Raw genomic sequence first — 57303 nt, forward strand, 5'->3', positions numbered from 1 at the left:
CGTCGCAGAAGGTAAATAGGTGGCCGACTTTTACGCCGCCCGAAGCGGGACTATCCCGCCGCTACCGTGGTAGGTTTTTGCACCGCCGCTCTCAGACCCTCGCGCTTGCCGACAGGATCATGGTCATCCACGATGGTCACTGCGTGGTTGAGGCGCCGAAGAAAAACTGGACCTATGACGACCTGCTCGCCGTGACCTTGAGCGGGAAATCGCGCGAACTGACAGTACAGCTCAAACTTAATGCAACGGAGGAAGGCCGATGAGCACCGATATCAAGCTCTACATGTTTCAGACCGGACAGATCAGACAAAAGGAAGTCGATATCAAGCTTGGCCATGGTCAAGATGATTTCTTCACGCCAATTCCCTGGTATCTGATCGTTCATCCCAAAGGAAACATCGTCATCGATGGCGGCACGGCGGTGGAGGCTGCGCACGACCCTGAGGGCTGGTGGGGAGAAACAACAAAGATGTATTACCCAATTATGGATCCAGAAGAAGGATGCGTGAACCAGCTCGCGAAGATCGGAATGAAACCCGATGACATCAAGTTCGTGCTGCACTCACACTTGCACCTAGACCATTCCGGCGCCTGCGGGAACTTCCCAAAGGCGCGCCATCTGGTGCAGCGGCGCGAGATTGAATGGGCGTTCGCTGCAGACTGGTTCATGAAGGGCGGCTATATCCAGAAAGATCTGACCAAGGACGGAATCACCTGGGATGTGATGGAAAATGAAGACCAGTACGACGTCTTTGGTGATGGCAGTGTGCAAACATTCCTGTCGCCCGGTCATACGCCGGGCCACCAGTCCATCATGGTGCGATTGCCAAATAGCGGGTCTATCCTTCTTGCAATCGACGCGGCGTACACAATGGATCACTGGAACGAAAAATGCCTTCCCGGCGCGCTAACCTCCGCGCAAGAAGCTGCCGCTTCGGTCAGGAGACTACGGCGTGTAGCAGAGAAGGAAAGCGCGATCGTCGTGCCCGGTCATGACATGGAGACCTGGAATACTTTTAAAAAGGCTCCCGCGGAACATTACGACTAGAGCCCGGTCAAAGCCACGGTCGGCGAAAGCCGCCGACCGTGGGGAAATCCAAACCATCCGCCACATCAAATTGCGATCGCGACCCACCTTGTGAAACCATTGGGGGAGTGGCCGCACGCAAGTGCCCGAAAGTAGAGAAGCGATGCATGAGGCTGCACTAAATCGTATTGAGCAACGTTGGAACGAGGCTTCCGATAAGTGGGATATAAAGGCGCTCGCTCGAATCTACTCGTCCGACGCACTGTTTTTCGGGCTCCTGCCCAGACTTTACATTGGGCGCTCAGAAATCGAGGAGTATTTCGGAAGCTATCAGATAACCCTCAAACGGGTGAGATTGACATTGGTCGATCAAAAAACGCGGCCTCTCAGCGAGACTGCGTTCGCGGCCCAAGGCTTTGGCGATATCATCAATTACTATCACGACGGTTCGGTAGTAAAGAACCGTGTGCGTACTTCCTTCGTTATCGAGAATGGCGCAGGCGATTGGCAGATTTCACTGCATCACTTTTCAGATTTGGTGAAATAGAGGCGGTCCCGAACTCCGATCGGGCGGGCGGAATGCAAAAACTGCTACCTATTTGATCCCGAGAGATAATCTCGCTTCACGCCACGAGCAAATAGACGGGTAGGCGAAGCCGTTACAGAGCAGCTTCATATCGAGGTCAAAGGCCCGACAGAACGTCCGGTTCAAGTATTCCTGCCGCCATTGCGACCGCGCCGGGGTCAACTGATCGGCTTCGGCGGGGCCAAGTTCTTTCTTCCAAGCTTTTTCGGGCCACCCTGCCTCAGCTTCAACCTTCAAAGTTCTGAGTTCCCTATGGTGAAGAGCCATGCTGCCACGTTCAGCATCGACGTGGCTCCACCAAGAGGCAGCATGGCAGTACGATTAGAAGTTGCGGCGGAATTCGCGCAATCTTGCGCTCGCTCAGCAGAGACAAATAAACTATGACAGCATCCTTTCAGGAGAGCCTGAATCGCATCGCAACCGAAATTAATTGGTCCTGAGGCTCAGGACTCCCAATATTCGCGTCAACCGAGCAAATTGTCCCTCACCGGGAGCTTGCCGGGGCGTGTGACATTCCTGCTTTGCAAAGCAGGACGTCCCTATTTCGATCCACCAAAACATGTCCGGAAGACCGCTTCGATCTCAGTAAGAAGGCGGTCGGCGTGTGCTTCGGCAAAGACCAGCGGCGGCCGGATTTTGAGCGTGTTGGAGTGGAACCCCGTGGCGGAAATCAGCACCCGACGCTCACGCAGCGCATTGACGACCTGGAGCGCGCGCGAGCTGCTCGGTGTCTTCTGCGCCCTCTCCTCAACCAGTTCGACCCCGATGTAAAGGCCGGATCCTCGGACATCGCCAATGAAGTCGAATTTGTCCATCAGGTCGGTAAGCCCCTGCTTGATAATGAACCCAACGCGTTCGGAGTTCTGTTGAAGGCACTCGTCGCGGATCACTTCGAATGTCGCCTGCGCGGCGGCCATAGCCACACTGTTCCCCCCGAACGTATTGAAATAACGTTGATCGTTACCGAAGCTTTCAATGACGTCGGGCGCCACGGCGACACCCGCAACCGGGTAGCCATTGCCCATCGGCTTACCCATGGTGATGATATCTGGTCTGATGCCATGACGTGCGTACCCCCAGAAATGAGTGCCGCTTCGCGCAAAACCAGACTGAACCTCGTCCGCGACGAACAACCCGCCGGCCTTGCGGACCACTTCCGCCACCGGACCGAGCAGATTGGTCGGTTCGGAATAGATACCGTCGGATGAGAATAGGGAATCTGCAATGAAGGCCGCCACTCCTTGTCCTCGACGTTCGAGATCCTCGATCTGGCGGGCTACTTCGCCCGCCAGCCAAAGCCCGAGGTCTGCGGGGTCGCGGCGGTAGGAATCGGGTGCGGGAACGCGGCGAACCCATGTGCCGAGCGGAGAATTTTCCCCAAGTGACGGAGAGAAGCCAGCCGTCAGGTGGGAGTTCCCATGATAGGCTTCCGAAGTGACGATGATGCCGCTCTTGCCAGTGTGATATTGGGCGATCCGCATCGCGAGATCGTTCGCTTCTGAACCGGTGCAGGTAAACATCACATGCTTGATGTTGTCGGTGAAGGTCGGCAGCAGGCTTTCGGCATATTCGACAATGCCGTTCTGCAGGTATCGCGTATGTGTGCAGAGCGTGCCGAGCTGCCGGGTGATGGCCTCGACCACGCGCGGATGGGAATGTCCGACTGAGACGACATTGTTGTAGGCATCGAGATATTCGTCGCCCCGGCTGTCGTAAAGCAAAACGCCCCTGGCACTCTTGACCTCGACCGGGTTGCTGTAGAACAGGCGGTAGGCCGGGCCGAGAGCCTTTGCCCGGCGGTCGATCATGCGCATCGATTCTTCCGTGAGGTTTTCGGCTTTTGAAGGGTCAAAACCGTTGACCATTTTTCCGCGGCGTTTTCCGACTGTGTTGCTCATGTGCTTTACCTCTGCCAATTGCGTTTGCGAACCAGCGCTTCCGACACTTCGTCAAAGCTCCTGTCAAGAAACCAGCCGAGCTGGCTCCATCCCTGTTCGGTGTTTCTGAGAATATAAGTCGAGTTGTCCGGTAGAATGCTCGCGCGCCACGTGGTCAGCAACGCCCTTGCGATGATGCGCCCCATGACGAGATGCGGCACAAGCGTCAGTTCGTCGTCCGTCAGGTCGGCGACCTCCAGATAGCCGTCCAGCAAATCACGTCCTTCCAAGAAAAGGTCCGGCGCCGCAACGGTAGGCAACTGGTTGAGCAATGCAGTCGAAACGTCGATCGCAATGGCCGTCCGCACGGAATCCCCGAAGTCGATGATGCCGGTGACATAGTCGCCGGAAGCCTTGTCAACGACAATGTTGGATCTGCTGAAATCATTATGCAAGACTTGCTGACGAGAGTTTGCAATCCGCTCGATCAATGTGGAAAAGCGGGCAAACCCTTCTTCAAGCATCGCGCGCCTGCCATTGTCGGCAATTTGGACGAGCAGCCTCTCAAGCCCCGGAAGATGCTGGACGTCCCAGGCCAGTACTCGCGAATCCCCGGAATGTCCGAATCCGGCGGTGGCGTGACGCAATCGGCCGAGGATCAGGCCCACTTTTCGCCGTTCGGAGGGAACCGTGACCAGTTGATCAAGCGGAGTACCTTCCATGTAGGTCAGCATTCTTGCGAAGCGTACGACGCCGCCGTCGAATTGCAGCGGGCTGATCTGCAGTCCCTGCCGATCGACTCCAACCCTTGGCACCGGCATGCCGGGATCTTGGACGAGTATGTGATTGAGCAACTCGACCTGGAAGGAAACTTCTTCCCATGCCTCGTCTGGATTAGCGATTTTCAGCACATGGCTTTCGCCCGAAGCAGAAACGATGCGGAACGTATCGTCCTTCTCGGTTGCAAACCGCGTCGCCTTGCCGATGATGCCGAAGCGGGTCTCACTGATGTGTTCGGCCTCTTCGAGGCTGGTGATATTCCAAGTCGAAGCCAGGCCTCCCTGTGATCCCGCGAATGACGGCGTCATGTTGCTTTCCTAAATTGTGGGGTAAAGCTCGACAAGCTCGGTTTCCCTCCAAGTCCTCGATCGGCCTTGCGGTTGGGTGTGTTTTCGCACTTCGCCCGCGCCAGAAGGTTTCCCGGACCTGTGTTCAACCTGCCTCTGGCGACGAAACGATCACCCAGAGCTTGCGGACGGTTTTGATCGAACGCCAGGTTCCGACAAAGCCCGGGCGCATCACGAAAGTATCGCCTGCCTTCAGACGGCGCGGCTCCTTTCCGTCCTCAATGAGATCCATGACTCCGGACAGAGGCGTGCAATGCTCCCAACTCTCGCCCCTGACGGAGCGATGGGAGCCGGGCGTCGCTTCCCATATGCCGCAGCGGATGCTCCCGTCATTGACGTTGTCCTGCTCCCACGACTTATAGGATGGATCGACCTCGACGAGACGTTCCGGTGGGCACTTGCTCGCGTGCGGGACGCCAAGGCTTTCCAGATTGAATACGATCATATTGGACATGGTGCATGTCTCCGTCAGTTTACAGAATTGCGTCCGCTACGTCGTTGCCTAAACTCCAGACAGTAGCGGAACAGCCAGGATCGCAGGTCCGGGCAGCAGGATAAGTTCTTTCAGAGGCAGCATCTCCAATTCCTAGCTGCCGGAAAATGGCTATTCACCGTAGCCGACAACGCCCTTGATCTCGGTGAACTCCTCCAGCCCGAACTTGCCGTATTCGCGGCCGTTGCCGGACTGCTTGTAACCACCGAAAGGCGCAGCCCCGTCCCAGGCCGAACTGTTGATACGAACTTGCCCAGCACGCAGCTTTCGCGCGACCGCGCGCGCATCCTCGGCTTCTCCCTGGATATAGGCAGCAAGGCCGTACGGCGTATCGTTCGCGATAGCCACGGCCTCGTCATCTGTTTCGTATCCCAGAATCGTCAGTACCGGACCGAAGATTTCCTCGCGGGCAACGGTCATGTCATTGGTAACGCGTGCGAAAACTGTCGGACGTACATAGTATCCGGCGTTGAGATGCGCAGGGCGACCGGGCCCGCCCGCGACAAGTTCTGCACCTTCGTCAATCCCCTTCTGAATCAGGGCCTGGATCTTTTCGAAATGCATAAGACTCACCACCGGACCGATATCGGTGTCGACTTCAAAAGGTGCTCCGACCACGAAAGCATCTGCGGTTGCGACTGCGGCCGCAATCGCGTCATCCATGCGCTCCGCCGGCACGAGCATTCGTGTCGGAGCGTTGCAGGACTGCCCCGAATTGTCGAAACACTTGCGTACGCCGGCCGAAACCGCTGCGGCGAAATCGGCGCTGCGCAACACGATGTTGGGCGACTTGCCGCCAAGTTCCTGATGCACCCGCTTGACGGTCGGGGCGGCGGCGAGCGCTACAGAAATACCTGCCCGCGTCGAACCGGTGAAGGATACCATGTCGACATCCGGATGGCTGGCAAGCACGGCGCCGATGGTAGGCCCGTCGCCATTGACCAGGTTGAACACGCCCTTAGGAACGCCGGCCTCATGGAGGACTTCGGCAAAGATGATACCGCTCAACGGCGAGATTTCCGAAGGCTTGAGAACCATCGTGCAGCCGGTTGCAAGAGCGGGGGCGACCTTGCAGGCCATCTGATTCATAGGCCAGTTCCACGGCGTGATCATGCCGACCACGCCCACCGGCTCACGCAGAATGCGTGTTGTCCCTTGCATGTATTCGAATTCGAAGCTCCGCGCAGCCTCGATGGCTTTGCGGAAATGGGCAAGGCCCATATAGGCTTGACTGCTGCGCGCAATCTTAGCCGGAGCCCCCATTTCCTTTGAAATGATGTCGCCGATCTCATCATTGCGGCGGAGGAGGATGTCGAGAATGCGCTGCAGAAGGTCGATCTTCTCCGTAAGCGAGGAAAGCGAGAATGTCGCAAAGGCGGCGCGGGCGGCGGCAATCGCCCGTTCAGCGTCGGCACTGTTGCCCATGGCGATTTCGGTGAACGGCTGCTCGGTGGAAGGATCGATGACATCAAGCCGGGTCGAGCCGGCAGGATCGACCCATTCGCCGTCGATGTAAAACTTCAGTGCATTCTTCATTGTAGTCTCCGTGGTCGCGCCGGTGTGCCGGCTATTCATCGTTGCGGATGAAATCGGCTATCCGCTCAGCAATCATGATGGTTGGCATATTAGTGTTCGCGCAGGGAATCGACGGCATTACCGATGCATCGCAGACGCGCAGGCCCCCAACCCCATGTACCCTGCCGGTCGGCGAGGTGACCGCCATCACATCGGTCGTTGCGCCCATTCGGCACGTACCCGAGGGATGCCAAGTTCCGCCCACATGGCGGCGAACGAACTCCGTCAGTGCAACATCGTCGGAAAGAAGTCCATCCATGGTCGTTCCGAGTGTCACGACCGAATGGATGAGGGCCGCGCGCAAGGGGCCGACGGTATCGAGCAGGCCGGAAAGAAGTCCCCGTTGAAGTGCGTTCCATGCCCCCGGTTGCGCGACCTTGCCCACGCGCGGCGTGTAGCTCGCGGGAAACACCGTGCCCCTATACCCGTCCATAAGTGGGTCCGACAGGACTTCCGCACCGCGACGCAACGCCTGCTTGAGACGACGCAGATCGCGCTCATCCGACAACAACTGGAAATCGACATCGGGCTCGATATGCGCTTCGGCGGACCTGAGTTTCATGAACCCGCGCGAATAGGACTTGTTGACCCAGAAGAAGAGACTTCCCATCCGCAGGCCGACCGAATGCCATCCGGATCGGGACAGAATGGCCGCGTGCATATCGCCGGCAGGTGTTCCCTGCAGACCGGAAGAGAAGCGCCATATTGCCTCTTCGTGATGCTCGGACCTGTTGTGAACGCGGGCATTGGGGGGGAGATACGCAGAGACGGCGATCGAGGGGTGCTCCATCAGGTTCCTTCCAATTCCCGGACGATCGGCAATCACATCGATTCCGAGCGCGCGAAGATCGGCCGCCGGGCCGAGGCCTGAGCGCAGGAGCAGCGCCGGAGAATGGATCGCTCCAGACGAGACGATTACCTCATACGCCGCAATTACCTGTGACCTCGCGCCCGTGATCTCCGCGCCGATAGCGCGCCCGTTCTCGAACAGGATTCTGGTCGCGATGCTGTCCGTGATAATGCTCAGATTCGGCCGGCGACGCACCTCGGGCGTGAGATATGCGAGCGAAGTCGGCTGACGCTCGCCCGCATCGCTGACTGCAACGGCTCCCCGGAAGCTGCCGTCCTCCCAAATTCCGTTCTGGTCGGCACGAATGGGATGGCCACCCGCGTCAAGTGTCTTAATAACGCGGTCAACGAAAGGGGAAATCCTGTCGTCCGTGATCCTGCGCACGCAAATCGGCCCGTCCTTTCCATGCAAGGGGCCGTCGAAGTCGCGATCGGCCTCGATCTTGAGGAAATACGGCAGGCAACTCTGCCAGTCCCAGCCCTCGGCACCCAGCGCCACCCATTCTTCGTAGTCGGACGGTGCACCGCGATTGGCCATCAGAGCGTTGATCGCGGAGCCGCCGCCCAGGATGCGCGCCTGCTCGTAGCGTCGGAGCGAACGGGGCGCGCTGTTGGATTGTGGCGTGCCCATCATTGCCGAGAGTTGCATCCAGATATTTCTCGTGTCGAGATAGGCGCGACCGGGATAGCGGCTTCGCACCGCGTCCGGAATGTTATCCTTGCCAATGTTGCGCCCGGCCTCGACGAGCACAACATTGCGCTTAGGATCCTCCGACAAGCGCGCCGCCAAAACACAACCCGCCGAACCGCCGCCGAGAATGAGATGATCGACTTTCATCAGGCGTCCCCTCTGGAACGTTCCGCTCTGCGAGAACTGGCAGCGACCAAGATCACGGCAATGAAGGATATAGCGGTCATAAGGGTGCTGATCGCGGCGATGGTCGGATCGATCTCGTCGCGAAGAGCCGTGAACATGCGTTTCGTCAGCGTCTGGTTTGCGCCGCCGGAAATGAACAGGGAAATCACGGTCTCGTCGATTGCAGATATGAAGGCGAACAGCATGCCGGAAACAACGCTGGGCCGGATTTGCGGAAGTGTGACGATGAAGAACGTGCGGATGCGGTTCATGCCGAGGCTGCGTGAGACCATCTCCTGCGTCGCATCGAATTTGCGGAAGCCGACGAGCACTGAGGTGATGACAAAGGGCAGCCCAAGCATGATGTTGGCAAGGACGAGCCCGGTCATCGTCGCCAGTAGCCCCAGCTGGACAAAGACGAGGTACACGCCGACGGCGGTGATGACGATCGGCACGACCAACGGAAGCAAAAGTACAATCTGAAGGCCCCTGGTCAGTCGCGAAGACGTCATATTGAGCGCATATGCGGCCATGGTGCCAAGCATCGTCGTGATCACAGCACTTGAAACTGCCACGATCAGAGTGACGCGAGTCGCCTGCATCCAAGCATCACTGCCCAGATAGGCTTCATACCAGCGCAGCGACAGCGCGGGTGGCGGAAAGGTCAGAAAACGCGCGGCTGAAAATGACATGGGAACAGTGATGACGACCGGAATTATCAACCAGGTGAGAACAAGGGCGACGAAACCGTAAAGAAGGATTTTGGCCGGGCGCATGGTTCACCTCGTTCCCATAATGCGTTCGAAGGGAATCAGCATGCTTGCCAGTTTGAAAATCAGGCCGACGCACAGCATCAGGACGACGCTTATCGACGAAGCAGCGCCCCATTCGCTGTATTCCTGGATATTTCGTGAAACAAGCATGGAAACCATATAGGTACGGCCGCCGCCGAGCAATTCAGGCGTTATGTAAAACCCGAGCGTCAGAACGAAGACCAGTACCATCCCGGCGATAACACCGGGCAGGGAAAGCGGCAGGAAGACGCGCAGGAAGACATGAAGTGGGGATCCGCCAAGGCTCGAGCCAGCCATCGGAAGCTCCGGGGGGATTTTCTTCATGGTGGCGTAAAGCGGCAGCACCATGAATGGCAGAAGGATATGGACCGTGGCGATAATCGTGCCGAGTTCGTTGTTGATCAGCGGCAGCGGGTTTTCGATGATTCCGGCGTCCCTTAGTGCCGAATTGACGATACCCGTTCGCTGCAGAAGAATGAGCCAGGCATAGGCACGCACCAGTACACTGGTCCAAAACGGTAGCAGGACAAAGGAAAGGATCACGACGCTCCAGCGCGGGGAGGCTCCCGCCGCCACATAGGCGACGGGATATCCGAGTAGAATCGCTGCGGCAGTGACGATGAAGGCAATCCTGAACGTCTGGTAGAAGGTCATCCAGTAGATCGGATCGGTCAGAAACCGGTGGTAGTGCATGAGCGTTGGAGAGCCATCCTGCCAGAACGACTGCCAGGCCAGCCACAGCAGCGGAATCACAAGCAGCAATGTGACCACGATCAGCGCTGGTGCGATCAGCATCAGCATCAATCTCTGTTCCCGGCGCTCGTGAAGTTGCGATGGGCTAGCTGTCGACCTCATCATCGGTGGCTCTCCAGATACGCGGATTACTTTTGAACGAAATTCGCCCAGCGCTTCTGAGCAGCTTCGCCTTCCGGCGAACTCCACCACTCTTCCGCGATCAGAACCTGCTTTGCAGCGTTGTCAGGCGAACTGGGCATCTGCGCCGCGCGCTCTGGCGAAATCTTGCCAGTCTTGTATGCTTCAGGATTGCCTGGACCGTAGTCGATATAGGCTGGGAAGTTCGCCTGAATTTCCGGCGTCATCGCGGCATTGATGAATTTAACTGCAATGGCGAGATTGGGCGCGCCCTTCAGGATGCAAAGCGAAGTGTATTGCAGAAAACCCTGATTGAACGTGTAGGTGACTGGAGCACCCTCCTTGGCGACTGCGGCAACACGGCCGTTCCAGGCCATTTCCATGTCGACTTCACCGTCGGCAAGAAGCTGGGCGGACTGCGCGCCTGACGACCACCAGACCGTCACGTACGGTTTGATTTCGTCAAGTTTCTTAAAGGCGCGGTCGACGTCCAGCGGGTACAGCTTGTCGGCGGGGACACCGTCTGCCAGCAAGGCTGCTTCCAGGGTTGCCAGCGGGTGGTTGCGCAGAGCCCGCGTACCCGGGAAATCCTTGACATTCCAAAAGTCCGCCCAACTTTTTGGCGGGTTTTTGCCGAACTTTTCCTTGTTATAGGCAAGAACGCTCGAGTAGAATTCATAAGCCACAGAATAGGGGCTCTTGTAGGCGGCAGGCATCTTTTCCGCATTCGGTATCTTCGAGAAATCTAGGGGCTCGATCATACCCTGTTTGCCCCCGCGAATGCAGTCTTGCGGCGGGGTATCGATGACGTCCCAGGTCGGCTTGCCACCGGCGGTCTGTGTCTTCAGGACGGGCCATGCATCCGGAATGCTGTCCTGGTTGACTGTAATGGAAAGCAACTTTGCGACGGGGTCCAGAATGGCCTTGGTCTGGGCTTCCTGATACGCGCCGCCTTGCGAAACGAACGTGATCTGATCGGCCGATGCAAGGCCTGCTGAAAGTGCGGCGACCGAGGTCGAGAGCACGAGGGTGGAAACATTCAAAGTCATTTTTGTTCACCTCTTTTGGCAGGATTTAGGACACTGCTTTTTATGCGTGACATGCTAGGTCTTATCGCCCGATTGCATCCAGGAACTGATACCAGCCGGCCACGAGCCGGACTGCAGGTTCACGAATGGGATAGAAGGGAACGGCCTTGAGACGTTCCGAAGTGACAAGGCCGAGATCCGGCTTTTTTCCAGAGACCATTTCGGCCACGTATTTGCCCATCAATGACGACAGTGCAACGCCAGTGCCATTGTATCCGACGCTGTAGACTACACGGTCGTCGAGTCGTCCGGCATGCGGAAGACTGTCCATGGTCATGGCGACCAGTCCGGACCAGCGATGCGTTACCCGCACACTGTCAAGCTCGGGAAATTGCCGCACCATCGCTTTATGGAGTGCGGCGAAGGCACTTTCAGAATCCTTCTTGCCGAAGGCGCCGCGACCACCATAGAGAAGCCGGTCGCCCGACTTGCGAAACCACCGCATCATGCGCCTGGTCTCGGTGTAGCTGCGGCCGCGTGCCAGCAATCCGGCACCGGGCGTGCCGGAAAGCGGCTCGGTGGCGATCATTGCCGATCGGAATGGAATGATCGACGTGCGTATCGGCGATGTCGCAGAAGTAAGATCGGAATAGGAGTTCGTGGCAATGACCGCCTGCCCGGCGCTGACTGTGCCATCTGGAGTTTCCAGAAGAACGCCGGATCCCTCGCGTCGCAGTGCCGTGACCGGCGTCTGCTCGAAAATGTCGATACCACCAGCCTGCAGACCCGAGGCTATTCCCAGCGCGAAATTCAGGGGATGGATGACGCCACCATGCGTATTGAGCATACCCCCGACGAAATCGCGGGAGCCAGTCTCCTCCTCGATCTGCTTTACTGAAAGTATCGTGCAAGCGTGATCACCCAGCACCGTGCGCAGCCAGGTGGCTTCCTTTTCAACGGCGGCCATCGAGACGGCGTTGTGCGCACAGCGCAACGACCCCGTCGGTCTATAGTCGGCGCTTGCAATACCATAGTCACCGACCAGTTCCGCCACATGCTCGATCGATTCGATGCCGAGATCATGCATCCGCCGCGCCGTTTCGATGTCGTAGCGGCTGGCGATTTCGGAAAAGGCGGTGCGGAATTTGCCCGAAACCACGCCACCGTTGCGGCCACTCGCACCCCAGCCGATACGGCTTGCTTCCAGCACCACACTGGATAGACCCAACCTCCGCAGGTAGCGGGCAGTGCTGAGCCCCGTATAGCCGCCGCCGATAATGGCGACGTCGTAGCGATGACCGCCTGACAGGATACCAAAGACAGGACGGCTTGCGACAGTATCCTGCCAGAGCGAACTGATATCAGGGAATGGGGGGAGAGCGGTCATTGCTGTTACTTTCGTTCTAGGCAGCGTTTTAGATCTGCGTTTTCTGAGCGATTTCGGCATCTACCGCATCTGCAAGCTGCTTCAGGGAAACGAAATGGTAGTCGGGCGTGGTCAGCGATTTCGGCGTTGGGGTGCCGCCGAAGCTATTCATGCCCTGACGACGTTCAATCCAGCAGGTTGCATAACCGAGTTCCTTGCCAATACCGATGTCGTGATACTGGCTTTGGGCAACGTGCAGGATTTCGGACTGCTTGAAACCGTGCGCCGACTGGCGACCCATGTTGAATGCAAAGAACTGCGGATCCGGCTTCGCGCAACCTGTTTCGTCGTAGGTGACGCTGTCGTGGAAGGGATTGCCGAGAATGTCCGAGTAGGAGCAGAAGGCCGTGCGATCGGCATTGGTCATGGCCACAAGACGGAAATTTTTGCGCAGGCGGGCGAGCGCCTGGGCAGAATCCGAGAAGGCGGGCCAGCGCAGGCAGGCAAGCTGGAATGCTTCAGCTGTAGCTTCGTCATTCTTGAAGCCCAGTTCGTTCGCGAGCGACAGGTACACGTCTTTCATAGCGTAGGAAGAACGGCCATGAAACTTGTCGCGGCCGCGCAGGTAGGGCTCAAAGATTTCGTCGTCGGTGGCCTTGGCGGCTTTTTCGCCGCCCAGAGCACGAACGGCGTTGAGAACGCCGCTCTCGAAATCGATCGATGTACCGACGATATCAAAGGTCATCACTTTGAATTCTTTAATTTTCATAGTCTTTTTCCTTTTCGTTGGAGAATGAGAGGATTCAGAAGTCGTCCGCCACGACGATCGTGTCTTCGGGATGCAACTCCAGCGTCATGGCCTCGCCGGGAGCCTTGAGGAGCTGCCTGCCCGCATGACTGGTTGGTAGTCTGAAGCTGATATCGCCACCGGACGCCAAGCGGAGGTAAACGCTGATGCTTTCGCCCTGGTAGAGTGTTTCGGTCACTGTCCCGGTCAGAAGATTGGCGGTGGGAGCCCCTGTACCGCCAGCCACCACCAACTTCTCGGCGTGAATGGTCAAATAGAGATTCAGATTGTGCGGGATGCAGTGCGCGGAAATCAGCGGCGTCTCGCCCAGAAGAACAGTATGGTCATCGATCCGTTTTACGGGCAGCAGTGTCGCTTCGCCGATGAAGCGCGCCACGAAGGAGCTGGCAGGGCGGTCATGGAGCTTTTCAGGCGTATCGATCTGCGAGAAGCGTCCCCTGTTCATGATCGCCACGCGGTCGCTCATGGTCAGCGCCTCGCGCTGATCGTGTGTGACGTATATGATGGTGGCACCCAACCGCCGGTGCAGGCGCTTGAGCTCAATCTGCATCGTTTCGCGTAGCTGCTTGTCGAGGGCCGAAAGCGGCTCGTCCATCAGGATCAACCGCGGCTCGAAGATGATCGCACGCGCGAGAGCAACCCGTTGACGCTGCCCGCCTGACAACTCCTGAATACGTCTGTCCGCGTAGCCGCCGAGCTCGACCATATCAAGCGTCTTGGCAAGCTTCTCTTCCCATCCAGATTTCGGCAGCCGGCGCGCACGCAGAGGAAAGGTAATGTTCTCTCCCACACTCATGTGGGGAAAAAGTGCATAGTTCTGGAAAACGATTCCGATATCGCGCTTATGGGGTGGCTCGAATGTAATATCATGTTCGCCGAGAAAAATGCTCCCCGACGTCGGGAGCACAAATCCACCCAAAATTCCCAGCAAAGTCGTTTTGCCCGAACCAGAAGGTCCGAGGATGGACACGAACTCGCCGGGAGCGACCTCCAGGCTCACGTTGTCTAACGCCTGGAAGCGGCCATACGTCTTGCTGGCAGCGCGAATGGATACTCCAACGCGCCCGGAAGGGTTCTGTTCAATCATTTGATTCCACTACAAAAACCATACGCGGCACTAGCAATCGACTGGCCATGTATTCTTTGATTAGTAGAAACTTTAACAACAAGACCGATCAGGCACCCTATGCCTTCGCAAGTTTCGTTGTCTCGTTCCCCGCGTTCTTCAGAAGATCTTGTGTCTTCCCTGATACGGAAGAGAACAAATAAATGAACATATCGCAATTGAAAAAAAGTTTTGTTTATTGTTACATGATGTAATGGATCAGCTCAAAAGACATCTGCCTTCTATGAACGGTCTCTTCACATTCGAGGCGGCGGCCAGATGTGGAAGCTTTTCGGCCGCGGGCAAGGAACTCAATGTGACGCCGGCAGCCGTCAGCCGTATGATTGCCCGACTGGAACAACATATTGATACGACGCTCTTTTATCGGCAAGCGGGTGGCGTGCTGGTCACGGAATCGGGGCAGCTGCTGTTCGATGCCATCAGCCGGGGCTTTGCCGGCATCGAAGGCGCACTTCGGGAAATCGATGACCGTCGACGCGGCACCGAAACGGTCACCATGTCCGTCTCCACCAGCTTCACCATGCACTGGATGATGCCGCGAATGGCGGAATTCAAGAAACGGTTTCCCTCAGTCGACCTTCGCTACCAGCTTGTCATGGTCGCGCTGGCGGGACCAGTTGACGATGTCGATCTCGGAATGCGCTTCATGAACGGCCCGGACGAACGCCTTGATGCGTCATTCATAATGCCGGAACTCATGGTTCCTGTATGCAATCCCAGCTACATCCGCGAACACGGCCTCGACCAGGAGGGGCGCAACCGGATGCCTGACACCACGATCAATCTGAGCGACGCGCAGCCGAACTGGTCAGGCGTATTTGCTCCGGCCCAGGGTCAGGAGAACGCCACTTCCATGATTTTTTCCGACTATTCAATAGTCGTACAAGCAGCACTTCTCGGTCAAGGCGTTGCACTCGGATGGCTGAATACCGTCTCCCATTGGCTGCGCACCGGTGCGCTTGTCCCGGCAAGTGAACAGATCATGCGCACCGGCCGGATGTGTCAGTTGGTCCGCTCCCGCGCGAAGCCTGTTCGACCGATCGTCACTGCGATCACGGAGTGGATCATCGCCGAGTTCGACAGCGATTTACGTGCCGTCGACAATCTCTATCCGAATATAGGCCTCAGTCCCGATGCGTGGTCGTCCAACGCCTGAACAAGCTTGCATTTCTCTCTTGAGACTATAACACTATGTTATGCGAAGCTTGAGACGAGATCTGCCGAGCGGCAATGCACTCTTCTTTTTCGAGGCTGCTGCGCGATGCGGCAACCTGACCCGTGCTGCCGAGGAACTGTACGTTACACAGCCAGCAGTAAGCCGCATGCTCGCCCGAATGGAAGGGCATCTGGGCATAAAGCTATTTGACAGGGTTAGGGGCGGCGTAGAGCTCACTGAAGACGGCAAAATACTCTACCAGAGAATTACCGAAGCATTCAGCAGCATCGAGTCGGGCATAAACCAGATCCAGGCCCGGGCCACGGGACTGAAACCCGTCACCCTTTCCGCATCAACTGCATTCACCACCTATTGGCTTCTGCCCCGTCTTCCTGCACTCAAAACGCGGCTGCCAAACGTGGATCTTCGTGTTCAATTGAACCCCGGCCGGGTCGGTGAGCCGACTATCGATGTCGATTTGTGCATCGGAATTCTTCGCGATGATGAGCGCTTCAGAGACCGCACCGTGGTGATGCCCGAACTTCTCCTGCCGGTTTGCAGCCCCGATTATCGCAGGAAACTTGAACATGATTCAAGCGGCGCAGCGCTCGACACCCTGCTTTTGATGGGGGACAGCGAATATGGCTGGCAAGATAAATTCCCTGCTTTGGCCAGCAAGCGGCACCGCGCTCCGGCGCGCCTTCGACTCGATGACTATAGCGTCGTCGTGCAAGCCGCCATCAAAGGCCAGGGCATCGCGCTCGGCTGGCTCAACGTAGTATCTGCCTGCCTCGTTAACGGCTCGCTTCTCCCTTCCGAAGAAGAGATAGTCGCGACCAAGAGGAACTGCTGCCTGATTTCTCCAAATGAAGGTTTTTCCGATCCCTCGGTCGGTGGTGTGCGGGATTGGATCATCGAAGAGATGCATTCGGATCTACGCGTTATACACCAGCGCTATCCCGCCCTCGGCCTGGATGCCAGGCTGATGGAAGCAGGTGTCGCCTGGGTCGTTTGAAGTGTTGGGATGAACGCCGGTGGTGTTCGTGCCAGCAATCCAGCGGGGACGATCACCTTCCAAACTGTCCTTCATTTCATATTGAAGGCGATAGGCGTGCGGCCGACCTTTTTGGCTGGCTTTGCACGCCATTGCGCACAGCAAGGCCGACGGCACCCTCGCCCGCGTCGAGCGACCTTCTCGATACGGCTGCGAGCGTCGTGGATCGACTGGCGCCCGGCGTCGAGGCGTGTACGTGTCACTGGTTCGCTCCTTTCTAACCTGCCTGCGGACCCGCGATATATTACCTCATGTAATGCCCAATCAAACAATTTCGAAATTGCAGTGCCGGACCTGTTCGCCTAGCAGATAGAAAGGAATTCCGCAGGTCGGGCTTCCACCGACACTGACACAGCACTTGGGCACACACAGAGACCAAGGGAGCAACGATGTCCCGCCTGGAAAACTTTTGTCATCAGGGAACGAGCGCATGACTCTCACGAATTTCAAAATTCTGACCTTCGACGTAGTTGGAACGATCATCGACTTCGAAACCGGAATCGTGAATTACATCCAACCGATTGCCGCCCAGGCGGGCCTTTCCCTGGATGACCAGGCAATCGTTCTTGCCTACGGCAAGGCCGAGGGTATCGAGCACGAGCGCACGCCCGGGCTTCCGTTCACGGACATGATGGCTCCCTGCTACATAGCAATGGCCGCAGAGCTCGGCTTGCCGACGGACAATGCCTCGCGTGACGGGTTTCGTCTTTCGATACCGAAATGGCCTGCCTTCCCGGACAGCATTGCCGCGCTCAAACGGCTCGCAAAGCACTATCGCCTCGTCGCAATGACCAACTCCGACAACTGGGCATTCGGTTGTTTTGCCGAGACACTCAACCACCCGTTCCACGATAAGGTCACGGCGGAAGATGTCGAAAGCTGCAAGCCCGATCCTCTGTTCTTCGGCTTTGCGCGCGGGCTGCAGTTTCCACACGGTCTCCGCCTGGCCGACTATCTCCATGTCGCTCAAAGCCAGTATCATGATATCGGCGTTGCACAGTCGCTCGGCTACAAGACTTGCTGGATCCAGAGACGCAAGGGCCTGGACGGGTATGGTGCCTCGCCGACACCCCAGCAGGTTACCGTTCCAGATTATCATTTTTCGGCCCTGATCAAGCTTGCAGACGCTGCCGACAGTGCGTTTGCAAAATGACGGGTTCGTTTGGCCATCAATGAATTTCAGAACCTGACCGCGCCGCAGTGCCGCACGAAACACCGCAACGCGCGTCTCATACGCCAGGTGGCTATGAAGGTTGTTCGCCATCCCAACGGATCGACACCTTTCGGCCTGCGCTGTGACGGATAATGGCCTCATAGCTGGGCGTGAAATCGTCGGCTCGACCCGCTGTGAACCAATCGATCTCATCACTAATCGGATACCGCAACGCCTTGAACTGCGAGGCACGGGCGCACCGTTTCGAACCGATCGCTTGCTTAGCGACTGCATTCCAAACAGAGGCTGTGTCAGAAGTCTGCGATCTTGCCCCATGCCGATGCCGAGAACCGGTCCGGATGGTAGGGTTTGGGATTGACCAGCGGCGGCGCGCCCGTGGCTATATCGGCAACGAGGTGACCGGCGCCCGGGCCAATGCCGAAACCGTGACCGGAAAAGCCGGCGGCCAGAATGAAGCCCGGAAGACCCGCGACCTCGCCCATTGCCGGGACGCCGTCGGGCGTGGTGTCGATATAGCCTGCCCATGCTGCCGTCACTGTCGTGTTCCTCAATCCGGGCAACAGTGCGAGCGCCCGCTCGTGGCTCAGGCGGATCGCGGCTGCGTCCGGTCGGGGGTCGAGTATCCGCATGCGCTCCATCGGCGTCACCTCATCCAGCCGCCAGCGGCCGAGCGTCTCGTGGCCGCTGCGAACGCCCTCGAAATTGCCGGGCGCGAGATTGCGCCAGCGCTTGAAGAACATCGGCAGAAACTGCGGCGCGAACCGCAATTGCTGCGCAGTGACATCGACATGGCCGCGCCCGCTGATTGCCAGGGTGTGGCCGCCATCGCCCCTGCGGGTGATGGAAACGCCGGCGGTATGAAGGGCGTCCGGAATGCCCTCGGCACCTGCCGAGACCGATAATATCGATGAGCGGATGGATGCCTGCGGAAAGCGGATGCCCAGCTGCCGGCAAAAGGACGACGCCCAGGCGCCGCCCGCAAGAATGGCGGTCTTGGTTTTGATCGTGCCGCGTTCGGTGACAACGGCACTCACCCGGCCCGCCGCGGTTTCGATGCCACGCGCGGCGCAGTTCTGGACCACCGTGCCGCCGAGCTTGACGATCGCGCGTGCAACGGCGGGCGCTGCCTGCGCTGGATCGGCGATCCCGTCGGTCGGCGAGAATACGCCGCCCTTCCAGCTCTTGCCGGTCGCCCTGCCCCGCTCGGCAGCTTCGGTGCTCGAGAGCATGTGCGTCGTTACACCAACGGTTTTCGCAAAGTCGCGCCAGCGCGCCCAGCCGGCGATTTCGGCCTCGTTGTTGCTGAGATAAAGCAGACCGCAACGACGAAAGCCGGTTTCCTCGCCGGTCTCCTGCGCAAAGCGCTCCCAGAGGTCGAGGCTCTTCGTGGAAATCGGCAATTCGCGGGCATCGCGATTTTGTTGCCGGCACCAGCCCCAGTTCCGGCTCGACTGCTCGGCTCCAATGCGACCCTTTTCGATGAGGACCGTCTTCAGTCCGCGCTGCGTCAGGTAATAGGCAGCGAATGCACCGATGATGCCGCCACCGATCACAACTGCGTCGGCATAGTCAGGCAGGTCCGATGGGGTATCGATCAGTGTCAGCGGCGCAGGCATGTTCATCTCCGGTTCTACCCCCTACACTAGGCCCACCCCGGACGCATTCACTGCCGGAAATATCTGCAGCACGGCAGATAATGTCCTGGATGCAAGATCCGCCGGAATCTTCTGCTCCGTTTCGAAATGACGTCTTTGTGGATAGCGTCGGTCGATGTGTTAGGCTTGCGTCGATATCTGCGGCATTTTATGCTGCAGTCCAAGGCAGCAGGAAGGCGTTAAGACCGTGATGAAATTGGACCGGACGGACATCAGAATTCTCTCTGAGATGCAGAAGAACGGTCGCATCACCAATGTCGAATTGGCCGAGCTCGTTCACCTGTCGCCGAGCCCATGCCTGATGCGGGTGAAACGGTTGCAGACGGAGGGATATATCGAGGGCTATTCGGCGCAGATCAACCTCGGAAAACTCGGGCAGACGCTGACAGTCTTCACGGAAATCACGCTCAAGAATCACCGTCAGGTCGATTTCGCGCGGTTTCTGGCGGTCGTCGGCAAGATCGACCAGGTGGTCGAATGCCACCTCGTGTCTGGCGGCTACGACTATCTCGTGAAATTCATAACCGCCGGGATCGGCGAATATCAGATCATCATGGAACGGCTGACGGACATGGATGTCGGCATCGACAAATATTTCAGCTTCGTCGTGCTGAAGTCGCCGATCGTGAAGTCGCATATTCCGTTGACCAGCCTCTTTCCGCTCTAGCCTCTTACAGACCGCCATATTGCCGGATGAGGTCAGGTTCCAGTACCAGGTTGTCCAGCCATGCGGGATCGAGCTTCGGGACGGAGGAGAAGAGCAGCTTCGAATAGGGATGCTCCGGCGCCTTGATACCCTCGCGCGTCAGCTGCTCCACCTTTTCCCCGCGATACATGACCACGATTTCGTCGCAGATCGCCTTGACGACCGAGAGATCGTGACTGATGAAAATATAGGATAGATCCAGTTCGCGCTGCAGTTCCTTCAGCAACTCGATGATGGCTGCCGCGACGATCGTATCGAGTGCCGAGGTGATCTCGTCGCAGATGATAAGTTTCGGTTCCGCAGCCAGAGCGTGGGCAAAGTTGACGCGCTGTTTCTGTCCGCCCGAAAGCTCCGCTGGATGCCGGTAACGCAGCGACTTCGGCAGCCGGACCATGTCAAGAATCTCGTCCACCCGCTTGCTGCGGGCCTCGCCCTTCATGCCATGGTAGAAAGTCAGCGGCCGCCCGATAATGTCTTCGATGGGCTTGGCCGGATTGAGCGCGGTGTCTGCGGACTGGAAGACGATCTGCATCTGCCGCAACTGTTCGCGGCTGCGGCTTTTCGCGGCGGGCGGCATTTTCTCTCCGGCAAAGAGAACTTGCCCGGCGCTGGCGGGAAGCATGCCCGCAATGGTTCGCGCCAGCGTCGACTTTCCACAGCCGGATTCGCCGATGATGCCGAGATTGCGGCCCTTCTGGAGGTCGAAACCCACCGAACGGACGGCGCAAACCAGGGGAAGTCCGTCCGCCTGGATCTGGCCATAGCCGGATGAAACATCGTTGATATGCAGGAGGGGCGTCGCCGACGCTTCGGTGCGACCGGAAAATTCGAAATGCCTGGGCTCGAAGGCCGCCAGCAGTTCCTGGGTATAGGCATGCTTCGGCGTCGACAGGATATCCTCTGTGGTGCCGGTTTCCTGGACCTCCCCGCCCTTCAGGACAACGATGCGGTCTGCGATCTGGGCAACAACGGCAAGATCGTGCGAGACGTAGACGCCCGCGATACCGCCGGCTTTCATGACCGACTTGAAGGCCTTCAGAACCTCGATCTGCGTCGTCACATCGAGCGCAGTGGTGGGTTCATCGAAGATCATCACCTTCGGATCGCCGATCAGGGCCATGGCCGCCGCAAGGCGCTGCAGCTGTCCTCCGGAGACCTGGTGGGGGTAGCGGTCGCCGATATGTTCAGGATCTGGCAGGGAAAGCGCGCGGAACAGTTCGATGGCGCGAAGGCGCGCCTTGGCCGGCGGCATCAGTCCATGGATACGGGTCACCTCGATGACCTGATCCATTATTTTCGCCGATGGATTGAAAGCCGCAGCGGCACTTTGGGGCACATAGGCAATCTCTGTTCCACGGATCCGCTGACGCTGGCCTTCGGAAAGCGCCGTCATGTCCTTTCCGTCGACCATCACCGAGCCCTCGGTGATTTTGCAGCCGGGTCTTGCATAGCCCATCAGCGTCAGTGCGATGGTCGTCTTGCCAGAGCCGCTTTCGCCGATCAGGGCAACGATCTCACCCTTGGCGATGTCGAGATCGATGCCGTTGATGATCTCGATCCGGCGTCCGGAATCCGTTGTTGCTTCCACATGCAGATTTCTGATTTCGACGAGATTGGTCATGGTCAGGCACTCCGATCCCTTATCGCGCGTGGCAGATTGTCGATCAACAGATTGACGCTGATGGTCAGGCTGGCAATGGCCAGAGAAGGTGCAATGACAGCCGCCGAGGCGTAGGACAGGCTCTGGATGTTTTCATGCACGAGCGCGCCCCAGTCTGCCAGCGGTGGCTGAACGCCGAGCCCGAGGAAGGAGAGGCCGGACAGCAGCAGCACGATGAAGACGAAGCGGAGCCCGAAATCTGCGAGAACCGGACGGATTATATTGGGCAGGATCTCAGCGCCGACGAGATAGAGGGTGCTCTCCCCCCGGATGCGGGCCATCGCGATGAAGTCCATGGTGTTGACGTTCACGGCGAGCGACCGGGCGAACCGGAAGGAGCCCGGTGCATAGATGAAGGCAAGCGTCAGGATGAGCGCCGGCAAGGAAGATCCGACGGCTGCCACCACCACCAGGCCGAAAAGCTTGCTGGGAATGGAAAGCATGGCATCCATGAAACGGCTGAGTATGGTGTCGAACCAGCCCCCGAGAACGGCCGCTGCCATGCCGAGCACGACGCCGCAAGTCGACGCGATGAGGACACCCGCAAGGGCGACGCCCAGCGTGTAGCGAGCCCCCATGATGATGCGGGAGAGCATGTCGCGCCCCAGATAGTCGGAGCCGAGCCAGAGTTTGCTGCTGATCGGACCGAAATAATCGGTATCGACGATCTTGCCGGGCGGATAGGGCACAAGGTGCGGCGCGAAGGCGGCCACGATCGCCCAGAACAGGATGACTGCCAACGCGACCATCCCAACCGGGCTGAATGTATAGTCGAAACGGCGAGCCGTCGTGGGTGTGGCGGTCTGCGTCATTTGCGGAGCCTCGGATTGGAAATGATCGCGATGATGTCGGCAATGGTGATCAGGACCAGGTAGCCCGCACAGAAGATCACCGCGCAGGTCTGGATCAACGGCAGGTCACGCGTTGCGACCGCATCCACCATCAGCTTGGCGATGCCCGGATAGTTGAAGATCGTTTCGACGATGATCACGCCGCCAATCAGATAGGAAAGCGACAGGGCCAGAGCGTTGACGATGGGACCCAGCGCATTCGGCAAGGCGTGGCGCAGGACCATCCGGCTGCGGGAAGCGCCCTTCAACAGCGCCATTTCGACATAGGGTGTGTCGAGCGTCTCGATCACTGCGGCGCGCGTCATGCGAATGATCTGCGCCGAGACCACGAAAGTCAGCGTAACGACCGGCATCGCATACATCCGCAACAGGTCGGAAAAGGAGTGGATTTCATTGACGAAGGAAATCGCCGGCAGCCAGCGCAGATAGACGGCGAAGATGAGAACCGCCGTGGAGGCGATCACGAACTCGGGCACGGAAATCACACCGATGGTCAGGACGCTGACGACCCGGTCATAAAGCCATCCCCTCATGACTGCGGAGGTAATGCCAAGCGTCAGCGCAAGGGGAACTGCGATGATCGTCGTGAGGCCTGCAAGTTCCATCGTGTTGACGAAGCGATCACCGATGAGGGTCGAAATCTCCATATTGTTGGCGTAGGACTTTCCGAGATCGCCCGTCAGAAAGCCGAGGCCCCAACGGAAGAAGCGCAGGATGGCGGGATCGTTGAGATGCATCGCCTGGCGCAATCCTTCGATCGCTTCCGGCGTGGCGGCCTGGCCGAGCAGGATGGTGGCCGTGTCTCCTGGCAACAGGTTGGTCGTAAAGAATACAGCGAACGACACGATAACAAGGGTGATAATCGCGATGCCGAGCCGCCTGAAGATCAGGCTTCCGATTTCAGAGTTCATGGAAGATCTCCAGCCGCGTTGTCCGATGCCGGCGGCCATGCCAGTTTCCCATCAAACGTGTTTAAAAAGAAGAACCGATTGCCGAGGGTCCGCCTGTGACTGGTAGCCGCCCGTTCGTTCGCGCAATCGTCTGGCGGCGTCGATGTCCGGAGGGCGGGGCCCTCCGGACGACACGCGTGATCAGGGTTCAAGCCAGATGTACTCTGCCATCGAGTAGCCCATCATGCCAGCCACCGGGTTGGTCAAAAGACCCTTCACCTTGCTGGAGATCGCATCTGCATTGGTGATGTAGGCCGGGATGATGGTGCCGGCTTCCTCGGAGATCATGGTCTGCATTTCGTTGTAGATCTCGTGGCGCTTGGTCTGGTCGAGCAGACCGCGGGCCTCGAGCAGCATCTTGTCGAACTTCGGCGACTTGTATTGGCTCTCGTTCCAGGGGGCGTCGGACGAGTAGAGAAGCGAGAAGTAGATGTCGGGGGTCGGACGCGGGTCGATGTTGCCGAAGTGGATCGGCGCCTTCAGCCAGTATTTGCTCCAGTAGCCGTCCGAGGGGACGCGCTGGACGTCAAGCTTCAGGCCAATGTCGGCACCTGCGGCCTGTACGATCATGGCCATGTCGACCGCGTTGCCGGCGGCATCCGAGGTGATGACAGGGATCGACTGGCCAAGGACCCCGGCTTTCTCGAAATAGTGCTTCGCCTTGTCAGGATCGAATGCTTTCGGCTTCAGATCGGCATTGTGGTAGACGTTTGCCGGAGAAATAGGCTGGTCGTTGCCGATCACGCCAAAGCCGCGCAGCGCCGAACTGACGATTTGTTCGCGATTGATCAGATATTTCATGCCCGTGACAAAGTCCGCCTTGTTCATGTCGAGGCGGATGTTGAGGTTCGTGTAGTTGCCGTTCGTCGACTTGGACAACTCGAAGCCACTCTGCGCTTCGACCTGCTTTGCCGAACGCGGGTTGATGGCGGCGGCCAACTGGATGTCGCCGGCCAGAAGCGCATTGACGCGCGCATTGTCGTCGCCGATGGCGAAGAATTCGAAGCTATCGATATGCGGCAGGCCCGGCTTCCAGTAGTTCTTGTTCTTCTTCATGATCGAGCGCACACCCGGCTCGAATGTTTCGAGCGTGAACGCGCCGGTGCCGATCCCCTTCGTGAAGTCGGTCGTTCCGTCCTGCACGATCATGAAATGTTGCAGCGCCAGGATGAAGGGAAGGTCGGCATTCGCTGCATTGAGCACGATCTCGACCGTTGTCGGGTCGACAGCCTTGATCTCTGAAAACTGGGCGGCGATCTTTGCGACCTTGGAACCGACGCTCGGGTCGAGGTGGCGCTTCAGGGCGAAGACGACGTCGGCGGAGGTGAGCGCCTTGCCGTTATGGTAGGTCACGCCCTTGCGCAGCGTCACGGTCCAGGTCTTGGCGTCCTTGCTGTCGAGCTTCTCGGCGAGTTCCATCTGGGGAACGCCGGTCGCGTCGAGGAAAGTCAGTCGGTTATAGAGGGAGCAGCAGCGCACGTAGTCGGTGCCGTTCGAAGCCTTGGCCGGGTCCAGCGTGTCGGCGTTCGAAGACGAAAGACCGGCGGCCTTGAAATGTCCGCCGGAAACCGGGGTTGCGGCAACGGCATTCGAGGCCCGGCCGAAAACCGCAGCGCCCGCTGTCAGCGCAACGCCGCTGGCCAGCATCAGCTTCAGGAGTTCGCGGCGGGACGCACCGCGACGAATTGCGTCCTCGACGCTTGCGTCGTCGGACTTCGTCCAATTGGTGATCTTGTCAGTCATTTCATTCCCCTTTTCTGTCGGTTGGGATAGCGGCCGTCTTGATTGCGGACCTTCCACCTCGGTTGATTGTCACAAACGGACCGTTGCAGGTTTTGTGATGGCGTTGTGCAAGCTTGTTGTCGGCGCAGAACCGTCGCTTCCCACGATCAGCAAGGTTCCGAATACTGAAATCTGAAAGAAGAAATGTTGCCTTTCACCCAGTCTGCGATGTCGGGGCCTGGAGTTCGGCCCGTTTCCCGATTCAAGTGTTGCATGGCGACTGTGGCTTATTCTCCGATATTGCCGGAGGCAGCAGCATAAAATTGCGAACTTTGCTGCCCCGGCGACATTTCGGGAATCCTCTCTCAGGCCATGGCGGACCTGACATCCGGGTCGGCGAGCGTCTGGTCCAGCGTCTTGCGGGTCCGCTCGATGATCGCGTCTATCTCGGCATCGGTACAGCAGAGCGGCGGTGCATAGCCGAGAACGCCCTGCGGGAAAGCCCGGATGACGAGGCCATTGTCCCAGGCGCGGTCGAAGATGCGCCGGGCGGGCATGGCGGCGGCGGGAAGCGGGGTCTTCTTCGCCTTGTCGGTCACGAGTTCGACGCCTGCGAGCATGCCGCGGCCGCGGACATCGCCCACCAGCGGGTGATCGCGCAGGCTTTCCAGCCCGGCCATCAGGCGGACACCAGCCTTGTGGCCGTTTTCCAGCAGGCCGCCTTCGTAGAGCTTCAGCACCTCGAGTGCGACCGCCGCACTGACGGGATGGGCGGAATAGGTATAGCCGTGGCCCACGGCGGCTTCGCCGGCACCATCGGCAATCACGTCATAGACGCCGTCAGACATGAAAACCGCGCCCATCGGCACGTATCCGGAGGTCAGGCCCTTGGCGACCGTCATCATGTCGGGAACGATGTCCTCGTCGGCGCAGGCAAACAGCGGCCCCGTCCGGCCGAAGCCGGTGATGACCTCGTCGGCGATGAACAGGATCCCACAGTGATGGCAGAGGTCGCGGATGGCCTTGATCCAGCCTTTCGGCGGCACGATGACACCACCGGAGCCCTGGATCGGCTCGGCATAAAATGCTGCAACACGGTCCGGCCCGATTTCCTCGATCTTCGCCTTCAGTGTCGAGAGCGACGCGTCGATAATCGTTGCCGCATCCTCGCCGACCGGGTTGCGATAGGGATAGGGCGACGGGATCTTGTGCTGCCAGTCGAAGGGCAAGCCGAAGCCGGCATGGAAGGCCGGAAGTGCCGTCAGTCCGGCACCGACCGTCGATGAACCGTGATAGCCCTGCTGGATCGAGATGAACTGGTCGCGCTTCGGTTGACCCTTGGCATGCCAATAATAGTGGACGAAGCGGATGGTCGAATCGACAGCATCGGATCCGCCGAGCGTGAAATAGAGCCTGTTCAGATCGCCCGGCGCGCGATCGGCGAGTTCGGCGGCAAGCCGGATGGCAGCTTCCGAGCCGAGGTCGAAATATCCCGTCGCATAGGGCAGTTCGCGCATCTGGCGGGCAGCGGCCTCGACGATGCTCTCGTGGCCGTAGCCGGCATTGACGCACCAGAGGCCCGCGAAGCCGTCGACCAGTTGATGTCCGCTGGCGTCGGTGACGGTTGCGCCGCGGGCGGATTTCAAGACCCGCACCCCCTGGCGTTCATGTCCGCGATAAGAGGCGACGGGATGGATAAGATGGGCGCGATCGAGTTCGATCAGGGAATTGGCAAGCATTCTGCGTCTCCAGATGAGTTCAACCGAGGGCCTGGTTGGCCAAAGCGTAGACTTTTCGGCGGGCCTGTTCGGCATTGTCCTTGGGCGGGCGCCGCATGGCGATGCCGCCGCCGGCATGGGCAAGTCCGATTTCGGCAAGAAAGGAGGCAAGGCCGGTCTCGCTTCCCGTATCGACGCGCAGAAACGCGCCGGGACGCGAGGAGGCATGATAGGCAATGAGTGCACGGGCCTTTTCGAAATCGGGCGCAATGACCGGGCCGATCACCTCGCCGCGTCCGAAGGGGCGGATCGCCGCATAGGCTTCAAGCGCATCGCCCTGGCGGATTACTGCGATGCTGCCGCAGGCCACGAGCGCATCGATCATTCTCGACCGATCCGCACCATAGGCCTCGCGGTCGAGCATTTTCAGGGCGTCGAGATCGCCGGCAGCCATGTCCTCGACCCCCTCGGGGGCGGCGCAGGGGAGCACATGACCCTGGTACTGCAGGATCGTTCCGACGGCGACAAAGCCGAGCTTTTCATAAAGGGGCAGGCCTTCCTGCGTCGCGATGAGGCGAAGCGGCCGACTGCCGGCCAGTTCGAATGCCTCTTCCATGAGCTTCCGGCCAACGCCGAGGCCGCGCATGGACTTGTCGACGATGACCATGTTGATGGTGGCGCAATCGTCCCCATACGGCGTCACGAGCGTCGTCCCGGTGACGCGGCCATCCGGATTTATGGTGACAACACCAGCGCTCAGCTGCTGCACCAGCATCCAGTCTTCGCGCCGGTGTGGCCAGTTCTCCGCTTGCGTCAGCGCGAACGCACCATCGATATGCTCAGGCCCGAAGGCGACGATGTCAAAATGGCTCTGCATGGGTATCCCTTTCCTGACCTGAAGTCTCGGGCAGGAACAGGAAGCTATTCATCTGAAAGCATAGGTCTTCGCACTATCTTCCCCCAAACCTCAGTGCGCATCCCGCATCTTATGCTGACAGCGAAGCTGGCGGGCCCGGCGGCGTGCAGAGGGGGCGGTGCATTGACGGGCCGTTGTGCAATACTGTGCCAAACGAGGCGGTGATTAAGAAACTTTGTGCTTCCGGGGCATGCCAATTCGCGCCGCCAAGGCAAGTTGCGTCATTCTATGATGGGGCCACTGCACACAAAGCCAGAGGATGAACGTCATGGCCCCCTTTCGCCCGAAATATATCTCCTTCGATTGCTACGGCACGCTGATCAATTTCGATATGGCGGGTGCGGCCGACGACCTTTATGGCGACCAACTGGATGAGCAGGCGATGCAGAAATTCAAGAAGAATTTCGCCGCCTATCGTCTCGACGAGGTCATGGGAGCCTGGAAGCCCTATGCGGACGTCGTCCATAATTCGCTGTCGCGGACCTGCAAGGCGAACGGCGTCACCTTCAAGGACGAAGATGCCAAGACGATCTATGAGCGCGTTCCCACCTGGGGTCCCCATGCGGATGTGCCGGCCGGTCTTGCCAAGGTCGCCAAGGAAATTCCGCTGGTCATTCTTTCCAACGCGATGAACTCGCAGATCATGTCGAATGTCGAAAAGCTCGGTGCGCCCTTCCACAAGGTCTATACCGCCGAGCAGTCACAGGCCTACAAGCCGCGTTTCCAGGCGTTCGAATATATGTTCGACATGCTGGGCTGCGGGCCGGAAGACGTTCTGCATTGCTCGTCCTCTTTCCGCTATGACCTGATGTCGGCCCATGATCTCGGTATCGAGAACAAGGTCTGGGTGAACCGCGGTCATGAGCCGGCCAACCCCTATTACGGCTATACCGAAATTGCCGATATTTCAGGACTTCCCGGCGTCGTCGGCTTGTAAGGGCGATGACTATGAAATTCGTCTCCTATTGGCATGACACGGCGCCGGCCTTCGCCGGTGCCGCGCAAGGGCCAGTCAGCGGGCACTTCGATGTCGCGATAGTCGGTGCGGGCTTTACCGGGCTTGCCGCTGCACGGCAGCTTGCCAAGGGCGGGGCGAAGGTCGTCGTCCTGGAAAGCGAGCGCGTCGGCTTCGGCGCGTCTGGCCGCAACGGCGGACATCTGAACAACGGGCTCGCGCACAGCTATCTCGGCGCGAAGGCGGAGCTCGGCAAGGAGCGCGCCATTGCGCTCTACAAGGCGCTGGACGACTCCGTCGATACGATCGAGGCCTTGATCGCCGAAGAGGGTATCGACTGCAACTTCCGCCGCTCGGGCAAGCTGAAGCTGGCGTCCAAGCCCAAGCATTTCGAAGCGATCGCACGCAATTTCGAAGCGCTGAACAGCGAATGCGATCCGGATACGGCGCTCCTGACGTCCGACGACCTCAAGAGCGAGGTCGGCTCGCCCTTCTATGGCGCAATGCTCTCGAAGAAGAGCGCCATGATGCATATGGGGCGCTATGTGGTGGGTCTGGCCGAGGCGGCGGCTCGCCATGGCGCTGCGATCCATGAAGCCGCAGCGGTCAGCGATCACCGCGAGGCCAACGGCATTCATACGCTGGTGACCGCACGCGGCGATGTGACGGCGGCCAACGTGATCCTGGCGACGGGCGCCTACACGACACGGAATTTTTCCTTCTTCCGCCGCCGCATCATTGCCGTCGGCAGCTTCCTGATTGCGACACGGCCCCTGACCGAGAGCGAGGCCGCAGCCGTGATGCCGGGCAACCGCACCTGCGTCAACACGATGAACATCGGCAACTACTGGCGCCTTTCGCCGGATAACCGGCTGATTTTCGGCGGTCGCGCACGATTTTCCGCGACCTCCGACCAGCGCTCGGATTCCAAAAGCGGCGAGATTCTGCGCGAGAGCATGGAGCGCATCTTTCCGCAGCTGAAAGGCATCGACATCGACTATTGCTGGGGCGGCCTCGTCGACATGACGGCCGACCGCTACCCGCGCGCCGGTTTCCAGGATGGCCTGTGGTATGCCATGGGCTATTCCGGCCACGGCGCGCAGCTTTCGACCCATCTGGGCATGATGGTGGCGGACGCAATCCTTGGCCGCGCCGACCGCAACCCGATGCGCGAGTATCCCTGGCCGGCGGTGCCCGGTCATTTCGGCAAGCCCTGGTTCCTGCCGCTGGTCGGCCAATATTACAAGCTACTCGACAAGTTCCAGTAAGACCCTCCAGGCCTACTCCCCGAAGGCACAAACTCAAGGCGCCGATTGGAAGCAATCAGTGCCTTCTTTTTTGTAGTCATGGATGGTGGGACAAGGGCGGGATGGAGCCCGCCCCACGACCCCGTCAGGCGAGCCCGCCGATGTGGAAGCTCTTGGTCTCGAGATATTCCTCGATCCCCATCTGCGCACCCTCGCGGCCGAGACCGGATTGCTTGACGCCGCCGAAGGGGGCGACTTCCATGGAGATGAGACCGGTATTGAGCGCCACCATGCCGAATTCCAGCGCTTCGCCGACGCGCCATGCGCGCTTCATGTTCTCCGTGTAGAAATAGGAGGCGAGACCGAACGGGGTGCCGTTGGCAATGGCGATGGCTTCCTCTTCGGTCTCGAAGCGGAAGAGTGGAGCCACGGGGCCAAAGGTCTCTTCTGTCGCGAGCTCCATATCGGTCGTCGCGCCGGTGAGCACCATGGGCGCGGTAAATTGGGCGCCCTTGGGCAGGACGGGCGTCGCGGTGATGATCTTGCCGCCCTTTGCCAAGGCATCGGCAACATGGCGTTCGATTTTTTCAATCGCCGCGCTGTTGATCATCGGTCCGATCGAAACGCCGGGTTCCGTGCCCGGGCCGACCTTCATTGCTTCCACGCGGGCCTTCAGCATGGTGGCGAACGTGTCGTAGACGCCGGATTGCACCAGGATGCGGTTGGCGCAGACGCATGTCTGACCTCCATTGCGGAATTTCGACGCCAGTGCGCCTTCGATCGCAAGATCGAGATCGGCATCGTCGAAAACGATGAAGGGTGCATTGCCGCCCAGTTCCAGGCTCAGGCGCTTGATGCTGTCGGAAGCGCCGCGCATCAGGAGCGAGCCGACACGCGTCGAGCCGGTAAAGGAGATCTTGCGCACCGTCTCGTTTGCCATGATCTCGGTGCCGATATCGTTCGGCATGCCGGTGACGATGTTGATGACGCCCGCCGGGATGCCCGCCCGTTCCGCAAGCACCCCGAGCGCCAGCGCCGAATAGGGCGTGAATTCCGATGGCTTGATAACGACCGTGCAGCCGGCGGCGAGCGCCGGCGCCACCTTGCGGGTGATCATCGCATTCGGGAAGTTCCAAGGTGTGATGATGCCGCAGACGCCGACCGGCTCCTTCAGCACGAGAATGCGGCGATCGCGACTCGGTGCGGGGATCATGTGGCCGTTGATGCGGCGCGCCTCTTCCGAAAACCATTTGACGAAGGACGCACCGTAGCGGATTTCGCCGCGCGCCTCGTCCAGCGGCTTTCCCTGCTCGCTGGTCAGGATGAGCGCCAGATCGTCGACGTTTTCGATGATCAGGTCGAACCATTTTTCCAGCAGAATGGCGCGCTGGGCATGGGTTTCGGCTTTCCAGGTCTTCCAGGCCGCATTTGCGGCCTCGATCGCGGCGCGCGTATCTGCGCCGTCCATGTCCGGAACGGTGCCGATGGCATCCTGCGTTGCCGGATTGATGACATCGACGGTTTTACCGGAGCGCGCGGCGACCCAGTTTGCGCCGATCAGTCCGGCCTGGCTGAGCAGGCTCTTATCCTTGAGGTTCAGCATGGACGTGTCCTTACAATGTTGTCAGTGCGTTCTTGACCGCACCGGTAATCTTGGCGGTCGTGTCCTTTCCAGGCGCCGTGCCTATGCCCTTGCCCGTGGTGATTGCGAGCGCCTTCATGATGCGCCGGGCTGCCTGCGTCTCGCCCAGATGCTCCAGCATCATGGCGCCTGACCAGACGGTGGCCATCGGGTTTGCAATCCCCTTGCCGGCGATGTCCGGGGCCGAGCCGTGGACGGGCTCGAACATCGAGGGCGCGGAGCGGTCGGGATTGATGTTGGCCGAGGCCGCAAAACCGAGGCCGCCTTGAATCGCCGCACCGAGATCCGTGAGGATATCGCCGAAAAGATTCGATGCAACGATGACGTCGAGGCTTTCGGGCGCCATGACCATGCGCGCGGCCAGCGCATCGACGTGATAGCTGGTCACCTCGACCTCGGGATATTCGGTGGCCAGCCGCTGGGTGGTCTCGTCCCAGAACACCATCGAATATTTCTGCGCGTTGGACTTGGTGACCGAGGCAAGCTTGCCGCGACGGGCCTTTGCCTGTTCGAAACCGAAGCGGATGATGCGCTCGACGCCCTTGCGGGTAAAGATCGAGGTTTCGACGGCAACCTCGTTGTCCATGCCCTGGTGGACGCGGCCGCCCGCGCCGGAATATTCGCCTTCCGTATTCTCGCGGATGCAGAGAATGTCGAAATTCTCCGCCTTCAGCGGGCCTTCCACACCCGGCAGGAGGCGGTGGGGGCGGATATTGGCATATTGCACGAACGCCTTGCGTATCGGCAGAAGCAGCCCATGCAGGGAGACTGCATCCGGGACCTCTTTCGGCCAGCCGACGGCCCCGAGGAAAATGGCGTCGAAGCCGCGCAGCGTCTCGATCCCGTCTTCCGGCATCATCCGCCCGGTTTCCTTGTAGAAGGCGCAGGACCAGGGAAATTCCGTGCCATCGAGCGCGAAGCCGGCGGTTTCGGCAGCGGCTTCCAGGACCTCCCAGGCGGCGTCGACAACGTCACGTCCGATGCCATCACCGGGGATCAGGGCGATTGAATAGGTCTTCATGGTTTCTTCCTCAGAGGCTGATGAGCACGCTCTTGGTCTTGCGGTTTGCATGATAGGCCTCGCGTCCGAGATCCTTGCCGATTCCCGAGCGCTTGTAACCGCCGGTGGGCAGGATATGGTCGCGCGATCGGCTGTAGCGGTTGACCCAGACGGTGCCTGCTTCCAGCTTGCGGGCAAAGCGGATCGTGCGCGACAGGTCTTTCGTGAAGAGACCGGAAGCCAGACCGTAGATCGGGTGGGACGAGCGCGCCAGTGCCTCTTCCTCGGTCTCGAATGTCTGCACCGTCAACACGGGTCCGAAGATTTCCTCAACAATGGCTGGGTTCATCTGGTCGACATTGGCGATCAGGGTCGGCTCGAAGAAATAGCCCTCGCCGGCCATCAAGCCGCCGCCCGTCAGGCATTCGCCGCCGGCTGCTTTCGCGGCATCGACGATGCTGGCGATGCGGGCGCGCTGCCGCTCGGAAATGATGGGCGAATATTGCGTTGTCTCGTCCCAGGTCGGGCCGGGACGCACCGTTTTCATCTGCGCGACAATTGCCGCGACAAGCCTGTCAGCGACCGATTTCTCAATGATCAGCCGGGTGCCGGCGACGCAGGCCTGGCCGGCATTGAAGATGACGCTTCCCGCGATTGCGGCAGCAGCCTTGTCGATGTCGGCATCGGCAAAGACGATCTGCGGGCTCTTGCCGCCCAGCTCCAGCGTCATCGGCTTGACGCCGGTGCGGGCAATATTTTCCATGATCGCCGAGCCCGCGCGGGTGGAGCCGGTGAAGCTCACCTTGGCAATGTCGGCATGGCCGGTGAGCGCGTTGCCGGTGACGGGACCATCGCCGAGGACGACGTTGATGAGACCCGCCGGAATGCCGGCTTTCACGGCGAGCTGAGCCATGTAGACGGTCGAGAAGGGCGTCATTTCCGACGGCTTGATCACCACGGCATTGCCGGCCGCTAGAGCCGGGCCGAGCTTCCAGCCGGCCATGGAGATGGGGAAATTCCACGGCGTGATCGCGCCGACAACGCCATAGGGTTCGCTGACGATCATGCCGAGCGTCTGATCGTCGGTCGGCACGAGATCGCTGCCTTCCTTGTCTGCAAATTCGGCGAAGAAGCGGATCTGTTCGGCCGTCACGGCAATGTCGCCGGCAACGAGCTGGCCCACGGGGCGCGTCGAGGACAGGGCCTCGATCTTTGCCAGGGTTTCGGCTTCCCGTTCGATCAGGTCGGCCCAGGCTTGCAGCGCCTTGGTCCGCTCGCGCGGGCGCACGCCGCCCCAGTTGCTGGCTTTCAGCGCCGCCTTGGCATTGTCGACGGCACGGTCCACCAGATCGGCGTCGGCCACCGGACAATCGGCATAGGCCTTCGCGTCGGAAGGCCGATGCATCGCGATGCCGTCCGTGGTCGCGATAAGTTCGCCGCCGATAAAATGGCCGATGGGCAGGGATAGGCTATCGGGATCGAAACTGAGGCTCATGGGATGTTCCTTCTCGGGATGTCCGAGACCGGTCAGGCCATCCGAGCATGATCGTTGCGCTGGACTGTGCCGACCAATGTTTCCTGGATTTCGAAGGCTGCGGCAGACGGCCTTCCGAAAGGCAGGAATGCCGCCGCCTTCAAGGCTCTTGTCAGTTCACCACGACGTAGAACTTGCGCACCGTCTCGATCGTCTTCCAGACCCCGACGAAGCCGGGCTTCATGACGAAGCTGTCGCCTGTCTTGTAGGTGACGGGTTCGCCGCCCTCGGGCGTGATTTCGACGAGACCGGAGAGGATGTGGCAGAATTCGAAAACCTCGCCCTTGATCGATTTTGTTTCGCCGGGGGTGGCTTCCCAGACGCCGGAAAGAACCTTGCCGTCCTTTGCCTCGTCCATCGCCCAGGTCTTGAAGGACGGGGAGCCGGCAATCAGCCTCTCGGGCGCCGGCAGCGATTCACGCGGTGCAAAGGTCGGGTTCGGGTCGAGGGTTTTCAGCAGGGACATGTCGATCCTTTCGATTGTTTCAATAGCCACGGCGTCGGTCGACGAGCCCGATGGGATCGAGCCCGGCGAGATGCCGTTTGATGTTGTCAATGACGATCCGCGCCGCACTGGTTGGTTGGGTAACGCTGGCGATATGCGGCGTGAGGATGATCTTTGGATGGGTCCAGAAGGGATGCCCTTCCGGCAGCGGTTCGGGATCGGTGACGTCGATCATCGCAGCCGAGAGATGGTCGCTGTCGAGTGCGTCCAGCAGGGCTGCATGGTCGAGCTGCGGGCCGCGTCCCGGATGAACGAGAGCAGCACCCTTCGGCAACTTTGCAAAGAGGCTTGCACCCAGAAAGCCGCGCGTCTCGTCCGTCAGTGGTAGAAGGCAGACCAGGATGTCGCTTGCCCGAAGCATCGCATCGAGGCCATCGGCGCCGTGATGGCAGACAACACCATCGAGCGTCCTTGCGCTGCGGCTCCAGCCCGCAATCGGGAAGCCGAATGGCTTCATCCGCTCGATGACGGCTTGCGCGAGCATGCCGAGGCCGAGAATGCCAACGCGGCGCTCGCCGGCCTGCACCTGTGGCACGGGTGCCCAGAGTCGACGCCTTTGCTGGTCGAGATAGGCGGGCAGATTGCGGTGAAGCGCGAGTGCGGCCAGAAGCACGTATTCCTGCATCATCCGGACGATGCCGTCCTCGACCATGCGGACGATTTTCACATGGTCTGGCACCAGGTCGAGATTGAACTGGTCCACGCCGGCACCGATGGAGAACAGGATTTCCAGGTTCCTGTAGCGGTCGAGATCGTCAGGCACCGTCCAGGTCATGAGATAGCGGACGTCATCGTGGTCGACGCTCGTCTCATCCATGCTGAAAGACAGGTCCGGCAGCGCCTCGGCAAAGGCCTGGGCAAAGATTGCACCGCGTGTCGCATCGGACCTGAAGAGAAATGTCATCGAACCATTCCCCTCAAGCTTGGCAGCGCTGGCCAAGCGCCTCAATGAAGTTCTGGCAGGCGACGAGCTCGCTATCGAGAATGAATTCGTCGGGCTTGTGGGCTCGGCCGATGTCGCCGGGTCCGCAGATGAGAGCATCGATGCCGGCTGCCTGATAGAGGCCGGCTTCGGTGCCGTAGCTGACGGCACCGAGCGCCGTCTGGTTCGTGAGGTCTTCGACCAAGGATACCAATGGCGATGAGCGATCGAGCGCCAGCGCCGGGTAAGCGCTCATCTCTTCCCAATCGACCGAGAAACCCGCCTCGCGCAGTGCCTCCGCCTTTTTTCGGATGGGGGCCAGCAGGCTCTGCGGATCGACACCCGATACTGCACGCGCCTCCAGTTCGAGGCGGCAAAGGTCCGGCACGATATTGATCGCCTTGCCACCACTGATCACCCCGGCCTGCAGCGACGAGTAAGGCGGCTCGAAGGACTGGTCGAACGGCCCGACGGACAGCCGGTCCGCTTGCTCGATTGCCGCATTGAGCACGCTTGCCATGGCATGAATGGCATTGAGGCCGAGATCGGGACGGGAGGAGTGACCGGCTCGCCCTCGAATGGTCACGCTGGCGGCGGCTTTTCCTTTGTGGGCGAGAACGGCTCGCATATTGCTCGGCTCGCCGATGATCGCGCCGAGCGGAACGGTGCAAAGCGCCGGCAGTTTGGCGATCAGATGCGGCACGCCGCGGCATCCCGCTTCCTCGTCGTAGGAAAACGCAAAGTGGATAGGGTGGGCAAGATCGGCCCTTGCCAGCTTTGGCGCTGCGGCGAGTGCTGCGGCCAGATAGCCCTTCATGTCGGTCGTGCCACGCCCGTAGAGCCGTTCGCCGTCACGACGCAGGCCGAAGGGCGATGATGTCCATTCCGCCACTTCCGCGGGCACAACATCCATATGGCCGGAAATGATGTAGCCCGGGACATCGCGAGGGCCGATGGTCGCAAAAAGATTGCTGCGGTCGCCTTCCGGACCAGGCATAATGGTGACCGCGAAATTTTCTGCTTTCAAATAGGTGCTGATCCAGTCGACGATTTCCCCGTTGGGCGTACCCACAACGGTTGGAAAGGAAATCAGCCGAGCCAGAATTTCAGTCGCGTTCATATTGTCCCCGGCGCACGGATAGCCGCCCCGTCATTTCATGGCGATAATGAAGCATGACGGTTTATTGGCGGATTGAATGCCGAACCTGCGTTCGCTTCGGTCGATTGTTGTGCTTCAATGGGCCTTAACGGCGATTTATGCGGTGGCGCCGGTTTACGATGGTGAGGCTGTCGCGGAAACATGGCGCGCTGCGCATGATTACTCTTGATTGCCGGGGGCGGGACTTTGGGGCCAAGCAAAAAAAATCAGATCGCCGCCTTCTCGATGCAGATCGCCGACGTGCAGGATGCCGATCTGGACCAATTGCATGCGCTGTCGATTTCCGTAGGCTGGCCGCACCGGGGGGAAGACTGGCAATTCCTCCGCGAGGTTGGCGAGGGCGTTGTCACCAATGATGAGATCGGCAGGATCATGGGCTCCGCCATGTGGTTCCGCCAGGCGGAAGGTCTCGCGACAATCGGCATGGTCATCACGTCTCCCCGCCTGCAGACGCAGGGAACCGGCCTCTGGCTGATGGACTATGCACTCAAGGAACTCGAGGGCGTCAACCTCAGGCTCAATGCCACCCGCGCGGCCCAACGGCTTTATCATTCTCTCGGCTTTGCGCCGGAAAAGACGGTCTACCAGTGTCAGGGCATCGTGAAGGTCGGAGCGGGTGCTGCCTGTGGCGTTCCGCAGGGAGACATCCGTCTTCTCACGGAAGAAGATCTGCCGGCAATCACTGCCCTCGACGGCGTGGCCTTCGGCGTCGTGCGCGCGGGGTTGATCGACAAGCTCTTCCGGCAATCCGTCGGCTATGGCCTTTATCGCGACGGCCTGTTGACGGCATTTTCGCTCTGTAGACCTTTCGGCCGTGGCCATGTGGTTGGCCCCATCGTCGCATCGGACGATGCCGACGCCATCGATGTTCTTTCGCCCCATATACAGGAACATGAAGGCCGGTTCCTGCGGCTCGATACCCACTTCGAAAGCGGCGATTTCGCACTTCTGGCCATCCGCAGTGGCATGTCCGTCTTCGACACCGTGCTCACGATGTCGCTGGGCAAGAGGCTGCAGGAGTTTGGCCCCGCTGGTTCCGATGCGCCGATCACCTATTCGCTGGTCAGCCAGACGCTCGGATAGGCGAATTGACGGACAACACCGCGATCGGTGGGCAGAGCCAGAAACGCACGGCGAATGACAAGGATGAAACATGAAGACGCTGCTCCTGAGCAAAGAGGACGTAAGCCGCCTGATCAGCAATCGGGACGTTATCGGGGCCGTCGAAGATGCCTACAAAGCCTTCAGTTCCGGTCAGGTCGAACAGCCTGACTATCTCTCGATCCACCTGCCTGCGCCTCGAGGGGAAATCGACTTCAAGCTCGGCTACTACAAAGTCAACGAGACGATCTCCATGAAGGCCTCTTCGGGCGGCTTCAAGAACAACCCCGAAAGCTTTGGATTGCCGACCGGCATGGGGACGATCATTCTATTCGACGCCCAGAGCTGCGCCCTCACCTGCGTGATGGATGGAAGCCTGATCACAGGTTTGAGAACGGGTGCCTCCGGTGCCGTATCGGTTAAGGCGCTGGCCAGGAAAAACGCCTCGAAAATCGCCTCGATCGGCACCGGAAATCAGGCAAGAATGCAAATCCGCGCCATCAACGAGGTCATGAAGATCGACGAGATCTATGCGTGGAGCCGGACCGCCGAAACGCTCGCCAAATTCAAGGACGACATCGAAAGTGAACTGGGCATTCCGGTCATCGTTACCGGCTCCAAGCAGCAAGCCGTCGAGAAAGCCGACATCCTGATTACGACGACCCGCGGCTTGGGCGCACCCGTGGAAGCGGCCTGGGTCAAGCCGGGGACGCACATTGTCGCCATCGGAACCGATCAGCGCGGCAAGCAGGAACTGGAGCCGGAGATCTTCAGGAACGCGAAAATCGTCGTCGACTCGATCGTGCAATGTACCGAGAAGGGCGAGACCTGGCATCCGCTCAACCGGAATATCATCACCAGAGACGATATTTACGCCGAAATTGGCGACATTTTGCTGGGCCACAAACCCGGTCGTGAGAATGACGATGAGGTGACCATCTTCGATTCCACGGGAATGGCGATACAGGACATCACCACGGCAGCCAGGATCTATCGCAATGCCATCGAGCAGAACGTCGGAACCCCGTTTGAATTCTTCTCGTGAGCAAGCTCTCCGGTCCCCGGCGGATGGCTCCATGTCCGGAAAGCCTCAGCTCCTTCCAGACTTTTCCAAATAGACATCAACTCCAGATTCCTCTGAATTGCAAAAAGGCGGCGAAGGTGAACCAGCAAGACAATCATCGCAACTACCCCACCATCGAGGATATCCGGGAGGCCCGGATACGGCTTCAGCCCTATATCAAGCGCACACCGCTGCTGCGCGCGGAACGGATCGAGAAGGCTGTCGGCTGCCAGCTCTATCTCAAACCGGAAACGCTACAGATTACCGGTGCATTCAAGATTCGCGGGGCTCTGAATGCGGTGCTCTCTCTACCCAAGGAAAAGATCGCCAAGGGTCTGATCTCCAGTTCGTCGGGCAATCATGCACAAGGCCTGTCCTATGTCGCCAGGATGCTGGGCACGAAAGTCCTGCTGGTGCTGCCGACCACGACGGCGAAGTTGAAAATCGAGAATACGAAGGCTCTTGGCGCAGAAGTCATTCTTTTCGACGGCGACAATGCTGCCAGATGGAAACGGGTCTATGAATTGGCCGAGGAAAACGGTTACACGGTCGTCCATGGGTTCGAGGATCCGATGGTCATGGCGGGCCAGGGCACAATGGCCTGCGAAATCCTCGAGGATCTCGAAGACGTCGACACTGTGATCGTTCCCTTGGGCGGTGGAGGCCTCATCTCCGGCGTCGCGACCGCCATCAAGGAGACCAATCCGCGCGTGCGCGTGATCGGCGCAGAGCCGGCGCTGACGCCGAAATACTTCCACAGCCGGATCAACAACGCGCCCACGTCACTTCCGCTGCTCGACACGATTGCCGATGGATTGAGGATCAGCGTTCCCGGCAGAAACCCCTATCCCATCATCGAAAAATATGTCGATGAGATCGTTCTGGTCGACGACGAGCATATCATTCAGGGCATGCGGAGCCTCGCCGTCGATGCGAAATTGATTGCCGAACCGGCAGCATCGATCGGCATCGGAGCCCTGTTGGCCGGTTCCATCGCCGTCAGGCCGGACGAGAAGGTGTGCGTCATTCTGACCGGAGGCAATTGGGAACTGGACGCGCTTGCGGAGATCTATAAATCTTCGGCTATCTGACTTGGCTGATGGCACATCCGCGGATGTTTTAGCGCTAACCAACAGCGATCGTATCGGCGCGTCTCATGGCGCTCTTGAAGGGATACGAACCATCAACCCTGGAAGTTGGGTATCTCGAGAGCTGTCAACAATTGAAAATAAAAGACTTACAGTTAGGTCGGCTTACAAGCGCGCACGCTCAGCTTAGGAGGGGTAGGATTTCCCTCATCGGATCTCCTACAATATTCTTCACATGCTAAGAGCCTGACTCGAAAAGGCTTCAACGATAGCAATATCTTGCGAGCCGCCGGGTGAGGAGACGGATATGGGCGATGGTGATCCAGGCCTCGGCTGAGGCGACGGATTTCTCCCAATCCTTGGCGAGCCTTCGGCATCTGTTGATCCACGCGAAGGTTCGTTCGACCACCCATCGGCGCGGCAGAATTTCGAAGCCTTTGGCCTTGTCGGTGCGTTTGATGATCTCGATTGTCCAGCGGCCGATTTTCTGTAGGCGGCGTTTCAGCTTGTTACCCGCATAGCCGCCATCGGCGAAGATGTGCTTGAGCCACGGCCAGCGATGCTTGATCGCTTTCAGGAGATCGGGCGCGCCGTCGCGATCTTGAATGTCCGCGCCGTGAACCATGAGGCCGACCATCAGCCCGAGCGTGTCGACAACGATATGGCGCTTGCGGCCCTTGATCTTCTTGCCCGCATCATAGCCTCGGATGCCGCCGCTTTCCGTGGTTTTGACGCTCTGGCTGTCGATGACGCCCGCCGATGGCGAAGCCTCGCGCCCATCCAATTCCCGTGCGTCCATAACAAGGTAATGGTTGATCCGTGTCCACAAACCCATGGCTCGCCATTCATAGAAATAGCCCTGCACTGTGGTGAAAGGCGGAAAATCCTTCGGCAGCATCCGCCATTGGCATCCAGCAGACGCAAGGTAGAGGATTGCGTTGACAACCTCCCGCAAACTCGTCGTGCGCGGGCGGCCCAGCCGCCGTGTTTCAGGCATGAAAGGCGCAATCAATCCCCACTCCCGATCCGTCAGGTCGCTTGCATAGCGGGTTGATTTGCGGACATATTGCCGTCGGGTGATTTCGGTCCAGGACATCGTGAACTCCTTCGAATCTTCAACAAATCCGACGGAATCACATCCTACTGAAATCACTCAACTCTTTTTCGGTCAGGCTCTTAGGGTGTTGGAGCGGCCAGTACGCAAGCTCTCTCTCGAACGGTCCGCGCGCCCTAACATGCCGGCTGCTTGAGCCGGAAACGCTGGATCTTGCCCGATTCTGTTTTCGGCAGTTCCTTCACGAATTCGATGGCGCGGGGGTATTTATAGGGTGCAATTGTCGCCTTCACGTGGAGTTGCAGGAGTTCCACCGTCGGTTCCGCGGGGATGGCGTGCTCGGAAAGCACGACATAGGCCTTGACGATCTGCCCGCGCGCCTCGTCGGTCACGCCGATGACCGCGCATTCCCTGACAAAGGGATGCGAGAGCAGCGCCGCTTCCACTTCCGGCCCGGCGATGTTGTAGCCGGCGGAGACAATCATGTCGTCATTGCGGGCCGCGAAGTGGAAATAGCCTTCTTCGTCTTCATTGAAGGCGTCGCCCGTCACGTTCCAACCGTCGCGTACATATTCAGTCTGGCGGTAGTCGGCGAGATAGCGGCAGCCGACCGGACCACGCACTGCAAGCCGACCGACCGTTCCTCGCGGAAGCTCATTCATATTCTCGTCCACCACCTTCGCCTCGTAGCCAGTCAACGGCTTGCCGGTACAGCCCGGCTTGTAGTCGGTCAGCCGGTTGGAGATGAAGATATGCAGCATTTCAGTCGCACCGATGCCGTCGAGGATCGGTTTTCCGGTGCGCTTGACCCATTCGTCGAAGACAGGCGCAGGCAGCGTTTCCCCCGCCGAAACGGCAATCCGCAGCGACGAAAGATCGACGCCTTCGTTCATGGCCGAGAGCATGGCGCGATAGGCGGTCGGTGCGGTGAAGCAGATCGTCGCCTTGTACTTGTGGATGATCTCGATGAGGTTGGGCGGCGTGGCATTTTCAATCAGCGTCGCGCACGCGCCGAAGCGCAGCGGGAAGATGGCCAGTCCGCCCAGCCCAAAGGTGAAGGCGAGCGGCGGCGAGCCGACGAAGACATCGTCCGGCTGCACATCCAGCACTTCGCGGGCATAGGCATCCGCAATGATAAGCAGGTCGCGATGGAAATGCATCGTCGCCTTCGGAATGCCCGTGGAACCGGAGGTGAAGCCGAGCAGCGCAACATCGTCACGGCCGGTCTTCACGACTTCGAACTGCACCGGCTTTTCAAGCGCAGCGCGGTCCAGCTCGGCATCGTGATTGGCAGTGCCGTCAAAGCCGATGACCTTGGTCAGGAAGGCGTTTTCCTTGGCGCAGACGATCATGTCTTCCATCAGCCGCGTGTCGCACAGCGCCATCTCGACCTCGGCCTTGTCGACGATCTTGGCAAGCTCGGCGGCGCGCAGCATGGGCATGGTGTTGACGACAATGCCGCCGGCCTTGGTGACGGCGAGCCAGCAGGCGACCATGGCCGGATTGTTGGCCGAGCGGATCAGCACGCGCATCCCCGGCTTCAGCCCGAAATCCTCGACCAGCGCATTGGCGAGCCGGTTGGTCCAGTCGGTGAGTTCCTTATAGGTGCGGCGACGGCCATTGCCGATGAGCGCCATGCGGTCGCCGAAGCCGCGCTCGACCATGCGGTCCGTCAGCTCTTCCGCGGCATTCAGCCAGTCGGGATAGTCAAAGCCGGAAAGATCGATCGCCGGCCAGAGGTCAGCAGGCGGAAGGTTGTCGCGTGCGAATGTGTCGGCAAGGCCGGTGGGTCCCAGTGCAGTCATTGTTCCACTCTCCAAATTGGTCTGGATTGTTTGTTGTTTTGATTTTTCTTGGCGTAGGGCATCGCCCGCGCGGGTCGTCTCTTCGGACGCACAGTCATCTGCGGAAAGACTGCGCTCATTCCGAATTTATTTCAAGCTTAAAATATAAGCCCGGATTGCGGCCCTATTGACGCATTTTCAGGCAGGCGCAGCAATCTTTGGAGGGCTGCGACTGCCTATTTTCCAAGTGTTAGGCAGGAAGTGGTACTTGCCTTTTCCTCAGGAACACCAAAAGCAGCAGGATAGCAGCGACAGCCGGAACCGCTGCGGCCAGGACGATCCGCTGCGGCGGCCAGCCGAAGGCGAGCACCGCGCCGCCAACGCCGGGCCCGACAATCGAGCCGACGCGGCCCATGGCGGCAGCCCAGCCGATGCCAGTGGTGCGCAAGGCCGCCGGATATATGGTGACGGCCAGCGCGCTCTGCGCCACGCAGCAGGGAATGAAGCCCATGCCCATCAGGATTGCGAGCGGCTTGGTCGCGCCGACGGAAATGCCGGCAAGTCCGAAGACGACGATGCCGGCCAGCCCGATAACGGCCGCCACCAGCAGCGTCATCGCGGTCTGCACCCGCGCGGAGAGGGAGATCAGCAGAAGATCGCCGACCAACCCGCCCATGGAGAAGGCGGCGGCAATGGCCGGTGCCTTTTCAGGTGCAAGGCCCATCTGCAGCGCAAGCGTCGGCATCCAGGAAATCAGGGCGTAAGCGATGACGAACACGAGAAAGGCAAAGAGCCAGAGTGTCGCCGTTGCGCTGCCCATGCCGTTGCCGAAGAGGGCATACACGGCGCTGCCGCCTTCGGTCGAGCGAGCCTTTGCCACGCCGGCACGGACCGCGGTGGCAATCCACGGCAGGAGCAGAAGCGGCAGGATGCCCCCGGCAATGAAGACGCCCTTCCAGCCGAAATGTGCCATCAGCGGTCCGCCGGCAATGCCTGCCAGCACGCCGCCTGCGGAAATGCCGGTCGCAATCATCATGGCGGCCGTGGCGCTTTTCGGTCCCGGCATCAGGTCGGCTGCCCGGGCAATGGCGATCGGCAAGGCGCCGCCGAGACCGAGCGCGGTGACGAAGCGGAGCGCCGTGAGGCTTGCGATATCCGCCGCCATCACGGTTGCGAGCGAACCGAGGCCGAAGGTGACGACGCTCGCAAGCGCCATGGAGCGTGCGCCAAAGCGCAGCGCCAGCGGTCCGCAGGCCATATAGCCCACGACCGCGCCGACGCTGGTGGCCAGGAATGCCGGCACCATCGCCGCCGGCGAGATACCCCAGTCCTTGGCAAGGATCGGCGCAACGAAGGTGATGGCGATCGTGTCGAACCCGTCCAGCGTCACGATCAGGAAGCAAAGGAGCATCGTGGCGAACACTCTCTCTTTGCCGATGGATGTATTGTCATTGGTCTTCATGTCATTCCCCTCTCTGTTTTTTTTGAATGACGTCAGATGCTTGCGTAGGCTTGCACCCTCCTGTCGAAGTGAAGTCTCGTGCCGTTCTCGCCATAGCGCGGCCAGGCCGGAAGCCCTTCGCCCTCCGGCGAACCCGTGCGGGCGAAAGTCATCAATGCGTTCTGGAAGATCCCCGAAAGATCCTGCAGTTCGGCGAGATCCGCACCCGCAACCGAAGCCGCACCGGCACCGACCCAGGTTTCGAAATTGCCAAACAGGAACGGCAGGTCGAGGCAGTGGCAGGCTCCCAGGCCCGCGCGCAGCGACTGCCAATCGAACTGGTACATGTAGGAATATGCACCATGCCGAGCCTGAGCGGCGGCGAACTCGGCGCTCTGGTCGTTGAAGGCCTCATCAGCACGAAGGTCGGCAAGGATCGCACCCGGATGGGCCGGCGCGCGGCGGCTCTTTGCCTTGGCCAGCGCCGTTTCCGCACCGTCGCCAAAGATGCGCACGAATTCGGCTTTCAGCTGTTCTTCCGTGAAGTTCGCGAACATCGGATTGCCGAGCGTGAACGAACCGTATTCCTCGCGGGTGATTCCGATGATCGTGTCGCACCACGCACCCGCCCCGTCGAGGATCGCGTCAATGGGATCGCATTTGATCAGATCGCCATCGATCACCGGCATGAAGGGCGGCGCGACATCACCGGGCACGGCCGGCGCGGGCATCTTCGGTTGCAAAAGCTTGAGTGCTTCCAGGAAGCGCTCCGGAGCAAGGGTGCGAAGCGGCGCCAGATCGGCTGGATCGAAGTCCAGAACCTGCAACATGCCGCGCGCCACCGGCGGGGCATCCTCGGCCTTGCGGAGCTTGAGCCCCAGCGGCGCGCTCATCAGGATCGCGCGCTTGAACAGACCCTTGCAGGCCGGATTGGCGAGCATGACGGCGATGCTGTAGGAGCCGGCCGACTGGCCGGAAATGGTGATCTCTTTCGGATTGCCGCCAAAGGCGCCGATAACCTCACCGATCCACTTGAGTGCTGCGATCTGGTCGTAGATGCCGAGATTGGTGGGCGCGAAACCCGGCTGCGACAGGAAGCCAAGCGGTCCGAGCCGGTAGGTGATGTTGACGACGACGCAGCAGCTGTTCTTTGCCAGAAGCGCGCCGTCATAGCAGGCAAGCGAGCCGCCGCCCGTCATAAAGGCGCCGCCATGCACGAAGACGAGAACTGGTGCGGAAGCATCCGGCGCCACCGGCGACCAGATGTCGAGATGCAGGCAATCCTCGTCCAGCACCATCGGGTAGACGCCCATGACGGCATCGAGCCGCGACGGCAACTGCGGTGCGACATGGTTACGCTGCGTCGCATCCAGCATGCCGCTCCAGCGCAGCGGTCCGCCCGGAAGCTGGTAGCGGCCTTCGCCACTTGCGGGTGTTGCGTAAGGAACGCGGTGGAAAGCAGCGACGCCGTCGCGTTTGATACCCCTGACTTTGCCAAAGGGCGTTTCGAGAATGATATCGTTGGTCATCAGCATGGGCTTGATCCATTCGTTGCAGCTTCTGGAAAATAATATCTGCGAATTTGACGAATGGTGTTCTATATTCGGGATGCTACAGTCCCATATTTGGAGCCAAACATGAACGGCCTCGACGACATGTATCTGTTTCGAAAGGTTGTAGAATCGGGCGGAATTTCCGCTGCTGCACGGCACCTGGGTATCGCCAAGTCGACTCTCGCCCGCCGCATCGGCGAGCTGGAAACGCGGCTCGGCCTGCCACTCTATCACCGCGACAGCCGCCGTTTCGGGCTCACCAATTTCGGCTCGGAATGCTACCAGCACTGCGTTCGGCTCGCCAACGAGGCGGACAAGGTTCTGGCGCTGGCCGAGCGCGCCCGCGCCTATCCGACCGGCGTCCTGCATGTCGTCTGCCCGCCCGTCATCGGGGCCGCGATCGTCGACGCGCTGGCGGTGGAGTTTGCGGCATCTGTCCCTGACGTGCGCCTGCATCTCGAAGAGACGATGGGCATTTTCGATCCCCGCGAGACGCTCGCCGACTTCGCCATCTATCCCAGCTTCACGCCCCTGCCCGATTCGACGCTCGTTGCCCGCAAGATCATGTCCGCGCCCTATATCCTCGCGGCGCGGCCGGATCTGCTTGAAGGGCGGCCGCTTCCGAAGACCCCCGCCGAGCTTCAGCATCTTCGCTGCGTCGGCCTGGGTAGCCGGGGGACGGACTGGAAGTGGCGGTTTCGGAAAGGACGGCAGGTGCAGATGCACCGCTTCGCACCGGTTTTTACGACGACGCTACCGAGCGCGCTCCTGAACGCCGCCCTGCAAGGTTTAGGCGCGGCTTCGCTTCCGGCCGCCCTTTGCAGAAATCCCTTCGAAGAAAGGCAGCTTATCCCGCTGCTTGAGGATTGGTCCCCCGATCCGGTGACGCTTTATGCAGTCTATCCGAGTTCTCGGGCGCTCTCCAACGCAGCGCGGCAATTCCTCAATCTCCTGCTGGAGCGTCTGCCAATATTGCTAGCGTGAATATTTTAGCCGGTCGCAGAGCTCAGCAAGGTCACGCGCCACGACGCTCTCAAACCGCTGACCGAGCGGTGGAAGGTCAACGTGAAGTGCGCGGACGGAGCGGAGAATCCCGCGCAGCGCTTCGGAAGGAAAAGTCGGGCTTGTCGCAAACTTTCAGTGAGGTCAGAATGACCCGACCGCGGGGCTGATATTCATGCTTTGTTAACCTTTTGCAGTCCGACGAGGCACGCAAGGAGATCATTCTGATCGTTCACTGTCCAGCCTCCGGAAAAGCCAAAACCTTTCCTCAGCCAAAGCATCGCCTCGAAACCAGCGATCGTTCGCCGCGCCGTGTTGAACGACTGGAAGCCGTCGATCTTCGGCATGTTCTTCTTCACTCGGAAATGGTCACTTTCGATGCCTTGCTGGAGATGCTTGGTGACATAGTGGACCGGATCCGGATGCAGCAGCCCATCGTCAACCGAGGTTTTGATCGTCGAAGGAAAGGTGTTGGCGCCATCCGTGCCGATCTTTTTCGGTGACAACAAAGGCTCATCTTTCAGCATCTTGCGGAAGAACCTCTTGGCGGCGTCGAGATCGCGCTTTGCGGTCAGCAGGAAATCAACGGGATTTCCGTGTTTGTCGATGGCTCGATAGAGGTATCGCCATTCTCCGCGAAACTTGACGTAGGTTTCGTCGATACGGACTGATCCACAATGCGGTCGGCGAAACTGGCGCAACCGCTTCTCGATCATCGGTGCGTATGCCAGGACCCAACGATTTATCGTGCTGTGATCGACCTCGAAGCCACGTTCGCGAAACATCTCTTCAAGATCTCGATAGCTGAGCGGATATCGCAAATACCAGGTAACCGCCTGCACGATCAGCCACGCCTCGAAATGTCGCCCTTTGAAATCATCCTTCGACTGAAGCTTCAGCTTTTCGGCAATGGCATTCAAAATCATCGACACGCTCCACAACATTCGGAGCAGGAATTTCTCTCCCGATGGTCAACATTCCATTAAGCACAGAAATTTGCGACAGGCCCATTATTTGCGGGTTTCAGGACCGGATAGATCTTTGCGAACATGGGCACCTCCTTGTCATTGCATTGTCCCGATTCCACTACATTCTACAAGGCCTGGCGGACCGTGATTCAACGCTATGGAATCTATAATCCCTATACCGGTCGTGGCGCCATCAAGGGGCTGCTGCCGCATGGCCCGCATAATTTGCGGGATATCCTGGCAACTCATATTCTCAAGCAGACTGGCTCCTACGAGCAGGCGAGTTATGCGATCCAGGATACACCAGACGTGGTGCAGCAGCACTATGGCCGCTTCCTGCCGCAGGACAAGGCTGCGCTTGCTGCTCGAATTCTGAATCAGGTATGGGAAGCGGCATAGTTCCCCTCCACAATCTTGATGGATATAGCACTGAGTGCTATATAGACCGATGCCAGACCGAGTGTACAAAACAGCATGGTTCGCCAAGGCGGCAAAGAAGGCACGCATTCCCGACAAGGCGTTGTCGACGGCAATCCGCCAAGTCGCTCTTGGACAGGCCGACGACCTTGGAGGTGGCGTCTTCAAGAAGCGTCTCAACGAGAACATGCATCGTTCGATCGTTCTGGCCAAGGCAGGCGAGTTCTGGGTGTTCGCCTATCTTTTTGCGAAGAAGGATCGGGCAAACATCGATGACGACGAGCTTCTGGCGTTCCGGAAGTTAGCTGACCTCTACCGCCGCAAGACGAAAGCTGATCTCGAGGCGGAACTTAGAACCGGCGCCCTTTTGGAGATAGACCATGGCGACTAATCGCAAATTCAAGAGCGATGCCTTCGAGGCAATCCATAGTACTGTTGAAGGCATGTATGCAGCAGGGACAATCGACAAGGAAACGATGCGGACTTTCGATGAAGATTGTCTGGTTATCCCGTCGGAGCTGACGCCAGATGACATCAAGGCCCTTCGCGAAAGAAACCACGTCAGTCAGCCGGTCTTCGCCCGATACCTGAACACTAGTCAGTCGACGGTGCAAAAATGGGAGACTGGCGCCAAACGGCCTAGCGGCCCCGCGCTGAAGCTGCTTTCGCTTGTGCAGAAGCACGGGCTTCAGATGTTAGCGTGACCGGAGCTCAGTTCCGCTCGCGAATTCGATAGTTTCATTTCGCCTTGAAAGGATCTGAACCGTCGGCGCTCTATTGTTTAAAGATATTCTCGCGATGCCATCTCAGAAATTGAGGATGCGGGCGTTCGTGAACACCTGCCGGCACGATCGCTCTTTCGGTCTTGTTGATGAGACCTTGGATGCTGTCGCGGTCGTTTGCGTGACGCGAAACCAGAATCTCAAGATCTTCCGACAAGCCAATAAGGCCGCGATCGAACATCCAGTGTGCCGTGCCAGAGAGCGCGATGCCATTCGACAGAATGTCCGGGCCGTCCGCTTCAACGGGGCGAATATGGGCGGCATCGACCTCGGCGCGGCCGCCGCCATTGATCAGCTTCAGGCCTGTTATCGCGCATCGTTTGTCGTAGGCCTGCAAGATCAATCTGCGAAACAGCCGATCGCGAACGATACGCGATGAGAGCCGTGTGACCCGCACCCTTTCCTCTTCGAACATAAAAGGAGCTTGAATGCCGTCCGAGAATCCGGCGCCCATTGGCGTGTCTATTGCCTCGCCCGATCGCGGCAGTTCCGGTTGATCCTCCGCCAGGCCAATCGACAAAATACGATTGAAGTCTACCGCTGAGATCGGCCGCACGGCTGCTTGCGCCCTTCCCGAAATTCGCCCCGCGTCGTTGAGCACTCCGCGCTCGATCACGCCATCTGGCCCGCTGAAAGGAACAGCGTTGACGAAATCGAGATAGCTGCCAGGCTCGATCAGAGCCAAATACATTCCCGGCGCTTTGGGATCCGGAATGATCTGTGTGACTTTGGCGACCGCGAAATATCCGCGCGTCGCCGCCACCTTTCGCGGCTCGTAATAGATGATCCAGTCTCCCATGGAGGCCTGGACACGGCCAAGATACTGGCTCGGAAACTGATACTGCTCAGCCGGGCTGTCGTCATAGATCGAATCTGTGCGGTGAATGAAAATCCCGAATCCCATACTCGATGTCTACCATGGTGACTGCGATTCAAACCAGGGAGATCGGTCATTATGCATGCCACCAAGCGCGTCCTGCTCTACGCACGTTATTCAACAGATCAACAAAACCCCGCCTCGATCGAAACCCAGATCGATCTCGGGAAGGAATTCGTCCTGCGGCAAGGTTGGCACTTGGCCGGCACTTTCGTCGATGCCGGTGTCAGCGGCTCGTCATTTGAGACGCGGCCCGGCCTCCAGGCCGCTTTGGCGAGGTCAACCATCGGCGCATATGACGTCTTTCTCTGCCTCACCCTCGATCGCCTTTCTCGCGACCTTGAGCACAGCGCTCGCATTCTCAAGATACTCCAGTTTCATGACGTCGAGTTGTGGACGGTTCACGGCGCCGCGTCGGTGTCGTCAATGGAACTGGGACTAAGGGCGGTTCTAAATCAGGAGGTGCTCGAACAGGTTCGCTACCGGACGCGCGAAGGCATGGAGACTGTCGCCAAGCATGGCCGGGTGCCAGGCGGTATCTGTTACGGCTACAGAGTGCGACGTGAGTTCGTCGATAGCGGGGAGCCGGTGCGCGGCCTGCGTTCGATCGACGCCGATGAGGCGGCAACCATCGTCTGGATCTTTGAGCAGTACGCCGACGGCATGAGCCCTGTCAGGATCGCTGAGGAACTCAATGCACCCGGTATATCCGGTCCTCGCGGCCGACCTTGGCAGGGGACCGCAATTCGCGGGCATCGAAATCGCGGCAGCGGCATTTTGAACAATCAGGCCTATATCGGACGGATCGTCTTTAACCGCCTCGCTTATCGCAAAAATCCCACAACAGAACGTCGGGTCTCACGGGAGAATGCTGCCGAGTACCATATCGTGCAGGAGTTGCCGTCGCTTAGAATTGTCGACGATGCCCTCTGGCAACGGGTGAAGACGCGCCAGGAGGACTGGCGAACGAGCTAGGACAGGCACAGGCTACCGCTCGGCCGAAGGGCTTCGCTCCGCGCCCGTGCCAAGTATCGGCGTCATCAGCCTTACATGCGTATCGATACGCTCGAGGACCTTCGCCGGAACGACTTTTCGTTCCGGCAGCGACCACCAAAATCCGTTCACCTGTTCAACTGTGTCGACCACCGCCTTAAGCACGGCCGCTTCCGGCAGCCGTGCACGATTGGCGAAGGCTTTCCACCGCTGCACGTTCAGCGCCTTGAAGGACCGCTCGCCGGCCAGCGACAGAGCCATGGCATCCGCGGGGATGTAAGGGATTGTCGAGAGCACGTCGTAGACAGGCGCGAGTTGCGGCTTCTCGCCTGCCTCGCGATAGATCAGTGACCAGTTCTTCAAGTGCATATCGCCGTTGCCGGTGATGGCAGCGAGAGCCAGCCGGCGGACGAACTCAAGCGCGGCAGCCGACGATACAGCGACGTTCAAAGCCCCCGCAACATCATGATAGGCGGCACCTTCGTATTTCCGCGAAGGATAGACGCCGAATACCTGCGCAAAATCCTCAATATGGATGCGCTCGCCGTTTGCGCCGCGATCGAAGCGTCTGACGAGCAAGACCTTGCCATCTGACAGCGTCTCGAATTCCTTTGGTATACCCTCGAACTCCGATTGCTCCACAAGTTCGCGTTCCGGCACCTCCATCCCGATCGCTTCAGCCAATGCGAGATTGGCATATTCATTTTCCGACACCCCGGGAAACGAGGTCGATGGAAATTTGGCGATGTAGGATCCTTGGTCGTCGCCGAGCGGCAGTGTCAGTCCACCGCCCTTCCCCGTATTCTTGATGACCGAAAGCTTCATCTGGACGCCGGCAAGCGAGAACCGGGCCTTCGCCTTGGGAGCGGACAAGCTGTCGAAACGCACAATCGTTCCGTCACTCGGCACGACGCGGACTGCGCCAGGCAGATCAGACCCAAGCGCGACAAGCAGGTCGAAATCGTTTCCCGCGCGAACACTACCCGCGTGGTGTTTTTCCATCGCCTCGCGCAGCTTGTCTTCAGGAAGCAGATTGGCAAAGAACGCCGGTAACGCTCTGGCGACGGGTATCGGATCCTTACGCAAGCCGCCAGTGGCTGCGCGAAAAGACAGACTGAGCACTGGCAAGCCGCCGGTTGCGCGATAACTGTCCTCGAAGCTGAAAGCGTTAAAATCGCCGGGGGTCCTGACGATCGTGCCGACCTTGACATCGTTCAGCAGCACATCGAGCGACGAAATGGATCTCGGATCGGATGAAACTTCAGACATTCTCATCCCCGTCTGGACGCGCCATGAATGCCGGGAGATCGTCGAGATCGTCATGAGGCCGCAGCAGCGCATCGACGGCCGGGACCATCGCTTGCGGTATAAGCATCAATTCAAGCCCGAGAGCGCGGGCGATATTGATCAGCGTCGTCGTGCGCGCAGCACTGCTTCCAGCCTCTATCTCACGATAGCGGGGACGCGATATACCCGCCATGTCGGCAACCTGCTCCTGGGTCAATTGCAGGCCTTTACGCGTAGCCTTCAGCAACTGCCCGATTTCCAACAAGGATTCTAACTCAGACTGTGCCATCCCACCTACCAAACCGTTTCCGTTGACAAGGGCAAGCTATCTCAAAGATTCCAAAATCGGTCAACATGAATGATATATAAACGGACCATAATTTTCTATTTGATCTGCTTACATATCATTCATGTTGTTTTTGAACCCCGGCGCCACAGCTGGCGAGATGCATTCACCATACATGCTTTGTTTACCGCACGACCCTATTTCCGCTCGCTCTCGGCACTGGTGCCAGAGAGAAATGGAACGAGCATGCCCAAACACGACCTTTCATCACGCCATTTTCAGCGAAAAATTTCGGAATTTTGCGAGATGCGTATTGCACCGATATCCTCAAAGCGGGTGCTGGAGAAAATCCGCCCTTACCTGACCAGCCTGATCATTTACCGCAAACGGCCGCCAATCCTGAACGGCCATCTCGACTGGACTGCGATCGGAGAGGCCTGCGGTATCAAAGACGACATGACCGCTGAACTCAGGAAGCAATTGCGGCCGGCCCTTGATGCGATCATCCGTTGGCTAAAGGCGCCTCCAGTCGCTGATGACGTTTCTCCAGCAAAGCCGTCTGCCCGGACAGGTAAGGCTGAAGCGGTCACAAAGACAGCGGCGGCTTCCTCGACCAGAAAACCGCAACGCGGTCCTGCGCCAAAGCCGATCGGTGCATTCCCGGATCCGCTATTTGAGGCGACCAACGATCCGGCAAGTTTTCAAGATGCGCTCATCTACCATATGCGCCGGTTTGGCGACAGCTACTGGCAGCTCTACCGCGCGGTGGTTCGCTTGACCGAGACCTTCGACAGCAAAACGCTTCTGTCTTGGATCCAGGGCGAACGTGTCCCGCGGTCGGTTGCCAGTTTCGACATCCTGTGCCGGATCGAAAAGCGTTACCGACTGCCGGAAGGGTATTTCAAGAAGAAGCTGCCTCATCAGGCGCGCTCCGTCTACGGTCACGATCTTGGCGATATCAGTCCGGCCGAGCGGCGGCGAATTTCTTTGCATCTGCCGGATGATTTCAGCAGCCTGCCATTCACGAAGGAATTGGTGCAAGGATCAAATTTCAACGTTTTGCATCTATGCGGCCGGGATCGGAAACAGGTAGATTGATCCCGGATGCCGCACAAACATAACGCCTCCCGCCGCCATCATATCGGTAAAATGAAGTTCAAGGTGACGAACTGGGCGGAGTATGAGGCGGGCCTTCGCCGCCGTGGCAGTTTAACCCTTTGGATATCGCCGGATGCTCTGGCGGGCTGGGCAGCGCCACGTCGCAGGACGCGTGGTGGCCAGCCTCTCTATTCGGATCTGGCGATCGAAACTACTCTGATGCTGGGCATGGTGTTTGGGCTGCGTTTGCGCCAGAGCGAAGGCCTGCTGAGTTCGGTGCTGGACATGATGGGATTGGATTTGCCTGTGCCCGATCACACCACGCTGAGCCGACGGGCCAGAACCTGGAAGCCATCGGCCAGAGGCAACGACCGGCAGCATGTGGCGGACGGGCCCATTCATGTTCTGGTCGACAGTACTGGACTCAAGGTCTATGGCGCCGGCCAATGGCTCGAGGAGAAGCATGGCGTAAAGTCCCGCCGCAGCTGGCGAAAGCTGCACCTGGCGGTTGATGCCGACAGTGGCGAGATCATTGCACATAGCCTGACAGATCAGGAGGCCGGCGATGCCTCGCAGCTGGAACCTTTGCTGGATCAGATCGACGATAAGATCGGCCAGTTCACTGCCGATGGAGCCTATGATGGCACTCCCACCTATGACGCTGTCCTGCGTCATAGCGCAGGTGCAAAGGTCGTTATTCCACCGCGCTCGAATGCGGTTGAAAAGCCCAACGCCCAACCATGCTGCCAGAGAGACGACCACATAGCATCCATGCAGGCAGAGGGGCGGCTGAAATGGCAGACATCCACCGGCTATGGAAAACGAGCGTTGGTTGAAACCGCGATGGGTCGATACAAGGGCGTCATCGGTCCGCGGCTACGTGCTCGTTCATTCCGCGCTCAACAGACTGAAGCTACGATCGGCGTGGCCATCCTGAACCGAATGCTTGCCTGCGGACGCCCGATATCCGTTCGTTGCCAAGCCTCGACGGGAGCAACCAAATAATCGGCCCATCAAAGACCATATTCCGCACATCTGCTGATCCCCGCGCCAACGCCTCTTCATAACAGTCCGTGATTTCGCTCGTTTTGGAGAACTCGTCAGGTCCGGCGGGGAGATCAATGGGCGACAGATCTTGCCATCCGATTGGGTGAGAGATGCGACGACGGGCGGCGATCGAGAGGCCTGGATCAACGGCAATTTTGTCAGCTGGCTTCCCGCTGGATCCTATCGTAGTCAATGGTACCAGAGCGGCAACGTTGATGGCGCCTTCTTCGGACTCGGTATCCATGGGCAATGGCTCTTCATCAACCCCCGCGCGGACCTCGTGATTGCGAAATTCTCGTCGCAGCCGAACCCAGTGATGGACGAGATGAAGCAGCTAAACATTGCGCTTTTTGCGGCCTTAGCAAAATTGGCATAAAGAGAAGAAAGACCGTGTTCGGAGGACAGGAACGAGGGCTGGAAGCCGTCATTCTAAAGATCATGCCTCCGATATTGAATGGCAGCCATTGCGGAGCGCGGCGATGGACGCCTTGAGGGGATGCGAACCCTGGTCCGATGGGTTCGCCGACCCTACAGCACGGCATCGCACCAGCAACGACGCGCCATGATCGTCAACTCTACTCGCCGACCGCTCAGGGGCAGGTCAGCGGGCCGGCGCGGATATCGACTTTGGACTCGTCGGCTGAATGCTGCCGCACAACAGCAGATCCAACCGAAGGTTCCCCAAATGGAGTGGGCAAGCTAATATCGTAATTGTTTTCTAATTTTGGTGACTCATTTGGATAGACTACAAGCGATGGCGATGCTGGTGTCCTCGGTCGAGGAGGGAAGCCTGTCGGCGGCTGCAAGAAAAATGCGCGTCCCCGTCGCCACCCTCACGCGAAACGTCAACGACCTTGAAACACTGGTTGGCACCAAGCTACTCGTCAGGACGACCCGAAAGCTCGAATTGACCGACGCAGGGACCGAATACGTTGCTTCCGCGAGACATATCCTGGAGCAGGTGGACGAGCAGGAGCGTCGCGCTGCTGGTGAGTTTACCGCCCCACGCGGCGAGCTTGTCGTGACCACGCCCGTCCAGGTTGCGCGACTGCGTGTTTTGCCAGTTATCACTCAGTTTCTCAGTTTATACCCTGAAATACGCATCAAGCTCGTGCAGTCTGACCGCAACGTCGATCTCGTCGATTCACGTGCGGATGTCGCAATCCGGATTGGACGCCTGCGCGATAGCAGCTTGGTTGCAACCAGAGTGGGAACTTTGCGGGTAGTGGTCGCAGCCAGCCCGGCTCTCCTGGAGACTCACGGCGTGCCGAAAACGCCAGAGGAGTTAAGTGATTATCCTTGCGTCGTATTTGACAGCCCGTATCTGGCGCCGTGGCGCTTCCGCAACCCTGCTACTGGAGACATCTTTACAGTCGCCGATGTGCCAAGATTGCTCGTGTCGTCGCCGGACGCTGCCGCCTATGCCGCAATTGATGGTGTTGGGGCGACCCTCGTACTGGAGCACGACGTGGCCGACGCCGTGAACGCGGGTAAGCTGCAGTTTATCTTGCAAGAGTTCGAAGTCGAACCGATACCGGTTAATCTGGTCCATCTCTCTCAAAATATAATGCCGGTCAAACTGCGACGGTTCCTCGATTTCGCTACCCCGAAACTTCGCGCGGCGCTGGCCGATTTCGGGCGCATCCCATCAGTTTAGCGGCGACATCGGTGTGATCAAATCCATGGAGTTGCTGGAGATAAGCGAGACGTCGAGGATCAGTTTTGCCGCTGCGGCCACATACTCGTCGAGTGGCGGCGACCAGTCCTTTTCAGCCGGCCCACGAGTCAGGCCACCGGCCTGCGGCATCTGCGACCTTCTTGTCGGAAGGATCGTGTTGCACCCACCTGAAACAGAGGACCCCGCGGCAGGACCGGCCCCGATCTCGCCGCCGGCCTTAGAGCTTAGACACCCGCCAGCCTTGCCAGATCGACGATGTTCGCAGCGAAGACATCGATGGAGGCGTCGGCCGCAATGTCGACTTTCCCGTTCGGTCCGGTCTCTAGCGGTCGAGGAACGAAGGCCGTCTTGAAGCCAGCGTCTTTTGCCGCTTTGAGATCCCATTTATGCGCAGCGACCATCATGATCTGTTCCGGCTTGAATCCGAGACAAGCACATGCCGATCTGTACACTTCGGGAGCGGGCTTGTAGGCGTGAATCAGCTCTCCGGTTAACACAGCGTCGAAATCCAGTCCGCCGCGTTTGGAAAGTGCGATGACTGCCGCCATTCCAGCGTTCGACAGAGCCGATACGGTGAACTTGCGCTTCAGCCGACCGATCCCTTCGACGGAATCATGCCAGGGCCGCATCTGTCTCCACACTGACATCAGTTCGGTGCGGTCGATCTCACCGATTGGGTCAGTCAACTTGCGTTGATCAAGGATAGCATCGAGAGCCTGCCGGTAGATCTGTCCGGCGGGTGTCCACGCCTGTCAACGCCGGAGTAAAAACCGGCCACGCGGCGGCGCAAAAGTCGGCCACCTTGGCGCGCGCATGAGACCCGCGGGAGGGCGTAGCCCGAGCGGGGGTCTGATGCGCGCGCTGCGATTTTTG

General features: G+C 59.2%; 54 protein-coding genes and 2 pseudogenes. 21 read left to right on the top strand and 35 right to left on the bottom strand.

What is annotated here, in order from left to right:
- The 3 genes from ABID16_RS22550 to ABID16_RS22560 form a co-directional block, all read left to right on the top strand.
- Positions 1–263, top strand: a 263-nt coding sequence (locus tag ABID16_RS22550; protein WP_354558633.1) for a hypothetical protein, incomplete at its 5' end; no start/stop codon positions are given.
- Positions 260–1048 carry an AttM family quorum-quenching N-acyl homoserine lactonase gene (attM, locus tag ABID16_RS22555; RefSeq protein ID WP_354558634.1) on the top strand — a complete coding sequence of 263 codons (789 nt, stop codon included), beginning with the start codon at positions 260–262 and terminating at the stop codon, positions 1046–1048. The genes ABID16_RS22550 and attM, both read left to right, overlap by 4 nt.
- A 142-nt stretch (positions 1049–1190) precedes the next feature.
- A complete protein-coding gene (locus ABID16_RS22560) occupies positions 1191–1574 on the top strand; it encodes a YybH family protein (RefSeq protein WP_354558635.1) in 384 nt (127 codons plus the stop codon).
- Positions 1575–2152: 578 nt separating this feature from the next.
- Here the strand turns inward: ABID16_RS22560 and ABID16_RS22565 are convergent.
- The 11 genes from ABID16_RS22565 to ABID16_RS22615 form a co-directional block, all read right to left on the bottom strand.
- Positions 2153–3511, bottom strand: a complete 1359-nt coding sequence (locus tag ABID16_RS22565; protein WP_435532468.1) for an aspartate aminotransferase family protein — start codon at positions 3509–3511, stop codon at positions 2153–2155.
- Between the two features lie 5 nt (positions 3512–3516).
- Positions 3517–4578 (bottom strand): phosphotransferase, encoded by a 1062-nt coding sequence (locus ABID16_RS22570; protein WP_354558636.1) that lies wholly within the window; start codon positions 4576–4578, stop codon positions 3517–3519.
- 124 nt (positions 4579–4702) lie between these two features.
- Entirely contained in the window at positions 4703–5071 is a 369-nt protein-coding gene (locus ABID16_RS22575; RefSeq protein WP_354558637.1) for a cupin domain-containing protein, read from the bottom strand.
- A gap of 150 nt (positions 5072–5221) precedes the next feature.
- Entirely contained in the window at positions 5222–6646 is a 1425-nt protein-coding gene (locus ABID16_RS22580; RefSeq protein ID WP_354558638.1) for an aldehyde dehydrogenase family protein, read from the bottom strand.
- 31 nt (positions 6647–6677) lie between these two features.
- Positions 6678–8372, bottom strand: a complete 1695-nt coding sequence (locus tag ABID16_RS22585) for a GMC family oxidoreductase (RefSeq protein WP_354558639.1) — start codon at positions 8370–8372, stop codon at positions 6678–6680.
- On the bottom strand, positions 8372–9166 hold the full coding sequence (locus ABID16_RS22590) for an ABC transporter permease (protein WP_354558640.1): 795 nt from the start codon (positions 9164–9166) through the stop codon (positions 8372–8374). Before ABID16_RS22590 ends, ABID16_RS22585 begins: the two co-directional genes overlap by 1 nt.
- A 3-nt stretch (positions 9167–9169) precedes the next feature.
- On the bottom strand, positions 9170–10042 hold the full coding sequence (locus tag ABID16_RS22595) for an ABC transporter permease (protein WP_354558641.1): 873 nt from the start codon (positions 10040–10042) through the stop codon (positions 9170–9172).
- Positions 10043–10065: 23 nt separating this feature from the next.
- A complete protein-coding gene (locus ABID16_RS22600; protein WP_354558642.1) occupies positions 10066–11106 on the bottom strand; it encodes an ABC transporter substrate-binding protein in 1041 nt (346 codons plus the stop codon).
- Positions 11107–11167: 61 nt separating this feature from the next.
- The gene (locus ABID16_RS22605; RefSeq protein WP_354558643.1) at positions 11168–12472 is read right to left on the bottom strand and encodes an NAD(P)/FAD-dependent oxidoreductase; all 1305 of its coding nucleotides are present in this window, start codon (positions 12470–12472) and stop codon (positions 11168–11170) included.
- Between the two features lie 28 nt (positions 12473–12500).
- Complete coding sequence (locus ABID16_RS22610; protein ID WP_354558644.1) at positions 12501–13220, bottom strand: HAD-IA family hydrolase; 720 nt, start codon at positions 13218–13220, stop codon at positions 12501–12503.
- 34 nt (positions 13221–13254) lie between these two features.
- The gene (locus ABID16_RS22615; RefSeq protein WP_354558645.1) at positions 13255–14346 is read right to left on the bottom strand and encodes an ABC transporter ATP-binding protein; all 1092 of its coding nucleotides are present in this window, start codon (positions 14344–14346) and stop codon (positions 13255–13257) included.
- Positions 14347–14578: 232 nt separating this feature from the next.
- Between ABID16_RS22615 and ABID16_RS22620 the strand changes: the two genes are divergently transcribed.
- From ABID16_RS22620 to ABID16_RS22630, 3 genes are all read left to right on the top strand, one after another.
- On the top strand, positions 14579–15541 hold the full coding sequence (locus ABID16_RS22620) for a LysR family transcriptional regulator (protein ID WP_354558646.1): 963 nt from the start codon (positions 14579–14581) through the stop codon (positions 15539–15541).
- Between the two features lie 49 nt (positions 15542–15590).
- Positions 15591–16556, top strand: coding sequence for a LysR family transcriptional regulator (locus ABID16_RS22625; protein ID WP_354558647.1), 966 nt, complete (start codon positions 15591–15593; stop codon positions 16554–16556).
- A gap of 469 nt (positions 16557–17025) precedes the next feature.
- Positions 17026–17748: an HAD-IA family hydrolase gene (locus tag ABID16_RS22630; protein ID WP_354558648.1), complete on the top strand. Its 723-nt coding sequence runs from the start codon at positions 17026–17028 to the stop codon at positions 17746–17748.
- Positions 17749–18059: 311 nt separating this feature from the next.
- Here ABID16_RS22630 and ABID16_RS22635 read toward each other — a convergent pair whose 3' ends face one another.
- Entirely contained in the window at positions 18060–19385 is a 1326-nt protein-coding gene (locus ABID16_RS22635; protein WP_354558649.1) for an NAD(P)/FAD-dependent oxidoreductase, read from the bottom strand.
- 229 nt (positions 19386–19614) lie between these two features.
- On the opposite strand from ABID16_RS22635, the gene ABID16_RS22640 reads away from it, so the two are divergent.
- The gene (locus tag ABID16_RS22640) at positions 19615–20091 is read left to right on the top strand and encodes an Lrp/AsnC family transcriptional regulator (protein ID WP_354558684.1); all 477 of its coding nucleotides are present in this window, start codon (positions 19615–19617) and stop codon (positions 20089–20091) included.
- A 4-nt stretch (positions 20092–20095) separates the two neighbouring features.
- Here the strand turns inward: ABID16_RS22640 and ABID16_RS22645 are convergent, their stop codons facing one another.
- The 6 genes from ABID16_RS22645 to ABID16_RS22670 all read right to left on the bottom strand — a co-directional run bounded on the left by ABID16_RS22645 (position 20096) and on the right by ABID16_RS22670 (position 27908).
- Positions 20096–21751 carry an ABC transporter ATP-binding protein gene (locus ABID16_RS22645; RefSeq protein WP_354558650.1) on the bottom strand — a complete coding sequence of 552 codons (1656 nt, stop codon included), beginning with the start codon at positions 21749–21751 and terminating at the stop codon, positions 20096–20098.
- Positions 21752–21753: 2 nt separating this feature from the next.
- Positions 21754–22602, bottom strand: a complete 849-nt coding sequence (locus ABID16_RS22650) for an ABC transporter permease (RefSeq protein ID WP_354558651.1) — start codon at positions 22600–22602, stop codon at positions 21754–21756.
- Entirely contained in the window at positions 22599–23552 is a 954-nt protein-coding gene (locus ABID16_RS22655) for an ABC transporter permease (protein WP_354558652.1), read from the bottom strand. The genes ABID16_RS22650 and ABID16_RS22655 overlap by 4 nt, the downstream gene beginning before the upstream one ends.
- 180 nt (positions 23553–23732) lie before the next feature.
- Entirely contained in the window at positions 23733–25334 is a 1602-nt protein-coding gene (locus tag ABID16_RS22660) for an ABC transporter substrate-binding protein (protein WP_354558653.1), read from the bottom strand.
- A gap of 344 nt (positions 25335–25678) precedes the next feature.
- A complete protein-coding gene (locus ABID16_RS22665; protein ID WP_354558654.1) occupies positions 25679–27052 on the bottom strand; it encodes an aspartate aminotransferase family protein in 1374 nt (457 codons plus the stop codon).
- 19 nt (positions 27053–27071) lie between these two features.
- Positions 27072–27908 (bottom strand): GNAT family N-acetyltransferase, encoded by an 837-nt coding sequence (locus ABID16_RS22670; RefSeq protein ID WP_354558655.1) that lies wholly within the window; start codon positions 27906–27908, stop codon positions 27072–27074.
- A gap of 307 nt (positions 27909–28215) precedes the next feature.
- On the opposite strand from ABID16_RS22670, the gene ABID16_RS22675 reads away from it, so the two are divergent.
- Both ABID16_RS22675 and ABID16_RS22680 read left to right on the top strand, forming a co-directional pair.
- Positions 28216–28884 carry a haloacid dehalogenase type II gene (locus tag ABID16_RS22675; protein WP_354558656.1) on the top strand — a complete coding sequence of 223 codons (669 nt, stop codon included), beginning with the start codon at positions 28216–28218 and terminating at the stop codon, positions 28882–28884.
- A gap of 11 nt (positions 28885–28895) precedes the next feature.
- Positions 28896–30170, top strand: a complete 1275-nt coding sequence (locus ABID16_RS22680; protein WP_354558657.1) for an NAD(P)/FAD-dependent oxidoreductase — start codon at positions 28896–28898, stop codon at positions 30168–30170.
- Between the two features lie 124 nt (positions 30171–30294).
- Here the strand turns inward: ABID16_RS22680 and ABID16_RS22685 are convergent, their stop codons facing one another.
- The 6 genes from ABID16_RS22685 to argE form a co-directional block, all read right to left on the bottom strand.
- On the bottom strand, positions 30295–31752 hold the full coding sequence (locus tag ABID16_RS22685) for an NAD-dependent succinate-semialdehyde dehydrogenase (RefSeq protein WP_354558658.1): 1458 nt from the start codon (positions 31750–31752) through the stop codon (positions 30295–30297).
- Positions 31753–31762: 10 nt separating this feature from the next.
- Positions 31763–32812, bottom strand: coding sequence for a tartrate dehydrogenase (locus ABID16_RS22690; protein WP_354558659.1), 1050 nt, complete (start codon positions 32810–32812; stop codon positions 31763–31765).
- A 10-nt stretch (positions 32813–32822) separates the two neighbouring features.
- A complete protein-coding gene (locus ABID16_RS22695) occupies positions 32823–34286 on the bottom strand; it encodes an aldehyde dehydrogenase family protein (RefSeq protein WP_354558660.1) in 1464 nt (487 codons plus the stop codon).
- Between the two features lie 151 nt (positions 34287–34437).
- On the bottom strand, positions 34438–34791 hold the full coding sequence (locus ABID16_RS22700; protein ID WP_354558661.1) for a cupin domain-containing protein: 354 nt from the start codon (positions 34789–34791) through the stop codon (positions 34438–34440).
- A gap of 19 nt (positions 34792–34810) precedes the next feature.
- Complete coding sequence (locus tag ABID16_RS22705) at positions 34811–35734, bottom strand: 2-hydroxyacid dehydrogenase (RefSeq protein ID WP_354558662.1); 924 nt, start codon at positions 35732–35734, stop codon at positions 34811–34813.
- A 13-nt stretch (positions 35735–35747) separates the two neighbouring features.
- Positions 35748–36872 (bottom strand): acetylornithine deacetylase, encoded by a 1125-nt coding sequence (gene argE / locus ABID16_RS22710; RefSeq protein WP_354558663.1) that lies wholly within the window; start codon positions 36870–36872, stop codon positions 35748–35750.
- A 264-nt stretch (positions 36873–37136) separates the two neighbouring features.
- On the opposite strand from argE, the gene ABID16_RS22715 reads away from it, so the two are divergent.
- The 3 genes from ABID16_RS22715 (at position 37137) to ABID16_RS22725 (ending at position 40166) form a co-directional block, all read left to right on the top strand.
- On the top strand, positions 37137–37994 hold the full coding sequence (locus tag ABID16_RS22715) for a GNAT family N-acetyltransferase (protein WP_435532469.1): 858 nt from the start codon (positions 37137–37139) through the stop codon (positions 37992–37994).
- Between the two features lie 70 nt (positions 37995–38064).
- Positions 38065–39057, top strand: a complete 993-nt coding sequence (locus ABID16_RS22720; protein WP_354558665.1) for an ornithine cyclodeaminase family protein — start codon at positions 38065–38067, stop codon at positions 39055–39057.
- 116 nt (positions 39058–39173) lie between these two features.
- The gene (locus ABID16_RS22725; protein ID WP_354558666.1) at positions 39174–40166 is read left to right on the top strand and encodes a threonine/serine dehydratase family protein; all 993 of its coding nucleotides are present in this window, start codon (positions 39174–39176) and stop codon (positions 40164–40166) included.
- Between the two features lie 259 nt (positions 40167–40425).
- Here the strand turns inward: ABID16_RS22725 and ABID16_RS22730 are convergent, their stop codons facing one another.
- The 4 genes from ABID16_RS22730 to ABID16_RS22745 form a co-directional block, all read right to left on the bottom strand.
- Positions 40426–41259, bottom strand: coding sequence for an IS5 family transposase (locus tag ABID16_RS22730; protein ID WP_354558667.1), 834 nt, complete (start codon positions 41257–41259; stop codon positions 40426–40428).
- Positions 41260–41393: 134 nt separating this feature from the next.
- Positions 41394–43022, bottom strand: a complete 1629-nt coding sequence (locus ABID16_RS22735; RefSeq protein ID WP_354558668.1) for an AMP-binding protein — start codon at positions 43020–43022, stop codon at positions 41394–41396.
- A 229-nt stretch (positions 43023–43251) separates the two neighbouring features.
- Complete coding sequence (locus tag ABID16_RS22740) at positions 43252–44463, bottom strand: MFS transporter (protein WP_354558669.1); 1212 nt, start codon at positions 44461–44463, stop codon at positions 43252–43254.
- A gap of 32 nt (positions 44464–44495) precedes the next feature.
- Entirely contained in the window at positions 44496–45977 is a 1482-nt protein-coding gene (locus ABID16_RS22745) for a carboxylesterase/lipase family protein (RefSeq protein ID WP_354558670.1), read from the bottom strand.
- Between the two features lie 102 nt (positions 45978–46079).
- Here ABID16_RS22745 and ABID16_RS22750 point away from each other — a divergent pair, with 102 nt between their 5' ends.
- Entirely contained in the window at positions 46080–46979 is a 900-nt protein-coding gene (locus ABID16_RS22750; RefSeq protein WP_354558671.1) for a LysR substrate-binding domain-containing protein, read from the top strand.
- 191 nt (positions 46980–47170) lie between these two features.
- On the opposite strand, the gene ABID16_RS22755 is transcribed toward ABID16_RS22750, so the two are convergent.
- Complete coding sequence (locus ABID16_RS22755; protein ID WP_354558672.1) at positions 47171–47923, bottom strand: IS6 family transposase; 753 nt, start codon at positions 47921–47923, stop codon at positions 47171–47173.
- 153 nt (positions 47924–48076) lie between these two features.
- On the opposite strand from ABID16_RS22755, the pseudogene ABID16_RS22760 reads away from it, so the two are divergent.
- From ABID16_RS22760 to ABID16_RS22770, 3 genes and pseudogenes are all read left to right on the top strand, one after another.
- A pseudogene (locus tag ABID16_RS22760) lies at positions 48077–48364 on the top strand (hypothetical protein); the annotation flags it as partial.
- A 49-nt stretch (positions 48365–48413) separates the two neighbouring features.
- The gene (locus ABID16_RS22765) at positions 48414–48773 is read left to right on the top strand and encodes a type II toxin-antitoxin system RelE/ParE family toxin (protein WP_354558673.1); all 360 of its coding nucleotides are present in this window, start codon (positions 48414–48416) and stop codon (positions 48771–48773) included.
- The gene (locus ABID16_RS22770) at positions 48763–49086 is read left to right on the top strand and encodes a helix-turn-helix domain-containing protein (RefSeq protein ID WP_354558674.1); all 324 of its coding nucleotides are present in this window, start codon (positions 48763–48765) and stop codon (positions 49084–49086) included. Before ABID16_RS22765 ends, ABID16_RS22770 begins: the two co-directional genes overlap by 11 nt.
- Before the next feature lie 70 nt (positions 49087–49156).
- Here the strand turns inward: ABID16_RS22770 and ABID16_RS22775 are convergent, their stop codons facing one another.
- Positions 49157–50068, bottom strand: coding sequence for an HNH endonuclease (locus ABID16_RS22775; protein ID WP_354558675.1), 912 nt, complete (start codon positions 50066–50068; stop codon positions 49157–49159).
- A gap of 51 nt (positions 50069–50119) precedes the next feature.
- Here ABID16_RS22775 and ABID16_RS22780 point away from each other — a divergent pair, with 51 nt between their 5' ends.
- The gene (locus ABID16_RS22780; protein WP_354558676.1) at positions 50120–51016 is read left to right on the top strand and encodes a recombinase family protein; all 897 of its coding nucleotides are present in this window, start codon (positions 50120–50122) and stop codon (positions 51014–51016) included.
- Between the two features lie 12 nt (positions 51017–51028).
- Here ABID16_RS22780 and ABID16_RS22785 read toward each other — a convergent pair whose 3' ends face one another.
- Entirely contained in the window at positions 51029–52303 is a 1275-nt protein-coding gene (locus ABID16_RS22785; protein ID WP_354558677.1) for a type II toxin-antitoxin system HipA family toxin, read from the bottom strand.
- The gene (locus ABID16_RS22790; RefSeq protein ID WP_354558678.1) at positions 52296–52610 is read right to left on the bottom strand and encodes a helix-turn-helix domain-containing protein; all 315 of its coding nucleotides are present in this window, start codon (positions 52608–52610) and stop codon (positions 52296–52298) included. The genes ABID16_RS22785 and ABID16_RS22790 overlap by 8 nt, the downstream gene beginning before the upstream one ends.
- A gap of 243 nt (positions 52611–52853) precedes the next feature.
- Here ABID16_RS22790 and ABID16_RS22795 point away from each other — a divergent pair.
- The 3 genes and pseudogenes from ABID16_RS22795 to ABID16_RS22805 all read left to right on the top strand — a co-directional run.
- Positions 52854–53636 (top strand): annotated as a pseudogene (locus ABID16_RS22795) (hypothetical protein); the annotation flags it as partial.
- A 75-nt stretch (positions 53637–53711) separates the two neighbouring features.
- Entirely contained in the window at positions 53712–54710 is a 999-nt protein-coding gene (locus ABID16_RS22800) for an IS5 family transposase (RefSeq protein WP_354558679.1), read from the top strand.
- 58 nt (positions 54711–54768) lie between these two features.
- Complete coding sequence (locus ABID16_RS22805; protein ID WP_354558685.1) at positions 54769–55128, top strand: serine hydrolase domain-containing protein; 360 nt, start codon at positions 54769–54771, stop codon at positions 55126–55128.
- A gap of 152 nt (positions 55129–55280) precedes the next feature.
- Here ABID16_RS22805 and ABID16_RS22810 read toward each other — a convergent pair whose 3' ends face one another.
- Positions 55281–55439 (bottom strand): transposase family protein, encoded by a 159-nt coding sequence (locus tag ABID16_RS22810; RefSeq protein ID WP_354558686.1) that lies wholly within the window; start codon positions 55437–55439, stop codon positions 55281–55283.
- Positions 55440–55506: 67 nt separating this feature from the next.
- Here ABID16_RS22810 and ABID16_RS22815 point away from each other — a divergent pair, with 67 nt between their 5' ends.
- Positions 55507–56409 (top strand): LysR family transcriptional regulator, encoded by a 903-nt coding sequence (locus tag ABID16_RS22815; protein WP_354558680.1) that lies wholly within the window; start codon positions 55507–55509, stop codon positions 56407–56409.
- Here ABID16_RS22815 and ABID16_RS22820 read toward each other — a convergent pair.
- Positions 56401–56559 carry a hypothetical protein gene (locus ABID16_RS22820; RefSeq protein WP_354558681.1) on the bottom strand — a complete coding sequence of 53 codons (159 nt, stop codon included), beginning with the start codon at positions 56557–56559 and terminating at the stop codon, positions 56401–56403. The two genes, ABID16_RS22815 and ABID16_RS22820, sit on opposite strands and share 9 nt — an antisense overlap.
- A 95-nt stretch (positions 56560–56654) precedes the next feature.
- A complete protein-coding gene (locus tag ABID16_RS22825; protein ID WP_354558682.1) occupies positions 56655–57116 on the bottom strand; it encodes an HAD-IA family hydrolase in 462 nt (153 codons plus the stop codon).
- Between the last annotated feature and the right edge of the window lie 187 nt (positions 57117–57303).

This window comes from Limnomicrobium aquaticum (assembly GCF_040545545.1).
Classification (GTDB): domain Bacteria; phylum Pseudomonadota; class Alphaproteobacteria; order Rhizobiales; family Rhizobiaceae; genus Ensifer_A; species Ensifer_A aquaticum.

What these genes read in the sequence shown, in the direction of transcription:
- attM (WP_354558634.1), top strand. Translation starts at nt 260, where the DNA reads ATGAGCACCGATATCAAGCTCTACATGTTTCAGACCGGACAGATCAGA.
- ABID16_RS22560 (WP_354558635.1), top strand. Translation starts at nt 1,191, where the DNA reads ATGCATGAGGCTGCACTAAATCGTATTGAGCAACGTTGGAACGAGGCT.
- ABID16_RS22565 (WP_435532468.1), bottom strand. Translation starts at nt 3,511, where the DNA reads ATGAGCAACACAGTCGGAAAACGCCGCGGAAAAATGGTCAACGGTTTT.
- ABID16_RS22570 (WP_354558636.1), bottom strand. Translation starts at nt 4,578, where the DNA reads ATGACGCCGTCATTCGCGGGATCACAGGGAGGCCTGGCTTCGACTTGG.
- ABID16_RS22575 (WP_354558637.1), bottom strand. Translation starts at nt 5,071, where the DNA reads ATGTCCAATATGATCGTATTCAATCTGGAAAGCCTTGGCGTCCCGCAC.
- ABID16_RS22580 (WP_354558638.1), bottom strand. Translation starts at nt 6,646, where the DNA reads ATGAAGAATGCACTGAAGTTTTACATCGACGGCGAATGGGTCGATCCT.
- ABID16_RS22585 (WP_354558639.1), bottom strand. Translation starts at nt 8,372, where the DNA reads ATGAAAGTCGATCATCTCATTCTCGGCGGCGGTTCGGCGGGTTGTGTT.
- ABID16_RS22590 (WP_354558640.1), bottom strand. Translation starts at nt 9,166, where the DNA reads ATGCGCCCGGCCAAAATCCTTCTTTACGGTTTCGTCGCCCTTGTTCTC.
- ABID16_RS22595 (WP_354558641.1), bottom strand. Translation starts at nt 10,042, where the DNA reads ATGATGAGGTCGACAGCTAGCCCATCGCAACTTCACGAGCGCCGGGAA.
- ABID16_RS22600 (WP_354558642.1), bottom strand. Translation starts at nt 11,106, where the DNA reads ATGACTTTGAATGTTTCCACCCTCGTGCTCTCGACCTCGGTCGCCGCA.
- ABID16_RS22605 (WP_354558643.1), bottom strand. Translation starts at nt 12,472, where the DNA reads ATGACCGCTCTCCCCCCATTCCCTGATATCAGTTCGCTCTGGCAGGAT.
- ABID16_RS22610 (WP_354558644.1), bottom strand. Translation starts at nt 13,220, where the DNA reads ATGAAAATTAAAGAATTCAAAGTGATGACCTTTGATATCGTCGGTACA.
- ABID16_RS22615 (WP_354558645.1), bottom strand. Translation starts at nt 14,346, where the DNA reads ATGATTGAACAGAACCCTTCCGGGCGCGTTGGAGTATCCATTCGCGCT.
- ABID16_RS22620 (WP_354558646.1), top strand. Translation starts at nt 14,579, where the DNA reads ATGGATCAGCTCAAAAGACATCTGCCTTCTATGAACGGTCTCTTCACA.
- ABID16_RS22630 (WP_354558648.1), top strand. Translation starts at nt 17,026, where the DNA reads ATGACTCTCACGAATTTCAAAATTCTGACCTTCGACGTAGTTGGAACG.
- ABID16_RS22635 (WP_354558649.1), bottom strand. Translation starts at nt 19,385, where the DNA reads ATGCCTGCGCCGCTGACACTGATCGATACCCCATCGGACCTGCCTGAC.
- ABID16_RS22640 (WP_354558684.1), top strand. Translation starts at nt 19,615, where the DNA reads ATGAAATTGGACCGGACGGACATCAGAATTCTCTCTGAGATGCAGAAG.
- ABID16_RS22645 (WP_354558650.1), bottom strand. Translation starts at nt 21,751, where the DNA reads ATGACCAATCTCGTCGAAATCAGAAATCTGCATGTGGAAGCAACAACG.
- ABID16_RS22650 (WP_354558651.1), bottom strand. Translation starts at nt 22,602, where the DNA reads ATGACGCAGACCGCCACACCCACGACGGCTCGCCGTTTCGACTATACA.
- ABID16_RS22655 (WP_354558652.1), bottom strand. Translation starts at nt 23,552, where the DNA reads ATGAACTCTGAAATCGGAAGCCTGATCTTCAGGCGGCTCGGCATCGCG.
- ABID16_RS22660 (WP_354558653.1), bottom strand. Translation starts at nt 25,334, where the DNA reads ATGACTGACAAGATCACCAATTGGACGAAGTCCGACGACGCAAGCGTC.
- ABID16_RS22665 (WP_354558654.1), bottom strand. Translation starts at nt 27,052, where the DNA reads ATGCTTGCCAATTCCCTGATCGAACTCGATCGCGCCCATCTTATCCAT.
- ABID16_RS22670 (WP_354558655.1), bottom strand. Translation starts at nt 27,908, where the DNA reads ATGCAGAGCCATTTTGACATCGTCGCCTTCGGGCCTGAGCATATCGAT.
- ABID16_RS22675 (WP_354558656.1), top strand. Translation starts at nt 28,216, where the DNA reads ATGGCCCCCTTTCGCCCGAAATATATCTCCTTCGATTGCTACGGCACG.
- ABID16_RS22680 (WP_354558657.1), top strand. Translation starts at nt 28,896, where the DNA reads ATGAAATTCGTCTCCTATTGGCATGACACGGCGCCGGCCTTCGCCGGT.
- ABID16_RS22685 (WP_354558658.1), bottom strand. Translation starts at nt 31,752, where the DNA reads ATGCTGAACCTCAAGGATAAGAGCCTGCTCAGCCAGGCCGGACTGATC.
- ABID16_RS22690 (WP_354558659.1), bottom strand. Translation starts at nt 32,812, where the DNA reads ATGAAGACCTATTCAATCGCCCTGATCCCCGGTGATGGCATCGGACGT.
- ABID16_RS22695 (WP_354558660.1), bottom strand. Translation starts at nt 34,286, where the DNA reads ATGAGCCTCAGTTTCGATCCCGATAGCCTATCCCTGCCCATCGGCCAT.
- ABID16_RS22700 (WP_354558661.1), bottom strand. Translation starts at nt 34,791, where the DNA reads ATGTCCCTGCTGAAAACCCTCGACCCGAACCCGACCTTTGCACCGCGT.
- ABID16_RS22705 (WP_354558662.1), bottom strand. Translation starts at nt 35,734, where the DNA reads ATGACATTTCTCTTCAGGTCCGATGCGACACGCGGTGCAATCTTTGCC.
- argE (WP_354558663.1), bottom strand. Translation starts at nt 36,872, where the DNA reads ATGAACGCGACTGAAATTCTGGCTCGGCTGATTTCCTTTCCAACCGTT.
- ABID16_RS22715 (WP_435532469.1), top strand. Translation starts at nt 37,137, where the DNA reads ATGCAGATCGCCGACGTGCAGGATGCCGATCTGGACCAATTGCATGCG.
- ABID16_RS22720 (WP_354558665.1), top strand. Translation starts at nt 38,065, where the DNA reads ATGAAGACGCTGCTCCTGAGCAAAGAGGACGTAAGCCGCCTGATCAGC.
- ABID16_RS22730 (WP_354558667.1), bottom strand. Translation starts at nt 41,259, where the DNA reads ATGTCCTGGACCGAAATCACCCGACGGCAATATGTCCGCAAATCAACC.
- ABID16_RS22735 (WP_354558668.1), bottom strand. Translation starts at nt 43,022, where the DNA reads ATGACTGCACTGGGACCCACCGGCCTTGCCGACACATTCGCACGCGAC.
- ABID16_RS22740 (WP_354558669.1), bottom strand. Translation starts at nt 44,463, where the DNA reads ATGAAGACCAATGACAATACATCCATCGGCAAAGAGAGAGTGTTCGCC.
- ABID16_RS22745 (WP_354558670.1), bottom strand. Translation starts at nt 45,977, where the DNA reads ATGCTGATGACCAACGATATCATTCTCGAAACGCCCTTTGGCAAAGTC.
- ABID16_RS22750 (WP_354558671.1), top strand. Translation starts at nt 46,080, where the DNA reads ATGAACGGCCTCGACGACATGTATCTGTTTCGAAAGGTTGTAGAATCG.
- ABID16_RS22755 (WP_354558672.1), bottom strand. Translation starts at nt 47,923, where the DNA reads ATGATTTTGAATGCCATTGCCGAAAAGCTGAAGCTTCAGTCGAAGGAT.
- ABID16_RS22765 (WP_354558673.1), top strand. Translation starts at nt 48,414, where the DNA reads ATGCCAGACCGAGTGTACAAAACAGCATGGTTCGCCAAGGCGGCAAAG.
- ABID16_RS22770 (WP_354558674.1), top strand. Translation starts at nt 48,763, where the DNA reads ATGGCGACTAATCGCAAATTCAAGAGCGATGCCTTCGAGGCAATCCAT.
- ABID16_RS22775 (WP_354558675.1), bottom strand. Translation starts at nt 50,068, where the DNA reads ATGGGATTCGGGATTTTCATTCACCGCACAGATTCGATCTATGACGAC.
- ABID16_RS22780 (WP_354558676.1), top strand. Translation starts at nt 50,120, where the DNA reads ATGCATGCCACCAAGCGCGTCCTGCTCTACGCACGTTATTCAACAGAT.
- ABID16_RS22785 (WP_354558677.1), bottom strand. Translation starts at nt 52,303, where the DNA reads ATGTCTGAAGTTTCATCCGATCCGAGATCCATTTCGTCGCTCGATGTG.
- ABID16_RS22790 (WP_354558678.1), bottom strand. Translation starts at nt 52,610, where the DNA reads ATGGCACAGTCTGAGTTAGAATCCTTGTTGGAAATCGGGCAGTTGCTG.
- ABID16_RS22800 (WP_354558679.1), top strand. Translation starts at nt 53,712, where the DNA reads ATGCCGCACAAACATAACGCCTCCCGCCGCCATCATATCGGTAAAATG.
- ABID16_RS22815 (WP_354558680.1), top strand. Translation starts at nt 55,507, where the DNA reads ATGGCGATGCTGGTGTCCTCGGTCGAGGAGGGAAGCCTGTCGGCGGCT.
- ABID16_RS22820 (WP_354558681.1), bottom strand. Translation starts at nt 56,559, where the DNA reads ATGCCGCAGGCCGGTGGCCTGACTCGTGGGCCGGCTGAAAAGGACTGG.